54 protein-coding genes and 1 pseudogene (1 of these 55 running past the window's edge) are annotated in these 57,671 nt (G+C 65.2%); 22 read left to right on the forward strand and 33 right to left on the reverse strand.

What is annotated here, in order from left to right:
- Positions 1–771 precede the first annotated feature (771 nt).
- The 6 genes from ACLIVD_RS41180 to ACLIVD_RS41205 form a co-directional block, all read right to left on the reverse strand.
- Positions 772–1,686 (reverse strand): aminoglycoside phosphotransferase family protein, encoded by a 915-nt coding sequence (locus tag ACLIVD_RS41180; protein ID WP_491933531.1) that lies wholly within the window; start codon positions 1,684–1,686, stop codon positions 772–774.
- A 40-nt stretch (positions 1,687–1,726) separates the two neighbouring features.
- Positions 1,727–2,242 (reverse strand): P-loop nucleotide/nucleoside kinase family protein, encoded by a 516-nt coding sequence (locus tag ACLIVD_RS41185; RefSeq protein ID WP_491933532.1) that lies wholly within the window; start codon positions 2,240–2,242, stop codon positions 1,727–1,729.
- A gap of 135 nt (positions 2,243–2,377) precedes the next feature.
- Entirely contained in the window at positions 2,378–3,025 is a 648-nt protein-coding gene (locus ACLIVD_RS41190; RefSeq protein WP_491933533.1) for a histidine phosphatase family protein, read from the reverse strand.
- 256 nt (positions 3,026–3,281) lie between these two features.
- Positions 3,282–4,082 (reverse strand): pentapeptide repeat-containing protein, encoded by an 801-nt coding sequence (locus ACLIVD_RS41195; RefSeq protein WP_491933534.1) that lies wholly within the window; start codon positions 4,080–4,082, stop codon positions 3,282–3,284.
- Between the two features lie 724 nt (positions 4,083–4,806).
- Positions 4,807–5,556 (reverse strand): hypothetical protein, encoded by a 750-nt coding sequence (locus ACLIVD_RS41200; protein WP_491933535.1) that lies wholly within the window; start codon positions 5,554–5,556, stop codon positions 4,807–4,809.
- Positions 5,557–5,610: 54 nt separating this feature from the next.
- Positions 5,611–6,009, reverse strand: a complete 399-nt coding sequence (locus ACLIVD_RS41205; RefSeq protein WP_491933536.1) for a hypothetical protein — start codon at positions 6,007–6,009, stop codon at positions 5,611–5,613.
- 548 nt (positions 6,010–6,557) lie between these two features.
- Here ACLIVD_RS41205 and ACLIVD_RS41210 point away from each other — a divergent pair.
- The gene (locus tag ACLIVD_RS41210) at positions 6,558–6,908 is read left to right on the forward strand and encodes a hypothetical protein (protein ID WP_491933537.1); all 351 of its coding nucleotides are present in this window, start codon (positions 6,558–6,560) and stop codon (positions 6,906–6,908) included.
- 116 nt (positions 6,909–7,024) lie between these two features.
- Positions 7,025–8,137 (forward strand): hypothetical protein, encoded by a 1,113-nt coding sequence (locus tag ACLIVD_RS41215; protein ID WP_491933538.1) that lies wholly within the window; start codon positions 7,025–7,027, stop codon positions 8,135–8,137.
- Positions 8,138–8,479: 342 nt separating this feature from the next.
- On the opposite strand, the gene ACLIVD_RS41220 is transcribed toward ACLIVD_RS41215, so the two are convergent.
- The 3 genes from ACLIVD_RS41220 to ACLIVD_RS41230 all read right to left on the reverse strand — a co-directional run bounded on the left by ACLIVD_RS41220 (position 8,480) and on the right by ACLIVD_RS41230 (position 9,408).
- Positions 8,480–8,749, reverse strand: coding sequence for a hypothetical protein (locus tag ACLIVD_RS41220; protein WP_491933539.1), 270 nt, complete (start codon positions 8,747–8,749; stop codon positions 8,480–8,482).
- 125 nt (positions 8,750–8,874) lie between these two features.
- Positions 8,875–9,054 (reverse strand): YegP family protein, encoded by a 180-nt coding sequence (locus ACLIVD_RS41225; protein WP_005245176.1) that lies wholly within the window; start codon positions 9,052–9,054, stop codon positions 8,875–8,877.
- 129 nt (positions 9,055–9,183) lie between these two features.
- Positions 9,184–9,408, reverse strand: a complete 225-nt coding sequence (locus ACLIVD_RS41230; RefSeq protein ID WP_491933540.1) for a DUF6308 family protein — start codon at positions 9,406–9,408, stop codon at positions 9,184–9,186.
- 397 nt (positions 9,409–9,805) lie between these two features.
- Here ACLIVD_RS41230 and ACLIVD_RS41235 point away from each other — a divergent pair, with 397 nt between their 5' ends.
- The 4 genes from ACLIVD_RS41235 (at position 9,806) to ACLIVD_RS41250 (ending at position 13,509) form a co-directional block, all read left to right on the forward strand.
- Positions 9,806–10,969 (forward strand): hypothetical protein, encoded by a 1,164-nt coding sequence (locus ACLIVD_RS41235; RefSeq protein ID WP_491933541.1) that lies wholly within the window; start codon positions 9,806–9,808, stop codon positions 10,967–10,969.
- A gap of 610 nt (positions 10,970–11,579) precedes the next feature.
- Positions 11,580–11,936 carry a hypothetical protein gene (locus ACLIVD_RS41240; protein WP_491933542.1) on the forward strand — a complete coding sequence of 119 codons (357 nt, stop codon included), beginning with the start codon at positions 11,580–11,582 and terminating at the stop codon, positions 11,934–11,936.
- Positions 11,937–12,179: 243 nt separating this feature from the next.
- Positions 12,180–12,560, forward strand: a complete 381-nt coding sequence (locus tag ACLIVD_RS41245) for a hypothetical protein (RefSeq protein ID WP_491933543.1) — start codon at positions 12,180–12,182, stop codon at positions 12,558–12,560.
- 40 nt (positions 12,561–12,600) lie between these two features.
- Positions 12,601–13,509, forward strand: a complete 909-nt coding sequence (locus ACLIVD_RS41250) for a hypothetical protein (protein WP_491933544.1) — start codon at positions 12,601–12,603, stop codon at positions 13,507–13,509.
- A 531-nt stretch (positions 13,510–14,040) separates the two neighbouring features.
- On the opposite strand, the gene ACLIVD_RS41255 is transcribed toward ACLIVD_RS41250, so the two are convergent.
- From ACLIVD_RS41255 to ACLIVD_RS41290, 8 genes are all read right to left on the reverse strand, one after another.
- Positions 14,041–16,710 (reverse strand): helix-turn-helix transcriptional regulator, encoded by a 2,670-nt coding sequence (locus ACLIVD_RS41255; protein ID WP_491933545.1) that lies wholly within the window; start codon positions 16,708–16,710, stop codon positions 14,041–14,043.
- On the reverse strand, positions 16,700–16,897 hold the full coding sequence (locus tag ACLIVD_RS41260) for a hypothetical protein (RefSeq protein ID WP_491933546.1): 198 nt from the start codon (positions 16,895–16,897) through the stop codon (positions 16,700–16,702). Before ACLIVD_RS41260 ends, ACLIVD_RS41255 begins: the two co-directional genes overlap by 11 nt.
- Before the next feature lie 99 nt (positions 16,898–16,996).
- A complete protein-coding gene (locus ACLIVD_RS41265; protein WP_491933547.1) occupies positions 16,997–18,379 on the reverse strand; it encodes a cytochrome P450 in 1,383 nt (460 codons plus the stop codon).
- 535 nt (positions 18,380–18,914) lie between these two features.
- The gene (locus ACLIVD_RS41270; RefSeq protein ID WP_491933548.1) at positions 18,915–19,754 is read right to left on the reverse strand and encodes a hypothetical protein; all 840 of its coding nucleotides are present in this window, start codon (positions 19,752–19,754) and stop codon (positions 18,915–18,917) included.
- A 524-nt stretch (positions 19,755–20,278) separates the two neighbouring features.
- Positions 20,279–20,635: a type II toxin-antitoxin system PemK/MazF family toxin gene (locus ACLIVD_RS41275; protein ID WP_491933549.1), complete on the reverse strand. Its 357-nt coding sequence runs from the start codon at positions 20,633–20,635 to the stop codon at positions 20,279–20,281.
- On the reverse strand, positions 20,632–20,844 hold the full coding sequence (locus ACLIVD_RS41280) for a ribbon-helix-helix domain-containing protein (protein ID WP_037232310.1): 213 nt from the start codon (positions 20,842–20,844) through the stop codon (positions 20,632–20,634). The genes ACLIVD_RS41275 and ACLIVD_RS41280 overlap by 4 nt, the downstream gene beginning before the upstream one ends.
- A 239-nt stretch (positions 20,845–21,083) precedes the next feature.
- The gene (locus ACLIVD_RS41285) at positions 21,084–21,236 is read right to left on the reverse strand and encodes a hypothetical protein (protein ID WP_491933550.1); all 153 of its coding nucleotides are present in this window, start codon (positions 21,234–21,236) and stop codon (positions 21,084–21,086) included.
- Between the two features lie 54 nt (positions 21,237–21,290).
- Positions 21,291–22,067: a VOC family protein gene (locus ACLIVD_RS41290; protein ID WP_491933551.1), complete on the reverse strand. Its 777-nt coding sequence runs from the start codon at positions 22,065–22,067 to the stop codon at positions 21,291–21,293.
- A 337-nt stretch (positions 22,068–22,404) separates the two neighbouring features.
- On the opposite strand from ACLIVD_RS41290, the gene ACLIVD_RS41295 reads away from it, so the two are divergent.
- Positions 22,405–22,716, forward strand: coding sequence for a class I SAM-dependent methyltransferase (locus tag ACLIVD_RS41295; RefSeq protein ID WP_491933552.1), 312 nt, complete (start codon positions 22,405–22,407; stop codon positions 22,714–22,716).
- 136 nt (positions 22,717–22,852) lie between these two features.
- On the opposite strand, the gene ACLIVD_RS41300 is transcribed toward ACLIVD_RS41295, so the two are convergent.
- Both ACLIVD_RS41300 and ACLIVD_RS41305 read right to left on the reverse strand, forming a co-directional pair.
- Positions 22,853–23,260, reverse strand: a complete 408-nt coding sequence (locus ACLIVD_RS41300; RefSeq protein WP_491933553.1) for a PIN domain-containing protein — start codon at positions 23,258–23,260, stop codon at positions 22,853–22,855.
- Positions 23,261–23,268: 8 nt separating this feature from the next.
- Positions 23,269–23,496, reverse strand: a complete 228-nt coding sequence (locus tag ACLIVD_RS41305; protein ID WP_491933554.1) for a FitA-like ribbon-helix-helix domain-containing protein — start codon at positions 23,494–23,496, stop codon at positions 23,269–23,271.
- A gap of 398 nt (positions 23,497–23,894) precedes the next feature.
- Here ACLIVD_RS41305 and ACLIVD_RS41310 point away from each other — a divergent pair, with 398 nt between their 5' ends.
- A complete protein-coding gene (locus ACLIVD_RS41310; protein ID WP_491933555.1) occupies positions 23,895–24,059 on the forward strand; it encodes a hypothetical protein in 165 nt (54 codons plus the stop codon).
- 146 nt (positions 24,060–24,205) lie between these two features.
- On the opposite strand, the gene ACLIVD_RS41315 is transcribed toward ACLIVD_RS41310, so the two are convergent.
- From ACLIVD_RS41315 to ACLIVD_RS41365, 11 genes and pseudogenes are all read right to left on the reverse strand, one after another.
- Complete coding sequence (locus ACLIVD_RS41315; protein ID WP_491933556.1) at positions 24,206–25,681, reverse strand: sensor histidine kinase; 1,476 nt, start codon at positions 25,679–25,681, stop codon at positions 24,206–24,208.
- A 363-nt stretch (positions 25,682–26,044) separates the two neighbouring features.
- Positions 26,045–26,254: a hypothetical protein gene (locus ACLIVD_RS41320; RefSeq protein WP_491933557.1), complete on the reverse strand. Its 210-nt coding sequence runs from the start codon at positions 26,252–26,254 to the stop codon at positions 26,045–26,047.
- A 167-nt stretch (positions 26,255–26,421) separates the two neighbouring features.
- Complete coding sequence (locus ACLIVD_RS41325; RefSeq protein ID WP_491933558.1) at positions 26,422–26,916, reverse strand: hypothetical protein; 495 nt, start codon at positions 26,914–26,916, stop codon at positions 26,422–26,424.
- 137 nt (positions 26,917–27,053) lie between these two features.
- Entirely contained in the window at positions 27,054–27,203 is a 150-nt protein-coding gene (locus tag ACLIVD_RS41330) for a hypothetical protein (protein WP_181450714.1), read from the reverse strand.
- A 350-nt stretch (positions 27,204–27,553) separates the two neighbouring features.
- Positions 27,554–28,354: an N-formylglutamate amidohydrolase gene (locus ACLIVD_RS41335; RefSeq protein ID WP_491933559.1), complete on the reverse strand. Its 801-nt coding sequence runs from the start codon at positions 28,352–28,354 to the stop codon at positions 27,554–27,556.
- 142 nt (positions 28,355–28,496) lie between these two features.
- Positions 28,497–29,222, reverse strand: coding sequence for a DUF8176 domain-containing protein (locus tag ACLIVD_RS41340; RefSeq protein WP_491933560.1), 726 nt, complete (start codon positions 29,220–29,222; stop codon positions 28,497–28,499).
- Between the two features lie 24 nt (positions 29,223–29,246).
- A complete protein-coding gene (locus tag ACLIVD_RS41345) occupies positions 29,247–30,476 on the reverse strand; it encodes an insoluble domain protein (RefSeq protein WP_491933561.1) in 1,230 nt (409 codons plus the stop codon).
- A gap of 114 nt (positions 30,477–30,590) precedes the next feature.
- Positions 30,591–31,970, reverse strand: coding sequence for a CpaE/TadZ family protein (locus ACLIVD_RS41350; protein WP_491933562.1), 1,380 nt, complete (start codon positions 31,968–31,970; stop codon positions 30,591–30,593).
- 2 nt (positions 31,971–31,972) lie between these two features.
- Complete coding sequence (locus ACLIVD_RS41355) at positions 31,973–32,320, reverse strand: hypothetical protein (RefSeq protein WP_491933563.1); 348 nt, start codon at positions 32,318–32,320, stop codon at positions 31,973–31,975.
- Positions 32,321–32,456: 136 nt separating this feature from the next.
- Positions 32,457–33,170: pseudogene (locus tag ACLIVD_RS41360) on the reverse strand (FtsK/SpoIIIE domain-containing protein); the annotation flags it as partial.
- 32 nt (positions 33,171–33,202) lie between these two features.
- A complete protein-coding gene (locus ACLIVD_RS41365; protein ID WP_491933564.1) occupies positions 33,203–35,347 on the reverse strand; it encodes an FtsK/SpoIIIE domain-containing protein in 2,145 nt (714 codons plus the stop codon).
- Positions 35,348–36,548: 1,201 nt separating this feature from the next.
- Here ACLIVD_RS41365 and ACLIVD_RS41370 point away from each other — a divergent pair.
- The 8 genes from ACLIVD_RS41370 (at position 36,549) to ACLIVD_RS41405 (ending at position 46,520) form a co-directional block, all read left to right on the forward strand.
- The gene (locus ACLIVD_RS41370; RefSeq protein WP_043827431.1) at positions 36,549–36,860 is read left to right on the forward strand and encodes a hypothetical protein; all 312 of its coding nucleotides are present in this window, start codon (positions 36,549–36,551) and stop codon (positions 36,858–36,860) included.
- A gap of 44 nt (positions 36,861–36,904) precedes the next feature.
- Positions 36,905–37,303, forward strand: coding sequence for a hypothetical protein (locus ACLIVD_RS41375; RefSeq protein ID WP_012687085.1), 399 nt, complete (start codon positions 36,905–36,907; stop codon positions 37,301–37,303).
- On the forward strand, positions 37,300–40,356 hold the full coding sequence (locus ACLIVD_RS41380) for an ATP-binding protein (protein WP_491933565.1): 3,057 nt from the start codon (positions 37,300–37,302) through the stop codon (positions 40,354–40,356). Before ACLIVD_RS41375 ends, ACLIVD_RS41380 begins: the two co-directional genes overlap by 4 nt.
- Positions 40,353–42,497, forward strand: coding sequence for a hypothetical protein (locus ACLIVD_RS41385; protein ID WP_491933566.1), 2,145 nt, complete (start codon positions 40,353–40,355; stop codon positions 42,495–42,497). Before ACLIVD_RS41380 ends, ACLIVD_RS41385 begins: the two co-directional genes overlap by 4 nt.
- Positions 42,497–43,333 (forward strand): hypothetical protein, encoded by an 837-nt coding sequence (locus ACLIVD_RS41390; protein ID WP_491933567.1) that lies wholly within the window; start codon positions 42,497–42,499, stop codon positions 43,331–43,333. The genes ACLIVD_RS41385 and ACLIVD_RS41390 overlap by 1 nt, the downstream gene beginning before the upstream one ends.
- Positions 43,330–44,931 (forward strand): peptidoglycan DD-metalloendopeptidase family protein, encoded by a 1,602-nt coding sequence (locus ACLIVD_RS41395; protein WP_491933568.1) that lies wholly within the window; start codon positions 43,330–43,332, stop codon positions 44,929–44,931. Before ACLIVD_RS41390 ends, ACLIVD_RS41395 begins: the two co-directional genes overlap by 4 nt.
- Before the next feature lie 407 nt (positions 44,932–45,338).
- A complete protein-coding gene (locus tag ACLIVD_RS41400; RefSeq protein ID WP_491933569.1) occupies positions 45,339–45,926 on the forward strand; it encodes a hypothetical protein in 588 nt (195 codons plus the stop codon).
- Between the two features lie 12 nt (positions 45,927–45,938).
- A complete protein-coding gene (locus ACLIVD_RS41405) occupies positions 45,939–46,520 on the forward strand; it encodes a hypothetical protein (protein WP_491933570.1) in 582 nt (193 codons plus the stop codon).
- Positions 46,521–46,714: 194 nt separating this feature from the next.
- Here ACLIVD_RS41405 and pgfA read toward each other — a convergent pair whose 3' ends face one another.
- Entirely contained in the window at positions 46,715–47,788 is a 1,074-nt protein-coding gene (gene pgfA / locus ACLIVD_RS41410) for a cell envelope lipid trafficking protein PgfA (protein WP_491933571.1), read from the reverse strand.
- A gap of 91 nt (positions 47,789–47,879) precedes the next feature.
- Here pgfA and ACLIVD_RS41415 point away from each other — a divergent pair, with 91 nt between their 5' ends.
- From ACLIVD_RS41415 to ACLIVD_RS41425, 3 genes are read left to right on the forward strand one after another with little or no spacing between them, the layout of a single operon-like run.
- Positions 47,880–49,046: a cytochrome P450 family protein gene (locus ACLIVD_RS41415; protein ID WP_491933572.1), complete on the forward strand. Its 1,167-nt coding sequence runs from the start codon at positions 47,880–47,882 to the stop codon at positions 49,044–49,046.
- 37 nt (positions 49,047–49,083) lie between these two features.
- Positions 49,084–50,169, forward strand: a complete 1,086-nt coding sequence (locus ACLIVD_RS41420; RefSeq protein WP_491933573.1) for a GAF domain-containing protein — start codon at positions 49,084–49,086, stop codon at positions 50,167–50,169.
- 38 nt (positions 50,170–50,207) lie between these two features.
- Complete coding sequence (locus tag ACLIVD_RS41425) at positions 50,208–50,762, forward strand: inner membrane-spanning protein YciB (RefSeq protein ID WP_491933574.1); 555 nt, start codon at positions 50,208–50,210, stop codon at positions 50,760–50,762.
- A gap of 295 nt (positions 50,763–51,057) precedes the next feature.
- Here ACLIVD_RS41425 and ACLIVD_RS41430 read toward each other — a convergent pair whose 3' ends face one another.
- The gene (locus tag ACLIVD_RS41430; protein WP_491933830.1) at positions 51,058–51,489 is read right to left on the reverse strand and encodes a helix-turn-helix domain-containing protein; all 432 of its coding nucleotides are present in this window, start codon (positions 51,487–51,489) and stop codon (positions 51,058–51,060) included.
- A gap of 363 nt (positions 51,490–51,852) precedes the next feature.
- Here ACLIVD_RS41430 and ACLIVD_RS41435 point away from each other — a divergent pair, with 363 nt between their 5' ends.
- The 3 genes from ACLIVD_RS41435 to ACLIVD_RS41445 all read left to right on the forward strand — a co-directional run bounded on the left by ACLIVD_RS41435 (position 51,853) and on the right by ACLIVD_RS41445 (position 55,936).
- A complete protein-coding gene (locus tag ACLIVD_RS41435; RefSeq protein ID WP_491933575.1) occupies positions 51,853–52,542 on the forward strand; it encodes a hypothetical protein in 690 nt (229 codons plus the stop codon).
- 504 nt (positions 52,543–53,046) lie between these two features.
- Positions 53,047–53,304 carry a hypothetical protein gene (locus ACLIVD_RS41440; RefSeq protein ID WP_491933576.1) on the forward strand — a complete coding sequence of 86 codons (258 nt, stop codon included), beginning with the start codon at positions 53,047–53,049 and terminating at the stop codon, positions 53,302–53,304.
- Between the two features lie 2,044 nt (positions 53,305–55,348).
- A complete protein-coding gene (locus ACLIVD_RS41445) occupies positions 55,349–55,936 on the forward strand; it encodes a hypothetical protein (RefSeq protein ID WP_491933577.1) in 588 nt (195 codons plus the stop codon).
- Between the two features lie 756 nt (positions 55,937–56,692).
- Here the strand turns inward: ACLIVD_RS41445 and tnpB are convergent.
- Positions 56,693–57,671, reverse strand: partial view of an IS607 family element RNA-guided endonuclease TnpB gene (tnpB, locus tag ACLIVD_RS41450; protein WP_491933831.1) — the 3' portion only. The gene runs 608 nt beyond the window's last position; the window shows 979 of its 1,587 coding nt (coding positions 609–1,587); its start codon lies off the right edge, out of view; it ends in the stop codon at positions 56,693–56,695.

Here is a 57,671-nt window from a genome sequence, read left to right on the forward strand (position 1 = left end):
CCGGCGCTCCGCGCCGGGAGACGGGGCGAGTCGCTTCGCTCCCCGCCAGGGAGCCGCTGCGCGGCTCGCAGTGGGTCGATTCCCGTTGCCGTCGATCGAGTCGCTTCGCTCCTCTGAGTTTCAGAGATTAGGTTCTCACCTGCGCTTTTACTCGTCCAGTTCGATCCGGTCCCCCACACCCCAACGAAGCTGGGGACGCGGGTGGGTACACCCGACCCGCGTCCCACTCGCCTTCCCGCACCGCTCAATGTCATACCCACAGCATACCACCCACCCCCACACAACCCAAAACAGTCGAAAATCCCGAAACACCCAAATCTGTTGATCAACAACCCGATTTAGAACCTTACAACCTGACGTTCGTGCACAACACACGTAAAGACTTACTCACCAATTGATTAACGAAACATGTTGACAATCAACATCTTTCAAAAACGCCTCCAAATCGGATGAAACAGACACCCACGCGCCCGCCGGCACCCCGGCGCCAGCACTCCCCCGAACAGGTCGCCGGCACCCCCACATCACAAACCGGGGACATGTCATCACACCAGGTCACAGCACCATTACAGCCCTCACGCAGCACACGGCCCGCACCCCGGAAGTCGGGTGCGGGCCGTGCACGGAAACAGGCGAACTAGGCTGCGGGGTCCAGCCAGGGCCGATCGTCGCGGCCCTCCACATAGACCCCGCCAGGCGGACCATCGAGCAGCCCTAAGCACGGGCCTGCTCGACACATCTGTCACTTCTCTTCGATGGGCCGCGACCCGGTCAGTTCGCCGCCACGACCCGTTCAAGCGTGGAGAAGCCAGCTGGTTCCCAAGCCGGTTTGCCCCCGGGCAGACCAAGCCTTCCGTTCCGTCCGATCCCGATCAAGCCCAGGGCCCGCAGGACAGCCCAGCCACGGGCCCGGGTGACGGTCGCTTCGTCGGCCCGCCCATAGGCGTCGAAGAACCGGCTCGCCGCGCCGGCCGGCAACAGGATCCAGGCGGCGGACAGATCGGTCGCGGGATCGCCCGCGCACATCTCGCCGAAATCGATCACCCCAGCAAGCATCCCGTCCCGGACGACCACGTTCGCCGGATGCAAGTCCCCATGCAGCCACAACGGCGCGCCCCGCCAAACCGGCGCCGCAACAGCCTCCTCCCAGACCTCCCGCGCACCCTCCGCGCTCGGATGGTCGGCAATGACCCCGAACCCGCGCTCGACCCCTTCCCGCAACCCGGCCAGAGGAATACCGCGCGTCGGGTTGGCCGGCGCGTCGGCGGGCGCCGGCACGTGCAGCGCACCAAGGAACCCGGCGAGGACCTCAGCCGCATCGACACGAGTGACCGGCGCATGATCGGCCGGCTCCCCCTCCACCCAGCGCACGATCGTCCACGTGTGCTCGAACAGGCCCGACGGTGCGCCGACACGCACCGGAGTCGGCGTAGGCAGCGGCAACCGGCCCGCCAACACCGGCAACCACCTCTGCTCAATGCGCAGCAAAGCCGGCGCACGCTCGGTACGCGGCAACCGCACCGCCAACTCCTGCCCCAATCGCCATTGCTGGTTATCCCAACCCCCGTCGACGTCTCGGAGCTCGAGGCCCGCCAGATCCGGATGCTGATCCCGCAGCAACGCCCGCACCAGGTCCTGCTCGAACCTGACCTCGCCCATCAACAAGCCTCCGATCGCTGCCGACATGCGTCTCATTGCCGACAGTCCGGTGTGGACAGCTACACCATCAAGCTACGGATGGCTCGAGGTTCGCCTCGATCGGCTCCATCGCGTCCACCGTCAGGTGGGGCACGGTCAGCGGTGACGATTCCGCCCGCGACCGTTGAACGTGAGCCCAGTCGACCTCATGCCAGCCCGGGATGTTCCGCTGTCGTCCTTCGACTCGGCGGCGGTGCTCGGCCTCGTCGCTACAGACACATTCGACTACGTGAAGCCGGATCCCGTACTTGTCGGCCACCCTTTGCCATCTCAGCGCAACGGTGTCGTCGATCCGGCAGTCGACCACCGCACCCTGGTCGAGCATCAGCTGCCGCGTCATCAACGACTCGAGCATGCTGTGGTACATCGCGAGGTAGCGCGGACGATCCAATTTCGCCAGCACGGCGTGTGCCGGTGCGAGTGACCCCAACAGCCAATCGCCCGAGAAGGCGGGTACGCCGAGGTCGCGGGCAAGCAGGTCCGCAAGGGTCGACTTTCCGGTACCGGAGAGTCCGGTGAACACGATCACTGGGTTGCTGCTCATACCTTGGATCGTCCTACAGCTGACAGCCTTACATCGTCTACCGACCTCTGGCCCCATGAACTACTCAGCGGCATAGCCGGCCGTGCCGATGACCGATCACCCGGGACGTGTCATAAGACCAGTTCAGATGATCTTTCAATACGGATCCTGCAGACCACCCTCCAGGTGCGAGGTATCCGCGAGAGCGACCACCGCCCTGTTACGCCAGTAATCGTCGTGCCGCAAATGGGTAATCGCCCCCGGCCTGGTCGCGAACGACGCGAACCCGACCGCATCCGTCGGAACCTGCAGCCACGTAGTGACGACAAACGTCTGCGCATAGCCGTGGGTGATCACGACGTGGTCGTGATCGCGGTCCGCCATCAACTCCCGCACACACGCTTGCACCCGTGTCGCGACCTCGCGTCGAGTCTCCGCACCTGGGACCGGTCCCCGGTAATCGAGCCGATCGTCATCCGGTGCCGGAATCTGCCGGCCGGACAACCACGCGTTCGGTCGCCCCTCAGCCTCCCCGAAACTGATCTCCCGCAACCGCGCATCCGCCCTCACCTCAGCACAAAGTGCGTCGGCGAGGATCCGCGCAGTCCCCGCGGCGCGTGCGAGATCGGACGTCGTAATCCGTAGCGGCTGGCCCACCTCCTTGCGGCGACGACACAGCTCCCGCGCAACCAATCCGGCATCACGACGTCCCCGCGGTGTCAGCCGCGAGTCGAACCAGCCGCCCACCAGATCACGCTCGGTGTGCTCAGCATGCGGATGCGTCACCACAAACAGCTCATGCATGAACGGCACCATAAACCCCACTCACACGAGGACACCGAGACGTGTCATCTTTCCAGGTCAGAGGGCTCGCCCAGGCGGCGGTTCTTGCCGTCCATCCACGCCTTAGCGCACTTTCTCTACCGGCAGAATCACGGCTGGACCTGCTAACTCGATGCCTGAGCAACGTTGAACTCTCACCCACGCAAGGAGACTTGTGATGCGATGACAAAGGCCCACCCAGAGGTGTTCTGGGCGGGCCTCATTGCCTCGGGAACTCTCAGCTGCCAAACAGATTGCCAGGCAACGTGGGCTCTGGGTCGGACGCCGGTTCGGTCACATCGACGATAAACGTTCCAGATGCCTGACTCGCACTGGTGTTCACCGTGCAGCGGACCGTTGTCCACCCCACCGGAAAGCTGCTACCGGATGCTCGGTCGCAGCCCCCGAAGGTGGTGCCGGTCAAGTTTGGAGGTGTCGGCCACGTGACGGATGCACTGCCGGTCAGATCCGCGGTCACCTTTTGGTACGAAGGGATCAGCAATGTGTCGCTGACGTCCGCGCCGGTCAGGTCAGCACCGGTTAAATTGGCGTCGGTGAGATTGACACTGTTCATCACCGGATAAGTCAGCTTCGCGTTAGTCAAGTTCGCACTGGTCAGGTTCACGAAATCTAAGTAGACGCCGTACATATCTGCACCGGTCAAATCCGTATAGGACAGGTTGGCTCCGCCGTAAAACCTCGCAAGGGCCAGGTTGGCATCTGTCAGCTTCGCGCCGGTCAGGTTGGTACTGGTCAACTTCGCCTGGTAGAGCTTCGCGCCGGTCAGGTCCGCGTAGGAAAGATCGAGATTACTCAAGTCCGATCCGGTGAGATCGACTCCAGGGCAAACAGTGTGGACGGTCGGCGTCGGGTTGGAGACGATTGTGCAATTACCAATCACGGTATCGGCGCCGGCGACTGGGATCCCCGTCACCAGTCCGGCTACCGCAAGGCCCGCACTCATGCCCACCGCCGCAAGCGTCAGATTAAACCCCTGGCGGCGGAACAGGCCCCGCCTTTTCGCTGCAGAGTCACTCATCGACATCGTTAAGTTGAACCTTTTCTCCAAGGAAGCTGCGAGTCTTCTCGCCCGTCTAAGTTAGCGGACGTTCTTGCACGACTGCTCCCAGCCCAGGCGGACTTCAGTGACCGCTTGGTGGCCAGTCGGTCACCAAGCGACGTTACACGTTTATTCGAAAGTATGTTCGACTACACTGATGGATGGATCGGATCGGGTTAGGCATGTGCGAAGGCGGCGAGTATGAGCGAACTGCCCATTGCGCCCGCCTCGAACGGGCTCACCAAAGCGTCGTCCGTGGCGTCACCAGTAGCACCACCGAAGCGTCGAGAACGTGCCAGACCGCGATCCCTCAACGGTTCTGCAGGTGAGGATCGTTCAAGCGAGGCTCGGGTGGGCACACGGGATCCTGCGGTCGTCCCCCATGACGACGACAACGGAAGGCCCGCCGGCGGCGGTGCCAACTGGGTGGATTGGACAAAGACGGTCGGATCGCGCGATTCGGTGTCATCGGCGGGCGAGCAGGCGCTGGTCGCGGTTGCGATCGCGACCAGAGCGCTGGCACCCATCGCAGCTTTCCTCACCCTCATGATCTGGGTATCGCCCGGAGTCCGTCAGCGTGACAACCCCTTCCACACCAGCTCCCTCGAAGCATCTCCATCAGCGACCGGGTGCCGGTCATCGATCCCTCACCGGTTGTTGATCTGGCGATTCGCTCAAGGCGAGCAAGCGTGCTTCTGTTCCGTCACCGCACGTCTGTATGTCTACCCGGGTACTCGGTAGCAGCGGAGACGATGCTGGCACCATCGAGGCGGACCGGTTGGCCTTGCATGTCGAGGGCCAGCCAGGCGACGGTCAATGTCAGCGCGTTCGCAGGCGGCAGCGGCCACACCCACAGTATCGACTTGTAGTGGTAGTCGCCTTCGTCGGTCAGCGACCACCACATCCCTTGAAACATCAGTGCCGAGTCGAGCGTAGGTTCTGCGTTCTCGAAGTCGGGCCGTTCTTTCTGGGTGGTCAACACGTGCTCATTCCCGCAGTCGATCTCGACCGTCGGAAGTCGGTTCGTCGGGGTTTCGATACGGAGCGGCGCCGACAAGTTGTGCAGTACGTTGCGGGCTGCCATGAAACCGTCATCGACGCGATGCAGCATCCAACTGATCGTGATGTACAGCCCGGACGGGTAGATCACCAGAGGTGAGGCCACCGACACCTCCAGCCCGGGACTGTCGAGAAGTGTGGCGGTGAACGGTAGCTCCACTCCTGGATCCGCCTGTATGTTCGGCGGAAAAGGGATATGCGGGCGGATTCGTCGCGGCTCGTCGGGATTGAACACAACATCGGCGTCACCTGGGTTGGTCATATCGACGGCTTCCTCAACCACACAATCCGGATTCGCATCATCCCGCGATGATGCCACCCACACCACTGTCGATTCAGCGTTGTCAGCGATCGGAATGCCGGGCCAACTCGGAATGCCGGGCTCTGCGCGCACCCGGAAGGGTCGGGCTCGTCCCGAACGCGGATCCTGGACCGGAACGACCGCCGATTACTGCGCTGTGAAGTTTATGGACGTCTCAGCCGGATGCAGTTGCCGTTGTCGGCCGGCGAGGCGGTCATGCAACGCGGCCAATGCGAGGCCCAGCACCGCAACGGGAAGGTAGAACGGCGTGAAGACCGCCAGGAATCCGAGAACCAGTGACACTGCGATCGCCCATGCCACCCCGCGGACTGGCACTACCGCCGGAACCAGGCACAGCAACACCGGCGCGGCAAGAACAATCAGGAAGGCTGGGCCATAGTGCGTCAGAATCGATTCCTCGCACTCCGGGCCGTAACTCTCTATCTCGCAGGAGGTGAATTGGAGCATGGGCTCGGAGGCCACAATGACACTCATCGCGCATGCGAACGCGGCCAGCAGCAACCACGCAATCCGGATTCGCATCATCCCGCGATCATGTCACCCTGCGACCTGACCCATCTCGTTGGCGTGCCTGGAAGCGGATCCCCGTTCGGAACGAGCGCCGACCGGTGCGGCGCATATGCACTGGGCGCCTATCTCGTCCCGGTGCGGGTTCGGCGCTTGCAGGAATCGTGAGTGTCTGGCCCGTCGACGGGGATGATGGGGAAATGAGTACCCGCGGAACCGTGCGAAGTTGGGACCCTCAATCGAGATCGGGTGTCATAGATTCGTCCCAGACCCCAGGCGGGTGTTGGCTACCCTCCGACGCAATCGAGGGGAAAGGCGCCTTCGAGCTCAGTGTCGGCGATCTGATCGACTTCGAGTGGAAGCGATCCGCCACAGTACCTCGGAAAGACCTACGGTACGAAGCGACACAGGTGTGGCAGCAACCACCGGTGCCCCGAAACCCTAGATGGCGACTTCACCTCTATGCCGCCGATGTCATCGACGCACCTACGCATTTCGTCGAGGCGTGCCGTGCAGTCGGCCGGGATACTCAGTGCTTTGCCGAGTTCGACAAGTACAGCTCACTCATGTGGACGATCGAGGACACCACGGACGAGATCCCAGCATGGACGATCGGACTCAATGTGGTCCAGGCCCGGATCGACGGTGCGGACATTCCAAGCGGATTCGGGTTCGGCCTCCCATACGAGACGGACATCGCGACCGCGACGGCCAAGACTGCCGAGGCAGTTCAGGACTGGCTCTCGGGATACGAGTTCGTCCTGTGGCCGATAGCAAGCCGCAGCCCGTTGCTGCTTCTCAAACCTGACGTCCGGGATGGAAACGCCGTCTGGATCGACCGCACCGACGACTCCGTCACTTGTCTGATCGGTGAGCTCTGCCCGACGCGTGCCTCGGCTCAGGCAACACAGTCGTAGGCAGCGTTCCAGAACCGGACAACGCCCCGTGAGGTCATTTCCGATAAAGCAGGAGTCCACGCCGGTCAGCGATCGATGACCGACCAAGGCCCGCCTTTCCGTGGGAACCTGCATAAATGGTTGATTCGTCTCCGTCGTTGATTGCATCCCACCGGCTGTCCCTTGTCATGGACTACGGTCAGTTCTACTTGTCCGGTGATAGTTCTCCCGACAGCCAGGACGACCTGGAAGAACTTGTCGAGGAAGCGCTGAGCGACGGAACGATCGCAAGCAACCAGACCTCCGCCGTTGTTGTATCCCCGCACCAGAACAACTTCGACATGCAGATAGCGATCGAAGTCTGGGACCAGAACCCACCCGAGGACCGAGGAGACTGGGACCAGGTCGTGGACCTCATCCTCGACATCGATGAAGACGGATCCCTGCGACTTGATTCGCCTCCCGGTGGAGAACCACACCACGTGACGGTCGATCCGGGCCGGTACCGCGTGGAAGTATGCGGCCGCGGCTTCGTGGCCCTCGGTTGGCCCGGCTCGACCGAACCTGGCGACACGTGGCGCATCCGCTTGTGGCCTGCCACCTCTACAACCGATGACCTCCCACCGAGGAAGCTCTGGACCGAGACAGACACCCCGACGAGTGATGCGGATCCTGCAGAAGCTCGGCCGGAATCGACGCCTGCATCGGCTTCTCGGACGACAACCCACAGCCCCGAGCTCTCGCCGGATGACGATTTTGCGATCTGGGGAGGTAGACCCCCGACAGCCGCCCTTCTCGCAGCCGGGTCGATGGCACCGAACTTCTGCCTCCTGGACCGGACCGTCGCGGAAGCGATCGCCTCGTCATCGCCCACCACTCAACGCTCGATTGCCCGGTGGGCTGCCCGGACAGCGATCGAGCGAGCGGACCTGAGCAACACGCAGTGGGTCCAGGACGGACTTAACGCGCTCGAGGAACAAGTCGCGCTTCCTGCGCCGTTCGACGGTCTCTTCAGTGCGCGGCAGCGGGTCGAGACCGACCCCGCCCTTCGGCGGCTTCGTGCTCGCGCGAAGCCAGCCCTCAGAAACCAGCGACTCGCGCGGCAAGTCTTCGCTGTCAGTTCACTCACCAGCGCTGGGGCCACCGATCCCGCGCGGGCAGCCCTGGACGCGACCTACTTCGCGGTAGTCGACGAGGAGGACACCCAGGTGTTGTTAGGTGAAATTCGGTCGAAGTTCCTTCCTCGTTAGACCAATCGCCCAGATAGGAATTCACAGCTAGCTCGAGACCGATCGCTCGACTGTGGCACTAAGTCACGGTGGTTCCTGTTTCGGAAACACCAAACTATTTGTCTATCAACAACTTTCGCAAACGGTTCGAAGCGAACACGAAACAGTCACCCCGCGCGCCCGCCGAGACCCCGGCGCCGGCACTCCCCGGGCACGTCGCCGGCGCCCCCACAATCAAAGACCGGGGACATGTCATCACACCAGGTCACAGCACTCTTACGGCCCCCACACGGCACACGGCCCGCACACCGGAAGTCAGGTGCGGGCCGTCAGATCAAGCAGCTTCAGAGCTTCGCCGCCGGTTCAGTCGGGGGTGAAGAACAGTTCCATTCCGATCATGAACCACGCCACCATTGCCGCCATCGGCACGAACGCGCACACCAACGGCAGGGCGAACTGGCGGGCGGGCCGCCAGGGAACCGTCATCAGACCGCACGTCACCACCACCACCGCTGGTGCAGCCCAGCTCACCCAATACGAGGTCGGCGGCGGATCAGGCCCGAACGAGGTGAACGAGCGGTGCGGATACACCCGCGGCTGCGGAACACCCCCGTAGTGCTGCCACAAGATCACCGCCGGCAGATAGCAGAAGAACCCCAGCAGCAGACCCGCGATGATGCCCAGCGAAATCCGCAGCCCTTTTCCCGATCCCGTCGGCGGCGGTCTCAGCTCATCGGCGCGACGGGAATCATCAGATGTCAGGTCAGATCCTCGGTCGGCGCGGATGCGGCATTGTCCTTGATCGACGCAATCCCGGTCTGAGCCGCCGCCTTCGAGGTGTAACCCTGACTCGCCGCGATGATCTCCCCATTAGCCGCCTTCAAATGGAACCGGAACTTGCCGGCCGCGTCCTTGAAAAGCTCGAACTTCGCAGTCATCGCCCCTCCTCCACACGGTGCCCACGCCGGTCGCGAACCCCGTGGAATTCACGGTAAGCCGACCACACACCCACCGGCAGCCGAACGCACCCTTCCGGCGGCACCGTCCGAACCGTAGTCCGGGACGTGTCATCTTCCCAGGTCAGAGCGCTCTTCGAGGCCGCGGCTCTTGCCGTCCATCCACGCGATCACATCGAACACCCGCAGCGCGGAGATCTCCTCGGGGAGGCCGGCCCCCTTCCGGAGCGACAGCAACCGGTGATACAACGCTGCGTCGTCGGCGCGAAGGGCCTCCCGGACCGGATTCAGATGTGCTCGCTCGGTGCCCAGAACCTGACGTAAGGCCCAAATCACAGTGCACCGAGTCTAATTCACGCGCTCGGCGACGCCGCCTGCGACGACAATGGGTGGGTACGCGGCGTCGGCTACATCGAAACCATCGCAGGTGACCTCGACGCTAACCGCCTCGACCTCCCGGCTAAGACCGGGGACGGAGGATCCTCATCAGCTCGGCACCATGATGCGCGAGTACTGAGTACCTCGCAGAGGACCCTCTGTGAGCAGATCGCGTCGAGGTGAGTAGTCGCGCCCGCACAGTGAAGAAAACCGAGTGGTCTTGTACTCGATCTGACCTGTCCCGGTGAGTGCAGGCTAGCTAGTACGAGGGATCCAGACGGAAGCGGATACCGCCGTATGCGGGGATCAGGCATGGGACCCGTCACCGAGATGCCACGAACGGCAGGAGATCACAATGACATCGATGTTGCCGGATGATCCGGCTGAGATCGCATTAGCGCACAACGGGTCAACGGGAGAAGCGGCGTCACATGTCGAAGCGCAACCCCATTTTGAAGTTTGGGAGCGGTTCGTCGACTTCACGGGGCCGGCACTTCCGGCCTTCGGCCAGGCGGGAGGACTTCTGTCCCCGTCGGGGGGATTCACCCGAGATGTCGGACTAGGCCAGTCTTACCAAGCTGTCTTGTACCGAGAGAATCAGGGAAGGACTGACGGTAGAGGACCGATTCTTGGCAAGGTGACCTTCCCGTGCCTAAAGCCGGAGGGCGGTCGCCAGCACTTCCTTACCCAGTGCGCCGAGGTCCCTCAACTCGAAATAACGCGCGGCGGAACGTTTGTCCGTTTCTCCTTCGCTGCTGCAATCCCCGTGCGAGCCCGCGTCCAAGTTGGTATCACTCCACCCGAGCTCAACCCGCTAGGGTTTCCCCAGTTCAAGGATCCACACGAGGTGGTAGCGAGCGCGATCACCGACAAGTCCGCGCTCATGCACGACGCGCGGCTCGTCGATGAACTGCTCGAATCGGACACCGTCGGGCATACCGCATTGCAGTCCGGCCAGACGTTGTTCTTCGTGGTGTTGGCCTGGGACGCGCTTGGGAATTGGGATGCTGTCTGGGACAGTCAAGCGGCCCTTTCGTCGCCCGCGCCGGCCCCGCCGGAGGAAATTACAACCAAAAAGCGATCGGTCACGGTTCGTGTCAGAAACATGACTTGCCTAGACGACAGCGACGACTTATCCGCCGGAGAGGCAAGCTTCACGCTTCGTGCACGAGGAGTCGGTGCGCCGGAGGTGACCAAGAAATTCAGTTGGAATCCAATGGACACCGGATCCAGCGCCAACTTCGTCAACAAAAGTAAGGTTGTTGTCAATTCTCCGGCCGCCGACAACGGCGTGGAAGCCCGGCTTGACGGTGTTGAGGACGACTCGGGCAGTGTCCCTCCTGATAGCGATGACAAGGCGAGTCCGCAAGGAGCGAACGGATTCACACTGTTAAAACTCCCCGTTGGAGAGGGTATTGAGAAGGGGCAACAGGTGCTCAACTGGAAAAGTCAAAAAATAACGGACGGCGAGACCCTGCGTTTCGAGGCGGAGATCCTCGTCGACACCGACTACACCTGACTTTCAAATTGAACCACCGCCGCCGGAACCTACACAGCTGGCTACAGGTCACGGAGGGACGGTCATGAGTGTCCTCGTCGTCACTCATGGGCTAACGCGAGGTGCGGAATCCGTTATACGAACTGGTTCGAGATCCACCACGTGTCATGAACTGTCATCCCAGCCTTGTGGCGCGAGATGGCGACGGCCAGCCTCAGTCAATCGGAGAATTCGCATACCGCTACTGCGCTCACGCAGTGAGCTGAGTCGTCAAAGGTGGACTAAATGGCTATTCAAGAAATGGCATGGAACTCAATCAGAGCCTGGGGTGGAGATACACCATACTCAGCGACCATTCAACTCAACTTCCCTCGTGGATCGGAAGTAGACGCACAGACGAGTGTCAGAAGTTTCGAATACGGGGGGTCCACCGGAATACTTCAGTACGAGAAGTTCAGGCCATTCGGCCCATATGATCTCGTTGACTTCTCAGGATTCTATTGGACACTGCCGCCCCTTGCCTACGACCATCAGATGGCGAGTGTGACCGCTCAAGTGACAGCATTTGGGGACGGTGCAGTCGGGATGACATTGGTGGCGTGGATTTTCGATCGCGGAAGGTAGCAACCTAATGGATATTCAGCCCGGCATGCCCACCGATGTGGGGGGCACATTCCCGATCAACTCGATACGTTCGTGCGTGGTCTACGACCCAGACACGGGGCGCATTCTTCACCACCATAAGGTCGTGACTTTCGAGGGAGCGACAGAACCGAGCGACGACCGAGTGTCCAGCGACGCGATCCGCGCTCTCACCGCGCGGCAGATTCCTCCCGATGCGCGGGAGTCACTCGATCAAAGCAAATGGCAGTTACCTCACCAGCTAGAGGTCCTGCACATTCCGCCCGATGCGCTGCTAGGGGACGGAAAGTATGGCGTAGATCCCGAACGCCGCGTACTGATCGACCCGTCAGACCAGGCCGAGTAGGGCCCAAGACGTCCAGGAGAGAACATGCTCGTTCAACGAACGATCGTCCTGGCTACGGCGGCGTTAGCGATAGCGGCATGCGCCACGTCGCTACCCGATCAAGGGCCCGGCAGCGCGACGACGGCGCAGCAGGCATCCGGATCCGGGGCCTCCCCGGGCCCGGCAGCGCCGGGGCGACCGGGGAAAATCGACGCCGGTCAGGCGGCGGGCGCGCCCATCCGGATCCCGGCGTTCACCGAGCGCGTGGGCAATCCGATCGTCACGGTCCAGGAGCTGGCGGTGGAGAGAATAGCTGAGGCGTGCGGCGGTTGCGTGAGCGTCACCATCGCGCAGGACAACACCGATACCCGGAAAAGCGTTTGCCAGTACACAGGTGATGTCCGAGGCGTGGAACGGGATCCGACCCCGAACGAAGAGTCGTCGAATGGGTCGCTGATCATTACATCCGGCTCGACCCTGACGCTGCTCACCGGGACCCTGGCCCCACAGGAACTTCCATGCAGCACAGAAGGCTACGAGCCGAAGTCGACACCAGAGACCGAACCGACCACCGCGATCGAACCGACGACCGAGCCGCCCACCGAGACCGCACCACCCACCGAGACCGAGCCACCGACAAGCTAGCCCAGTGTCACAACCGTCAAATGAGCAGGCACCGACACCCGTGGCGGGGTCGGCATTCGACGGTTTCACCCATGTCGCAAGGTCCATCGGGAAGGTGGTGGCGCCGACGACGCTGCTGACCGCAGTGCTCTTCTACTTCGGCTGGGCCCACGTCTACTGGTTCTTCAACTACTTCGGTGTCGACTCGACCACGCTGAATCCGAGCATCCGCGAGTATCTGATGCGTACCGTCGACACGCTATTCGTGCCGTTGATCATCGTCGGTCTCATCGGCATGACCGTGCTGTGGGGATATATCGCGCTTCCGGATTCAATTCGCGCCCATCAGCCCTCACGGTGGGCCAAGGCCGCGATCGCTGTGATCGGCGCGGCGGTTCTCGTCAACGGACTGTCACGGATGTATGTAGTGACACCTCTCAACGACGGGTTGTGCGTGGCGCCAGTGTCGATCATCGCCGGCGTGCTGGTGCTGTGGCTGCTGGTCGTGCTGCGCCGCAATCGTCTCCGTGAGCGCCAGCCCGCGAGTGCGCCACTGCCATCGCAGGCGACCGCGGTGGCGGAATGGGCAATCCTGTTCACCATGGTCGGTATCAGTTTGTTCTGGATCGCCACCGATTACTCCGTCGCGGTTGGGCAGACACGGGCGCGTGAATGGGCCGCGCAACTGCCCACTAGTTCCCACGTCATCGTCTACAGCGAAAAGGACCTGCACCTTTCCCGATCAGATGTCCGCACGACGATCTGCGGCACCGACCCCGGAACTGATTCGGCCTACCGGCTCCGATACGACGGGCTAGTCCCACTGACCCGCATCGGTGACTACTACGTCCTGGTTCCCCGAACATGGACACCCGGCCACGGCGCGGCCATCGTCCTGCCCTCGTCGAGCCCAGGTGCGATCCGGTTCGAGTTCCGGCTGGCGGGCGACTCCGCACCCGCCGCCTGCTGAGACAGCTTGCACAACCCGCCCACCCGGCGGGTTCCCCCGCCCGCCCCCGACCCTGGAGCGGGGACCATCAGACGGGCCACGTTGCCGACCGAATAGTCAGCAAAGTGGCACCCTCCCCCACAGGAGAGGTACACACTGCGCAAGTGGCCCAGTGGGACCACTCTCGTCCCAGACCAAGAAAGGTGTCACGCGTCGGACCACCAGCTGCAACCGGGCCCGGACGGCAAGCACCCAAACAGCATGGTGAGAACCGCATATCCCGCTTCGTGTGCCCACCCCTTCCGTGTGGCGACTCGGGGTCGGGCACCGTCGGCCCCCGCTCCGGGACGAATCAGCGGGGCGACCATGCGCTTCGGAAGTCTCACCTCACCTGCTGCACCGCGCCGTGCGTCTAATGCCAGCCGAGTAGCTGTTAACAAAAGACCCGACCCTAGGATGCCCCAGCCCCGAAACATACCGCCGACTGTCGGCCCATCCGCAGAAGTATCGGGTACGACAGTGTCGGTGGATGGCGCCTGAGTATCTGTTTGTTCAGTCCCCGTGCAAGGTGGCACCCAGTTCTTCGCGGCTGCGGGCCCCGGTTTTGGCTGTCGCACGATACAAGTGTCCTTCGATTGTTCTGACCGAGAGTTTGAGGCGCTCGGCGATGTCTCGATTCGACAAGCCCAAGCCGACAAGGGAAACGATCTCGCGTTCTCGGGACGTGAGCGGTACTGGTTGCATCGCTTCCTGCAACGCGGGCGTGGTTGGTCCACCGCATTCTTGTGCAATTCTGTCTGCACGCGAGGTGGAGGTGATGGCGGACCCACGCTTGTCGTGATGCCGGTATGCAATGGCGGCGTGAGCGGCGGCATCGGCGGCGGCCACTAGGTCACCCATCTCTTCGAGTTGGACGGATGCTGCGTGCAGCGCGGCGCCATCGTCGGCGGCGAGAGCCGCCGCGAACGCGGCTGCGGCGGGTGCGCGTGGACCATCGACCATCGTTGTCAGCTCCGCCAGCCGTGCTGCCGTCGTCCGGTCCCCGAACTGCGTTGCAGTGTGCAAACAGTGAACTTCCCGCGCCAATTGGCCTTTCGCACGGGCATTTTCAGATGCGCGCCGTGCCGCGGCGATCGCTTCAGTCACCGCTCCATGGGCTGCCGACACCCACGCACCCGTCAGTAGGCGCTCCGCCTCGAGATACGCCCAGCCGGGGTGGCGATTCGCGTCGAGCTCGATGAGCGCGTGTGCCGCGGCGACTCGGTCCCCGGACAGGGCGAGGGCTTGGGTCCGTCCGAGCTGATAGCGATAGCCGAACCCATTTGTTTCGCCGGATGCCAGTAGCGCCGTGACCGCAAGGTCGAGCAGTGGCAGTGCCGTCGCGATCCGCCCGCCCTCGAGCGCGGCCCGACCGGCGATTGCCGCGCTGAGGATATGCGCGGACCCGGGCAAATCAATGGCCAGTTGCTGCAGGCGTTGGGCGGCGTCGTGGGCCGCCGCGATCCGCCCGGCCAGCAATAGCGCTCCCACGTGTGCGTCTACGAGCACAAATCGCATCTGCGCCGCCTCGAACGACCTTGCAACCAAGGCATATCCATCGTCGGCGGCGGCCTGGGCGGCATCCGTGTGGCCGGCATCGCCGTGCGCGACCACTATCGCCCAGAGGGTTACCGCTGCCACGACATCGGGGAGATGTGTCACATTCAGCGTTCCGGTCGGCTCGATCGCGCGCAATGGGCGTCCCATCGATGCCCAGTAGACCGTGTGAAACGCGGTGAGCGGCGGCAGTCCATCGGGTGACGAACTCGTCGCGGTGCTGTCGATGAGTGACTTCGCGTCCTCGGGGCGCCCGAGGGCCCAGATCAGGTTGATCGCCCGAAGAAAGACGAGCCGTGAGATCTCGGGAGCCGTGAAACCCGACGTCGGAATTCGAGCCAGCACGGCGTCCGCCTCCTCGCCGCGGCTGAGCCATGACAGCGCGTGGGCGCGAATATAGCTCGCTTCGACGACGACGCTGCCGCCTGCCGCGATTGCGGCAGCCGTCAGCCGGTCTGCGAGCACGAGATCTGCCAGCCATATCGCGCCATACGCGGCCTTGGTGTACAGCTCGGGGTCGGCGGGGAGATCCGAGTCCAGGCTCAGCGCCGCGCGGCGCACGGTGACCCGCATGTCCTCGCCCCCGACCTCGGCCAATGCTGCCGATACCTTGCCCCGCAGTCGCCGCAGCCGTGTCGGTGCGGCGCGGGCGCGACGTACCTCTCCATACAGTGGATGCGCCACACGCGCCTGCAGCTGCGTTCCGGTTCCGGGGCGGTCGATGGCGATCAACCCGCGCCCGTCGGCCTCCTCGATCGCGGCCGGATCGGTGACTTGCGCGAGCACGGCGGTATCGAGCGGCTCCCCCACTGCGAGCACATCGATGACCTCCGCTATCGGCGGCGGAAGTACCCCCATTCGTGACTCGATCAGTTCGATCAGTGTTGGGGAGGAGACCGGCTCGCCCGACCAGCTCCACAGCCCGCCGCGCTCGCTGAGACGGCCTCCGGACAGCTCCTGCTCGACGACATTGCGCAGGTAGAGAACATTGCCGCGGGTGAGTTTCCACAGCCGCCGCATATCACTCGGATCGAGCGGCCCACCCAGTGCCGCGGACACGAGGGCCGTCGATTCGCGCTGCGACAGTGGCTGCAGTTCGAGCCGGTCGAGGCGCTCGTCCTTCCACAACGACCGCACCGCGTCGGGTACGGGTTCGCCGCGGCGGAGGGTCACGATCACCTTCGCGGCGCCGCGCCGCACCAACTGATGTAACACGAACGCGGACAGGTCATCGAGGAGGTGACCATCGTCGACACCGACAATGACGTCCGCTCCGCCGGAGTGGTCGGTCAGAGCGCCGATCACTCCACGGACCAGCTGCAGCGGATCCGTGCCCGGAGCACCCGTCCACTCCGCGAACGCGCCCAGCGGCAGCGAGCGAGCGGATGCTGTCGCCACAGCCCAACGCACGACGCATCCTTTAGCTGCCGCCGACGCCAGCACCTCCCGTGCGAGCCGGCTCTTGCCGACACCCGCCGGCCCGACAACAACCACACCGCCGCGGCCCTCGGTACCAGATATGGCCGCCTCGACAAGGCGCAGTTCTTCGGCGCGTCCCGTCAACGGCCAGGCCCCCCGCATAGACGAATGATATGCGGGTCCGACCCTCGACGGACTACGTTTCATCCTCTTGAGCTGTCGCAAGTTTCGCGTCCGCAACCTGGAACAATGCCGGCAACCCCTCGGGCTCGACCGCGAGGTAGTCGCAGATCAACTCGTTCGACACCCCCGCGTCACGAAGTCTCAGTGCCAGGGAGTACTGCGCAGGCAGTTGTCGCAGCGCCGCCTCCCGAGGGTCGAGCACTTCATCCATGGTGCGCACCTCGGAACGTGCAGTCCGCGTTTGTCGACTGGGGCGAGGTTGTCATCGTGCCTCTTCCGGTCGGCTGCCGCCAACGGTCAGGCGAGCCTTTCATGCTGGCCCTCGAGGGCGGCGGTGAATGTGGCAGGGCACCTCGCCGGCCGGGTGCAGCAGCAGGTCGGCGGTGAGTGCCACCTCCCCGGGCGGTGTGTTGAACTCGAACTTGCGCACCAGGGTGGCGAGCGTGATCGCGGCCTCGAGCATCGCGAACCGCTGCCCGATGCATCCGCGGGGTCCGTGGCCGAACGGGAACCACGCCAACCTGTGGTGGTCCTTCTCATGTTCGGGCGCAAACCGCTCCGGGTCGAAGCGGAACGGGTCCGGCCACAGGTCACCGCGGTGGTGGATGACCCACGGTGCGATTGTCACGTCCGCTCCGGCGGGGATCCGGTATCCACACACGTCGGTTTCCTCGATCGTGTTTCGCGCCATGTACGGCGCGGATGGATACAGGCGGGTGGTTTCCTTGAGCACCATCGTGGTGTAGGTCAGCGCATGAATATCGGCGGCGGTCGGCGGTGCGCCGTTGAGCGTTCGTTCGGCTTCCTCCCGGACCTGGTTCTGAGCCCCCGGGTTCCGCCCGAGCAGGTGCAGCGCAAACGTCAGCGCGGTCGCGGTGGTGTCATGTCCTGCGAGCAGGAACACCTTCACCTGATCCCGAATCTCGATGTCCGACAGGGAGTCGCCGTTGTCGTCTCGGGCCTCCACCAGCCGGCCGATCAGATCCGCGCCGGGCGTGGCCGCGGCGCGGCGGCGCGCGATGATCTCGGCGCAAACGGTGTCAATACGCTCTTCGGCGCGGGCGATCCGCCGATTGGCCGGTGTCGGCCAGTTCAACGGGAACGGCACCGGTGAAACGCCTCGCGCGAGGACTGCGCGGCCGAGAACCGGAAAGGTGGCCTTCAGGATCGGAACCATCCGAGTCGCATCCTCGCCGAAAAGAATGCGGGTAGCGATACCGAGGGTGAGCCGGGTCATTTCCGAGCCCAGGTCGATGACACGATCCCCGCCGGAGCGCCACTGCGCCGCGACGCGATCCGCTTCCTCGGCCATGACCGCGGCATATCCGTCCACACTCTTCGGGGTGAACAGCGGTTGAATGAACCGGCGTTGCCGCAGCCAAGTCTCGTCTTGGCTGGTGACCAGCCCGTTCCCGAACAACTCGCGCATCGCCCGGTAGAACGTGTTGTCCTTCCGGTAATTCCGGTTGGTCGGCGCGTTCAACAACTGCGCGGCGCCGTCCGGGTGGTTGACGATGAAATTTTCACGCCGCAGGCCGGGCAACCCGACCACGGTCCGCACCACGTCGCCGCATTCATCGAAGCCCCGCAGCCCCAGTTCGAGCGGATCACGAAGAAACTCCCTGGTGGACCCGAGTAACCACGAGCCCGACAGGGTTGCTGGCTCGAGTACTTGCTGAGCGATTCTTGTCATCGTTGACTCCTCGACATGTAATTCGATCCGCGTCGCGACGGCGCTACGACCGCAGTTTCTGGGGACGCGATGATCCGGCTCGCCAGCGACAGTTGGACGGCTCGTGCGGTCGCGGTAGTCATGAGGATGGTCCGTTCGATTTGGGTGGCGGTCGTGCCGGGTCGGACGTTTCCCAAGGAGCTCCCGGCCCGAGGTGCGTTTCTTCCTCATATCAGCATGTATCGAGTTGCGGCTATGGAATCGAGTGCAGGACCACTCGGTTTTCTCGGCGCTTAGACGCAGCTACTCAGGTTGAGCGGCGGGCGGCGGCATGGCGAACCTGCGAGGAGCGGTACGTGGCGTCTCCGGCGGCAAGGACTCCCTGTTGTCCTCGACCTTCGTCCGGCGCGTCGAACCGGATGTGCCGGTGGTGTACTTCGACCCGGACTCGACTACAACGAAACCTACGACACCAGGGACATGTCATCACCAGGTCACAGCACACGGCCCGCACCCCGGGGGTCGGGTGCGGGCCGGACGTCAGAGAAGACGCAGCCTATAAATCGCTGATATCCCCGTACCGCGAAAGGGCCGCACCCAGCGCCAGTGTCATCGCGCTGACCAGCATGATCGCCAGCGTGGCGTGGTGCGGATTTAGCTGATCAGTGCTCGCGCCGTGAATCGTGGCATGCCTCGCGAGGCCCGTCGGCGGCGTTTGATCCGGATGCCACTCCACGAGGAACGGAATCGCCGTCGCCATCGGCAGGAAGTACCGCAGGAACGGCCAGAGCGCCCTTTCATCTGAGTTGCTGTACTGGGCCAGGTCCGCGAGCATCTTCCTGTAGCTGCCGGCTAAGTAGGTTTTCAGGTAGGTATCACATACCACGACAGCGAGCGCCTGAGCCGCTTCGTAGTGACCGTCAATGAACGCATCCACAGCCTTTCGCGCCAGGACCGCGCTGTCTGCGACATCTTTATGGACGGACGCCTTCAGAGCCTCCCGACAGTCCCGCCCGAGCTCGTCGGTTCGTTCACTAATGATCTCCATCCGAGCCTCGGAGTCCCGCGCATCCAGAAGGTCGGCGACAGTCGCGGCACGAGGAACATAGAAGATCGCGATGCCATCATTCTCGACGATCTCCTTAATCTTCGGAAAGTCGAGGTCCACACCATCCGGCCAATTCGGGGGGTAGGCCTCACGAACTATCCCGGTAACCATCTCCTCCAACTGGAAGAGACGGGACCACGCGGGCTCAAGCGAACTGGTGAAACTGGCTTGAATCCGCTCCAACTGCTGCTCGTGCAGGGCGAAGGCCTGGTTGACCAGAAGCCGGTTATGGTCGATCTGGCCAATCAGTCGCACGACGGCGCTGTTCAAGTTGACGATGGTCGCCATCGCTATTTCCTCCGTGTCGAAACGAGCGCAGCCCAGGAGCATCACACCGAAACGGTACGGGGATACCCGCTCCCGCCAAATTTCGAACACCAGCGCCTGACCTGTGGTTTTGTGCCCAGATCGGACGGGGACGGTGACGTTGTTCTACGCGCCGCGGCGGGCGCGGGCGCCCTCGACCACGGACTGCAAGAGCACCCAGGTACCGCCGACACAGGTGGCCGGCAGCACCTTGCCCTTGATGGCCTTCAGCACGCCCTGACGGGTCAAACCGAGGCCGTCGGCGGCCTCCCTGCCCCGACACCAGCGGCGGGAGGTCCATGCCGTCGGTGAGACGGTCGAAATCGGCGGTGCTCAGCACCCGCGGCGACCGCAACGACCACGGGTAGGTCCCCAGCACCGCCAGCGCCGTCGAGGTGGCCTGCCGCACCGATTAGGGCCGCGCGGCGGGATCGGAACGGCCGCCGCGAAAGTGCGACGGGTGCCCCACCTGATGAACCCGTCAGACCGACCGCAGGGGACGCGACTCAGAGCAGATCGAGATGCAGCCGCAAAGCTTCGTCGAGCGCGGCAAGCGTTCTCGTCGAAAGCTTCCCGACCGGGTCACCGTCGAGACGACGCACCGACACCGAACGAACCTGTTCCGCTTGAGCCTTCGACTCACGCGGCATACCCGATTCGTCAGGTTCGACGAGAACCTGAAACGCGAACACATGTGCGGTGTTACTCGTCAACGGCACCACAGTGACCACCCCCTGACCGAGCCGCTCCGCCGTCGCATTGGCGCGATCATTACTCACCACAACGGCGGGTCGACGCTTGGCCGCTTCACTGCCCTGCGCCGGATCAAGATCAACCCAGTGCACCTGACCCCGGCGGATCATTCGCCATCTGCCGAAGTGACGTCCCAGTCGTCGTCGACACCACCCTCGACAAAAGCCGCCGCGTAATCGCGCTCGAGACCCACCTCCCCGAGCATCCGAACCGCGGCTCGGATCCCCGCCGACCGGCCACCCAGACCGTGGTCACGAACGTACGCGTCGAGGACGCGAGCGTCCTCGTCGGGCAAACTGATCGTGAACCTCGTCGTCATACTGCAATCATACTCCAGTATGAACGGGCAGGAAGAGCCCGAACCAACCGCCGGCATTCAGGCGGCCCACCACGATGCGCGGATGCTCCGATGATGGCCAACCAGTCCACGTGCAGCGAAAACTCCCCGCAACGACGCCGATCCCACGCCCAGACAATCGCTCCACGAGTGAGAATTTCTCGTGAACGGCCGTCCGTTCCCTGACGCGCGCGTGCTGGCAGGGCCCTACTCGGGGTCCGTCACCACCTCGACAGGGCGTCGGTGGTTGGTCGCGGCAGGGGCAGCGCGGGCATCTCGGTCAGGGCGTTCATCGCACGACCGGGCTGATCCGGGCCGCCGTCGAGCAGCGCTGCCGCCTCGTCCGAGCACCCCGGCTGGCGGCCCGCGATCACCCTCGGCGCCACCTCGCACGCACCAGCTGTGGGCGGGTAGCCCGACGGGAGCGTCTACCCCTGTGCGCCCGGCAGCGGGGAACCCGCCGTGAACGTCGCACCGAACGGATCGGCGACATCGGCGGTCCGCCCGTACGGCATATCCGTCGGATCGTCCGCGGTGCCCCCGCCGGCCCGGGCGGCGGCGACGGCCGCGTCGGTATCGACGACCTGGAAGAGCGTGCCCCAGGCGGACGCCGATGCGGACGGGTCGCCCACGACGCCACCGATCTCGTGCCCATCCGGTCTGCGCAGAAAGCTGAAGTCCACGCCGGGCAGGTCGTCGTTCCCGTCCAGGGTGAAGTCGAACACCGCCGCGTAGAACTCCCGCGCCGGGCCGGGATTCGGGGTCACCAAGTCGTTGCGCAACAACGTGTTCGGCTCGTTCACGAGTTCGCAGCCGACGTGTGCCCGCCCCTGCCACAGGCCGAACTGCGCCCCGGACGGATCCCGCACCATCGCCATCCGACCCTGGTCGGCGATGTCCATCGGCTCCATCAGCAGTGCGCCGCCCGCGGCGGCGGACCGAGCGACCGTCGCATCGAGATCGTCGGTCGCCAGGTAGACGTTCCACCAGAACTCGGTGGCGTTCTCGTCGGGATTCGGCATCAGCGCGGCGACCTTGTTGCCGCCGAGCAGACACATCGTGTACCGCCCGTACTCCTCGGGCCCGACGTCGAATTCCCAACCGAAGACCGCCCCGTAGAAGGACATCGCCCGGTCGAGATCCGGGATGCCCAGGTCGATCCAGGTGGGGGTGCCGAGTGACTGATTCGTCGTGACCGCGCTCATCGCTGCTCCTCAGCTGTCCGGGTACCCACTCGACGCTAGCCCGCGCCACCGACATTCGACGGCAGAGCCACCGGATTCGCCGTCGCGGTCCGCGAACCGACGGCACCTCCCGTTCGGTCCGCGTTTCGCCACGAGCACACCACTGAATGGCACACTGCGCTCATGACCGCCGCCGGCCCATTCGCGACCGCCTGGGACGAACTCGAAGCCAGATCGCTGCTCGGCCACGGTTCCGGCACACCGGTCCGCGCGGCCTTCGAGGGACACCGACAGCGAGGGGCGTCGCCGATGTTTCAACAGCCCGTCCGCCGGCGCGGCACGTGCGCCCGATGGTGCTGTGGCGACACGGATCGTCATCACACTCGCCGATGTCACCGGCAGCATCCTCTCCCCCATCAACTCGGATCTGTGCCAATTCGATTCCGTCGCCGCGAACTTCGTCTTGCAATGCTTGCCGGGCACCTGGACGGAGAACGATCGGGCATTCAGGCACATGGCCCAGGCCACGGCCAACGACGGGGTGTTCTTCGGCTCGACCATCCTCGACACCGGTGTGCACCCCACTCCTCTCAGCCGCGCCCTGAACAGCCTCTACATCGGGCCTATCAAGCCGTTGTGCTGCTGGTTTATCTGGCCTCCTAGCCGGTAGATTTGGGTTCTTCCACCTACTAGCTGTTTCGATCACGCAAAACGGCAACGCTGGAACGCAACTCACAATTCTGTGCCCGGCCCGACCCAGGGATGGCCTGGAGAGTCGAACCGCACTCATCGAGGACGGTGGGCCGTCAGACGGTCGGCTCCCACGGGTTGAAGCAGCGGACGCCGAGCAGATCGAAGTGCTTGGTGTTACGTGTCACCAGGGTCATCTCGGCGGCCTGCGCGACGGCGGCGATGAGAGCGTCGTCGAACGGCGCATGCTCGGGCACCCGGTAGGTGGCCAGCACCCGTGCGGCCGGCAGATCGAACGGCAACACACGGTCGGCGAAGGCCGGCAGCACCCGCTCCTCGAACCACCGGCGCAGGACCCCGCCCTGCTCCGGATCGGATCGCTCCTTGGCGACCACACCCCGCTCGATCTCAGCGATGGTCATGGCCGTCACGAACTGGTCGGCCACCGGCACCGACGCCGACCAGGCCCCCACCGACCGGTGACGTCCCCGAACCCGCAGCGCGGACACCACGTTGGTGTCCAAGACGTACTTCACAACTCAGCAGTTCGGGCAGTCAGACCGAGGCGTTCGGGCTCGAACTCGATGTCGGCACCCTCATCTGTGCTCAACAGGTCGACGAGCGTGACCGGCTCCCGCTCAAGGGCCTCACCGAGAATCTCGCGCACCTCCGCCTCGACGGACCGGTCATGCTGCTTGGCACGCGCCCGCAGTGCAGCCTTGGTACCCGCGGGAAGGTTACGGATCAGGATCTGCTCCACAGCGACCACCTCCGATATCACGCCAACGATATCAGTTTGCCCGATCGCGAGACCTTCAGAATTTCGTTCCCTCCTGTTGGGGCATTCAACGCGTTCATCACCACACGATGCCGTCTCGGCGTCGCAGCGTCTCTGCGTATGAAGATCACGGGGTCACCAACCGTCACCCGGGATGCAGATGCTGATCCACTCGATCGAGTCGTGTGATGTATTCGAGGGCATTTCTTCTTGGAAACCACTGGAAAACCGATCGTCAGACTGAAAAAGTCCCGAGGATGGATCGGTATCACCCCTGGCAACACCGCTACTCGTCGCGTCATGGTCAGCGTTCGACAAGCATCACCCGGCAACGCGCAACGAGCAACCGCCGACACACAACGTCGGCGGCGGCACTAGTGATGCCCGAGCAACACCCGGACCAGCCACCGAACCTGATGGTCGCCGCAGCCGGTGCCGTGGCCGGCGTCGCCGCAGGCGCGCTCGTCGGTAGCAGCATCGCCCTGGCCTTCGTGATCGGTGCCGTCCTCACCAAACCGCAATCCGGCGAGACACCCCGCCACTAGCACGGCGGTCGGTGATCATCCCGCGCCCGGAAGGGCGCGTAGACGCGGACCTCAGGGCATCGGCGGGCTGTCGTGACGACACGAACGAGACCGAGAAGGCCATCAGCGGCGGTCCTCGACTCGGGTCGCGGTGGCTAAGTCACAGGTCACCGGGTCGGCGGTCCATCAGTGACTTGTGGAGACGCCTTCGGTGCGGGTATCGCCCAGTCGACCGCCGTCCCCGGCCCCAGGTCGCGAAAGACCGCGTGACCGCCGAGCCGCTCGGCACGGTCCCGGATGTTCGTCAGTCCGTGTCCTTGCGCAGCTCCCGCCGCGATTCCGGTGCCGTTGTCGCGCACGGTCAACACGAGGCCGTCGTCGTCGGCGGTGACCCGGACACTGCACACGCTCGCCTGTGCGTGGCGGGCGACGTTGCTCAGGGCCTCACGCAGGACCGCCAGCAGTTCCGCCCCGGCCTCGCGGCCGGAATACCGGTCGACCGGTCCCTCCACACGAACGTCGGGGGTGAAACCGAGCGCTGCGGCGCTGTCGTCGACGATCTCGCACACCGCGGCACTCAGGCTGCCCACATCCCCGGACCGCGCGGCCGTCGTGGACTGGGTGAGATCAAAGATGACGGCCCGTAATCCACGCACGATGCTGTCGGTCTCGTCGATCAGTGGGTCGAGTTCGGCCGACAAGCGGGGATGCCGGACGCCCAGCGAGGTCAGCGCCAGACCCAGACCGAACACACGCTGGAGGGTCACATCGTGCAGATCCGCCGCCATCCGGCCCTGTTCGTCATCACGTGCGCGGGCCCGCTCCGCCGCCATGAGTTGTTCGTTCTGCGCCAGCAAGCTGGTCCGCATGGTGTCGACCGCGCCGGCGATGATCGCCACCTCCCGGGGCCCGTCGGTGTCGATCTCCCGCCTGTAGTCGCCGCCGGCCACCGCGCTGATGTCGGCGAGAAGATGATCGATCGGCCGTGTCAGCAGCCGCCGCGTCAGATACACCGCGGTCACGGCCATGGCCACGGCGAGAACGAACGCGACGACGGTCGCGATGTTCGCCAGGGCCTGCGCCGAGTGGACTCGGTCGACCTGCTCGGTGACCAGGATGTCGGTGCGGGCACTCAATGCCGCGAGCCGTGCGCGCAGGTCGTCGAACAACTCCTTGCCCGTCGCGGTCGTCGACCCGATCCGATCCGGTTCGCTCGCGTTGTCGCGGCGCGCGGCGATCTGCGGCTCCGCTGCCCGCGTCCGCCACGCCTCTGCCGCCTCGGCGGTCGTCTGCAGCGCTGCCCGTGCGGCCGCATCCTCGGCGAGCAGCGTATCCAAGCGGGTGTGCAGGGCTGCCGCGTCACGCCGGCCCTCGTCATAGGGTTCGAGGAACTGCGGATCGCCGGTCAGGGTGTACCCGCGTTGTCCCGTTTCCTGGTTCAGATACGACGTGGTCAGCTCGGCCACGGCCCGCTGCGCGGGCCGCAGCTGCTCGGACAGGTCGTCGACAGATGCTTGGACCGCCAACCTCCCGTACACCGAGAAGGCCGTGGACACCGCGAACAACGTCACCAGAATGCCGATAGCCAGCCACAGCAACGTCCGCAACGAGACCCGCGCGGTTTTCGCGCTCGAATCGGTCATCGAGTGCCTCTCGCACTCGCAGAACCGGCCGAGCGGCGCCAAAACACGCCGACCCTCATCGATTCCACACCGTCACCCTAGGCCCCACACCCTCGGCAGGGCGGGAACCGGCAACCGGGTCCATCATCGCTCCCGCGACTCGATTCGGTGCACCGGTCCCTGTCCACCGAGCGCACCCACCCCGACCACATCGGTGACGGTCCCCCATCGCCGGCAGTCTTGGTGCAGCCGAGACAGGCGCGGACCCGTGGTCGCGGCGTGCGCATCTGACCGGAAATCCATGCGCTGGTGTCCGGGACGCCCTCGGCGACGGTATGCGCGCGGTCCACACCACCTCCCGGTTAAGGGTCCGCTCCGAGGTGGTCATGGCGCCTGCGCACAGCAGTCGATGCCGTGGCGGTACTGCTCGGTGATCTCACCGACCTCCCGGGCCATCCAATTCAGCTCCTGCCGCCCGTCGTCGTCATCGGCGGTCAAGTCCTCGAACCGAACCGCAGGACCGCGGACACACACCAACGCCATCTCGTTCTCCGACAACGTCTGCCACAGCCGTTCTACCGCGGGCAAGCTCATGCCGCCCATTGAACCGCAGCACACCTCACCGGTGCGGGAGCCCGGTCGGCCAGGTCGCACCCGCAGACGACCATGCGTGCCCACCGGGCCGATGACCTCGACAAAGGTGCCGATCCCGTCCTGCCCGTCCCCCGGGTGGTATCTCACTGACGACGCCGCGCCAGCCGCTACATCTCCGCCGTTGTGGTTCGGTAGGTCTTCGCCGCAGCGATACCGTCGTCGTAGTCGCTGACGTACTCCCCGGCCGCCCGGTCATACAGTGAGCCGACCGCTGCTGGATCGTGGGCCATGAACACCACGTCGGGCCGTCCGTTGTTGTAGCGGCTGTAGGTGTCATAGTCCCAGCCGGCGGGGGCGTAGTCGTCGTTCCATGCCAGACGGGCGACGGGGACGAATCCGGCGTCGGCATAGATGTTCGGTAGAACCGTGTCGAAGCAGTCGAGGCGTCGTCCTCCGAGGACGGTGGCCTGGCGCAGCATCGAGGAAGCGGCGTTGGGATGGGCGCCGTCGTTGTGGGAGAACACGGAGACCACTTCATCGTCCTTCAGAGCGATCCCAGCTTTTCCATCCTCGGTGACGAGCATCCGCATATCGGCGTATTCATTCTCGTCATAGACGTAGACCGAGGATGCGTAGCGGTTGTTTCTGGTCAGTTCCAGCATTTGGGTGCGGTACAGATCCGCATCCGACGGCGGTAGCTCGTACAGCGTCGGGCTCGAGAGCCCACGCGCCGCGAAGTCGGCTCGTTCGGAGTCAGGCCGGTTGTATGCGGCGAGCGGGTCGACTCGGCGGCCACCAATCAGAAGCCGAGTGCTTCGGCTTCCTCGATCTTCTCGTCCGTCCAGACCTGCTCGATCGCCTTGCGCTGCTCCGGCGGCAGATCGGGCGTCCACCGGTACTTCCTCCAGAACGCCTCCCTGCGCTCCTGCGTCATCTGCTCGTGATTCATTGCTGTCAGCTCCTTCGGTTCGAACATCTTCCCCAGTGTTTCGGGCGCGGCTCAGTGCTTCGATTTGGTTCGCACGCAGTCTGTCACCTGCAGCCAAGCGGCGCTCGAGGTCGCTTCGTGCGGGTCCGGCTTCGCTCTTGATCGCCGACCGCAGGTCTTGTTGGCCACCGGGTGTGGCGTCGTAGAGGGCTTGGATTTCGGCGTGGTTGGATTCGGCCTTGATGAGCCGTTGCTGGAGGTGGACGGCGTGGGGTTGGGCGTCGAGGTCGCGGCGGGCTTCGGTCAGCCGCGCAGCGGCGCGGGTGAGACGGTTGCGCATGTGCGGGGTGCAGCGTGGTCCGGGCTTGGGTTTACACATCGGCGCCGACCTCGGTTGCGGTGTCGATGAGTGCGGCAAGGTACGTGCCGAGCTGTGCGACCGCGTGTTTGCCGGGGCGACCATCAACGGGCAGGTAGGTGTCGCGGCGCAGCTCGATCATCACGGCGGATACGCATTCGTCGCGGCCGTAACGGTCGAGCGGCACGTAACACCCGGTGTAGGGCGTGTTCTCAGCGATCTCCCCAAGTGGCAGGAAGGCCCGGCGCGTTGCGCTCGTCAACCAGTCCGGTGTGTGAAGGGGATCCGTGCCGATGCACAGCGCTGGTCGCACCGCGGCCGGGTTCTCGAATCCAGACGGGCGTTCGGGGTAGGAGTGCACGTCGATGATCACTGCTCGTCCGCATGCGACGATGCGGTCGGTGACAAGCTCGGCGACAGCGCGGGCGTACGGACGGAAGTACTCGTCGAGGAGTGTCTCAGTGTCGGCGAATGGTTCGTCCCTCAAGGGTCTGCCGTCGCAGGTGCGGGTGTAGACGGCACCACGGCCAAAGGCAGCGGCCGGTTCGGAGGCGTCGGGGAACCGTTCGGGGTCGACGACCAGTCGGGACAAGGTGTTCTTCACGATCCACGGATGGGTGCGGGCGTGGTCGGCGCCGAGTGTGGCGATCAGGTCGGTGTCGGTATCGGTGGCCTCGTCCAGTTCGGCTTCGAGTGCCGCGTCGTCGAGCAGCAGCTGTGCGCGGATTTGCGGGGGAATCGTGCGTGAGGCGTGCGGTACGTGCAGGATCACCGGCGATGATGGGTGACCTGGCAGGATCGAGAAGCTGTTCATGCGTTCCTTTCGTGAGATCGGCTGGCGGACAACCTTGGCCGTAGGTCTGAACCGTGGCCGGTGGTCGAGCGCTCCGCCCGGACTACGTCCCCGTTCGGTCGGGTTCGTTGGCGGCAGCGAGCACTCCCTCCGGGCTAGTGACTCAGGTGAAGACATCGACGTACCAGCGCCCGTCGACCTGTTGGGTGGTGACGGTCTGGGTGCCGCGTTTGACCGGCTGGGCGGGTTGCATCACGGATAAATCGACGAGGTAGACCCCGTCGGACAGTTCGACGGTGCGGAGGCAATAGTTGGTGCCGATCGGGACCGCGTCGATGACCTTCTGCAGCTCGGGACCTGGCAGCACCGAGGAGGTGGGGGTGGCGAGGCCGCGGGCGGCTTCGCCGTTGCGCAGGCTGTAGTAGGCGTGGTTGAACGCTGCGATCACGCCCGCGCCGCTCTTCTGGTCACCGCGGTCGGCCCGGCAGTCCCCGTCCGACGCGGATGTCTGTTCGACCTGTTCGGGGTCGGGCAGGTTGAGGATGGGCAGCCCGTTCTCCTCGGCCGCTGCGGTGGCGCTGGTTGTGGCCGCGGTAGACGCGGTTTCACTGTCTCCGTTGCGCAGCTGGCTGATGGCCACCCCGGCGGTCACGGCGACGGCGGTCACGGCGACGGCGGCCGCCGCGACGGCGGCCACCGTTTTCTTTCCCGGCCCGCGGCCGCCGCGGGCCGGCGGTAGCGGTGACCGGGGTGGGGGCGGTGGTGTGGCCGGGCCGCCGGGCGCCGTGGTGCGGGCGCCCGGCGGGTTGCCGGCGGTGGGTGAGCCGTCGAGGAGGTCGATCACGGCGGGATGCCGCGACGGCTTTCGGCTCAGGGTCGGCTTTTTCATGGTGTGCCCCCGCCTTCTTCGGTGTCAGTTGGCGGCCGGAATGCCGCCGCCGATGGCGTTCGAGAGCAGGTTTCCGGCCAGGCCGGCGGTGGCGTCGGTGAAGAACGTGTTCAGGGCGCCATCGACCTGGTCGATGATCTGTTCGCCGCCGGGCTGGGAAGCGACGAAGTCGCGGGCCTGCTGGTCGATCGCGGGCGCAGCGTGGGCTGTGTCCTGTACGGCGTCGGCGGCGGCCTGCCCGACCGGGCCGGAGTTCTCCCAGTCGGTGAGCACGGTCTCGGTCTGCGTCGTCACGGCCGGCTGATCGATGTCCGGGAGCTCGATCTCCTTCGGTTCGCCCTTGTCCCCGGCGGCGATCGGGGTCACCGCAGCGACCGCGACCGCGCCGCCGACGACCGCGCCGAGCGCTGCCGCGGGAAGCCCGAATGTCGCGGCCCCGGCTGCAGCACCGGCGCCGGTCGCGATGGCCCCGACCGGTGCCCAGCCGATGCCGGGGATGAACGCGTTGCCCGCGGTAGCGCCCACGAGTCCTGCGACGGTGCCGACAGCGGCCCCGCCGGCGATGGCGGCAGGAACACCGGCGGCAGCAGCACCGGTGACCACTCCCAGTGCGCCGGCACCGACTTGTGCGGCGGCGATCCGGTCGGCCCGGTTCGTTTCCACGCCGATCGACCGCCAACCGGTCGAGACCCCTGCCTGGACAACCGACATCGTGTTGTTGGTGCGGTCCCTGTCCAGGTCGCTGATCCAGTTCGGCTGCTTGATGTGCAGCTCACCCAGACGAAGGGTGTCTCGGGGCGCGATGAACGGTGCGGTCGGCTCCACCGCGGTCGGCAGGTGCAGCTGGTCGAGCTGCACCGGCGCGAGGTTGTAGTTCTCTGGCTCGACATACGCATTGGTGTCGTAGTCGTAGTTCGGGAGCGGCTGGTACTCGATGTTCTGGTACTCGGCGGGCGGCTCGACCCAGTACACCGGTTCCGCCGGGGTCTCGGGCACGTATGCGGGCTCGGGTGTTGGTGTGGGGGTGGTGGTTCCGCTGGGGGTGTCGCCGCCGGTGACACCTTCCTGGGTCTCGCCGCCCGTGACACCGCCCTGGATCGGGTCGGCGAACGCGGACGGGGACAGGGCAATGCCGGAGGCCAGGGCAGCGGTGATCACTGCCAGCGCGGTGGCAGCCTGGGTGGCGCTGCGGCGGCGGTGCCGGCCTCGGGCGCGGCGAGCAGCCCGGTTATCGGTGTTGATGTCGTTGCTCATCGAGCATCGCCTTTCATCTGGGTTCGCCCCTTTTGGGAGGGGCCGAATCTTCATGGAATGGGAAGGATCGGAGGTAGGACGGTCACGCCCGACCTGGCTGGCCGGGCCAGCGCATCAGCCCACGGCGCCCGCCATCAGGTCGACAACGGTGGCCGCGAGCACGGTCAACGCGTCCTGCGTCTCCCGCCGCAACTGGCTGAGCGCAATGCGTTCGCCGGAGGCGAACAACGGCTCGAACGGCATCCGGCACACCCTCAGCGCGGGGAGCGCGTTGACAACCTCGATCTCGACCATCGGAACGTCCCCGGGCCCGGCGGTGATGACAACGACGGTGCGGGCGAAAACGTCGGGCCGGACTGCTGCGATCGTGGCGAGGGTGCGCTGGGCGGCCGCGGCGGCGTCGCGGCGCAGCGGAACCGGGAGTATCACCGCGTGCGCGGCCGTGATCGCCCAGCGCCAACTCCCGGCATGGCTGGAATTTCCGGTGTCAGCGACCAGGACGTCGCGGTGACGGCCGAGGATCGCCCCGAGCGCTGCGGCGTCGTCGTAGCTCAGGGGCGAGTCGGCCCCGTCCCGCTCGGCGATGATGTCGGAGCCGGACGGCTGACGCGTCAGGTAGCGGGCAAGCGTCGACGGCCGGACGTCGGCGGCCGCCGGGTCGATCGCGGCCAGCAGGCCGACCACGTCCTTGCCCGCGGCTGGAGGAACGGCCACGCGATCAGCGAAGCTGCCGCCGACTTCGCCGAGGTCCATGCACGTGACGGTGGCGGGGCCTCGGTGCTCGGCCAGCGTCTCGGCCAGGCTGATCGACATCGGGGTCTTGCCGACGCCGCCCTTGAGGTTGGCGATGGTGATCACTGCGTCCTCGGGGAGCGGGCGGGCGATCGTTGTCTGCGAATCGCGCAGTCGCCTCTCGATCGAGTCCGTCTTCGGTGCGAGCTCGAGTCCGAGTATGGCGTTGAGTCGGCCACGCACACCGAGCCGAGCAGGGTCGCTCGCCGCAGGGTTCGCGCGCGGCGCGGACAGCTGCGGGAGCACGTCCAACGGGCCCGCGATTGGGCCTGTGATCGGCTCGGTCGGCCGCTGCCCCACTAGGGAAGGTGTGGAGACACCGAAGTGCGGCGGGGCCGCCTCGTAGGCGATCTGTTCGGCCGCCACGACCACCGGTCCGCCCGGCGGCGTGGCGACAGGCTCCGTCGCCACCGGTTCGGGCCCGGTCTGCGTGACGGTCGGCAGGGGCATGCTCGGGGCGCGTTCTTCCGTCTTCCCGTCCGGGCCGACGGTCAGGAACCGAGTGTCCTTTGCCGTCCGGTAGACGACCTCGACGTCAGCGCCCTGGGTCTGCGCCATGGTGTGCAGGAACTCGTGCACAACAGTGGAGAGGGTTTTGCTCTCGTTCGCCTCCAGATTCATCGGAGGCACGTCGGCGTCCGCCAGGGTGGCGCGGGCAGTGGTCGTGGAGGTGATCTCGACATCAACGGTCGGCGGCGTCATCGTCAGCTGCCCCCGAAGGCACTGGCGCCGGACAGTGCCGTGTCCATGTCGTCGACGACGGCCTCGGCCGTTTCCAGCTCGGCGAGGGCCTTGTCACGGGCGCTTCCCTCGGGCAGCGCTTCGATGACGACGCGACGCTTGGACGAGGCGTCCCGGATCTCTGCGAGCCGCTCGCGGGTCAGCTCCTGCTCCTCACTGAGCTTGGCCAGCCATGCTGGGACCGAGCTCTTGAAGTACTCGCGCAGCGATTTGATGACAGGGTCGTTCGCACCCTTGGCGACGAACGGTCCGCGCAGCGCGGCCACGTCCTCGGTCGTCGGGGTGATCGACTGGGAGATACGGCGGCTCATGGGTGTTCCCTTCGGTGGTGGTGTTGGTGGAGCTGAGGTCAGTCGCCCTGGAAGGCGTTGTCGAGGAAATTCGGGAGTTCCCGCGAGTACCAGGTCATCGGCGTAAAGGTTGTTTCTGCGGGGCCTCAGGGGTTCGGATCTGCATGGCGGTGGGCCGATCGTCGTCGCCGAGCGCGATGCCGCGGCCCTTGACGGAGGTGTCGACCTCACGGCCGACGGTCGAGTCGCCCCACATCATCAGCGCACCGTCCTGCGACAGGTTGCCGAGGCTGATGCGGGTACCGAAGTTGTCGCGCGTGTTACCGGAGGCGCCACCGAACAGGCTGGCGTCGGGGCGCTGCACCCCGAGCAGCAGCCGGATACCGGCCGAACGGGCGAGAACAGCGAGGTCGGCCCACGCGCCGAGCGGGTCGAGTTCTTTGAGCTGTTCGCGGGTCTCGTCGTCACCGGTCTTGGCCAGGCGCTGCCACTTGCCGGACAGGATGAAGAACTCGTCGACCGCGACTATGAGCCGCTGAAGGTCTGTCGGTTGTGCCCGGTTCTCCTGAACCCATGCCAGCCGCGCGTGCATCTCGCGGTGCAGTGCTCGGATGAACTCTGCGGCGCGCAGTGCATCGCCGATGATCGTGACGCAGTTCGGTTCGGTTTCGAGGCCGTCGAATTCGATCGTCTTCGGGTCGATGCCGACGAAGGGAATGCCGCGGCGGGCGGCCTCGGTCAGCAGGGTACGGATGGCCGTGGTCTTGCCGCCACCGGTCGGGCCGACGATCAGGCAGTGCGGTCCGGCTGCGTGGGAGGAGATGTTCCAGGACAGGGTTTCACCACTAGCGGCCCTCGCGTAGGGCAGATGCATGTCGGTCACTTCAGGTGGGTTCGCGGTGGTCATGCAGGCGCTCCTACGAGGTCGGGTTCGGGGAGGACGACGACGCCGGTGGCGTCGAAGGTGATGCGGGTCTTCACACGTCCGGTACCTACGGTCAGGACGGTCTCGACGACATCGCCCTTGGCGCCGCGGCGGACGTCGACCGAGTCGACGGTGACGGGGACGAGTCCGCCGTTGTCGTCGTCGACGAGGACGGTCTGGCCGGCCACTACTGCAGAGGCCGGAATGACGTCCGAGAAGTCGTCGTCGCCGGTGGGCGCGGCGTCCACAGTCGACGACTCGGCGGACGTGCCGTCGTTGGTGGCGGTCGCGCCGATGACGATCGGCTCGGGAGCACGGCCGTGCCTGCGTGCCCGCGTGGCCAGGGCGCGTTCGGTTTCGATGAACGAGGCCAGCTCCTGCGAGTAGCAGGTGAACTGCGGGGCCTCGGTGGGTTTGAGGCCGTCGATGATCGCCTTCTCGCTCTCGGCGAGCTGGGTCCACTTGTTGGGGTGGCGGTCCACGTTGGGGGTCCACCACATCTGTGCGTCGACCGGGTTGCCGTCGTCGCCGAGCGCGATGCCGCGGCCCTTGACGGAGGTGTCGACCTCACGGCCGACGGTCGAGTCGCCCCACATCATCAGCGCACCGTCCTGCGACAGGTTGCCGAGGCTGATGCGGGTACCGAAGTTGTCGCGCGCGTTACCGGAGGCGCCACCGAACAGGCTGGCGTCGGGGCGCTGCACCCCGAGCAGCAGCCGGATACCGGCCGAACGCGCAAGAACAGCGAGGTCGGCCCACGCCCCGAGCGGGTCGAGTTCCTTGAGCTGTTCGCGGGTCTCGTCGTCACCGGTCTTGGCCAGGCGCTGCCACTTGCCGGAAAGGATGAAGAACTCGTCGAGGACCGCGATCATCAGCGGCAGCTGCGAGCCCTCGATCTTCATCTGGTGGATGTAGGCGTTGCGGGCCATCATCTCGGTGTGCAGTGCGCGCACGAACATCGCTGCGCGCAGTGCGTCGTAGATGATCGCGCCGCAGCCGGGGTAGCCCTCGAGGCCGTCGAGTTCGATCATCTTCGGATCGACGCCGACGAACGGAACTCCGCGGCGGGCGGCCTCGGTCAGCAGGGTACGGATCACCGACGTCTTGCCGCCACCGGTCGGGCCGACGATCAGGCAGTGCGGCTTGTTGGAGCTGGTGGAGACGTCCCAGTACATGATTCGGTCCGCGGCACCGGTCGCATACGGCAGGTGCCGCAGGTTCTCGTCGACCAATTCGAGCGGGTGGTCGACGCGCGAGGGCATCGCGGTGACCAGACGCATCACCAGGTGGCCCTTGTCGGGGTACCAGTCGGTGGTCCAGTTGCGGCCGGACTCGTGCTGCCCTGCCAGGGAGGCGAGGGCTTCTTCGACCTTGAGCTGGAAGCCTTTGGCGCCTGCGTTCATCGACTTCTCGAACGCAATCCGGTAGCCGGTCTCGACGCCGGCCTCGTCGACAGTCTCTATGGTGACCTTCGGGTCTTTGAAGATCGAGGCGTCGTCGAGCGCGCTCTGGAGGACCTTCTGGCGGTCGGAGCGGGTGTCCGGGGTGATGGTCTTACGGGCGATGATGATGCGGTCGTGGTGGGCCTCGTGGCGGACCTTGACCTCCCACTTGTCACTGCCGGGGAACGCGGCCGCGATCGCGCGGGAGACCTCCTCGAACTGCTTGGGCCGAATGACGGTGCCGCGGTGCAATTTGATCGTCACGCGGCGGATCACATGCCACCCGGGCGGGAACGAGACGGCGATCTTCTTCGGCAGGTGTCCGGTGCCCTGCCGGACCACCGATTCGAGCATCTGCGACCACCTGCGCATGCGGTGGCGCAGGACGTCGACGATGACGAGCAGGGCAGCGGCGGCGACGAGCAGCACCCGGTAGCCGTGCAGCTTCGTCAGTACCTCGACGACCGTCTCGTTGCCGGCGGCCGCCGACATCAGGCGCGGGGAGTACACAGCAACGCCCGCGGCGACGACGACGATCGGCGAGAGCGGGGAAAAACGGCGGATGCGCGTCGGCTGGCCGTCCTCGCCGACCTGATTGCCGCGACCGCCGCCGGAATCGCCGAAGATATCGCGCCACGTCGCGACCAACCAGTCCTTGAGTGGGTCGTGATTTCCGCTCACCGCCTGTGCCTTTCGATCGTTTCGATCCTGAACGCCGTCCAGGGGGCGTCTTTGAGCACAGTGACAGAAACCCGCGATTTTCCTCAACGGGGTGTCCCCCTCGTGTGACGCACACCGGCGGTGCGGTGAACACCGCTCTCGCGCAGGATCTCCAGGCCGGATTGCCGAACCCTCAACGCGTTCGACTCGCGCCCTTGACGGGTGCTCTGTTCACCGCCTGTGTGTGCGGTGGTTGCATCGGTATGTCGACCGCTGCGCCGGGGGACTCTGTCGACCGCTGTTCGGCACGCTCGTTCGAGCGCTCTGCGGGGGCGTTCACCGAGTGCTTCACGGGGCAGTGTGAGGCGCGGGATTCAGCGCTCGCGCGAGTGCTTTTTCGAGTGCTTCGCCACGCGCATCTGCGAGCGGGTGTGCCCGATCGACCGAGTGGTGTTGTGAGCGCTGCGGAAGGCGTGGACATGCACGGCGGTGACTGCTCGCCGCGGCACTGGTTCGAGCACTGCTCATAGCGTTCTACGTGGGCGTTCCGAATAGCGTTGGCGCTGAGCGCAATTCTGGATTACACTCCCCCCCAAGGAACGCCGGGGGGGAGTGGCCCCCGGAGGGGGTGGGCCTGGGAGGCGCTTTTTCGAGCGCTCGAATCCACCGCCGAAATCCATCGCCGAATCCGGCGCCGTTTTCACCGCGCATCTGAGCGCTGTCTCCACGCACCGGCTCACTGGGTGCTTGATCCGCTCGCTGCGCACCTGCCGCGACAGCCCTTCTGGGCGCGGCCTTTGGACCCGCCGTCTGCACCGGGTGCGCACACCGCCCGACCTGACGCCCACAGAGCCCGTGTGTGTACCCATAGCCTCGACGCTCCATCGCACTCCTATACGCGAGCCTCCAACCCCTGCGCCCCATAGGGTCTGATCACCGCGACGACACACGGGCCGCCCCCATCGTTCGAATCACCGCGGGGAATCCCCTCACGCGCAGCCTGATTGCCGGCTGCCCATCGAGATCGCACGGGCCGCGCCGCGCCGCCGCTTCGCACCCATCGCTGGAAACGACATTCCCGATGCCGCACCGCCCCCGTTCACCTGCACCGATGACCCGATCCCGGCGCGGGCACCCCGTTGAGATGAAGAGCGAAATCGACTTACGGTCGTGCGCATCCACATTCAGATGCACCTACCGAACTCAGCGATGGAGTGTGCTCATGTCCCTCACGTCCGCAGTCGTCGACCTGGCGACCACCCCGCCCGGAAGCGTCGACGTACTCGCCCAGAACACCGAAGTCACCACTGGCGGCCTGCGCGCGTGGATCGGCGACAACATCATCTTCACGATCCTCGCCCTGATCGCGTGCGTCGTCCTCCTCGGCGGCCTGCGCGGCAACCTGTCGAAGGTCTTCACCGTAGGCGGTCTGTCGCTGGTCGGTATCGCGTTCTTTTCCCTCGCGAGCAGTGAGAGCGCCGCGACCGGCATCGGCAACTGGATTCTCGGCCTGTTCGGCATCCGAGTGGTCTGACCTGCCGTGCCTGATCACCAATCGACGATCGAAGGGAGCCGACTGTGATCGACAACGACGACCTGCTGCACCGGGTGGATCAGCACTACCTCGGCCCAACCGGGTTCACCCTGCCCGTCCGGATTCGGTACGCGGCGCTCGGGCTCGGGGCCGCATTCATGGTCACCGTCTTCGTCATCGCCCGCGGCATCGTGCACGTGCCGCTGGGTTTCAAGTCCCTCGTCGTGATGGTGGTCATCACCGTCGTGCTCACCGCGCGGGTGACGAAGTTCGTTAACGCCGACCGCCCGGTCCGGGCGGTGATCCGGGCTGCGTGGAACGACCTGAACGCACCGCGCCCACCGAAGCCCGGCCAGACCGTCGTGCTCCGCATTCCCGCCATTTCCCGCGCTGCCGGCAGCGCGCATGCCGTCACGCCGATCGAAGGTGAGTCCTCCCGATGACTTTGCAGCCCGACAACGAGATCGCCGCACTGTTCGATCCGAACTTCGACGAGCCCGAGCCGGTCATCGTTCCGCCCGGTGCGTTGCCACCGTCGTGGGCGGCGGCGATGGCGGCGAACCGATCGGCCGCCACGCCGGCCCTGGCCCAGGAATTGGCTTGGTCACAGGCTCCGAACAGCAACATCGCAGCCCCCGCACCGGTCGCGGTCCCCTCCCCCGCACCTGACGCGGAGCCAGAACCCACCGCGAAAGGTAAGCGGCGCGGAAAGAAGCGCGGCCGCCGCGGCGACCCGGAGGCGGAGTTCACCAGGCAGGCCGCGGCGGCGAAGAAGCGCGCGGACCGCGAACGCAAGGCGGTGCGTCTCGCGCTGGTCGGGGTGGAGGGCAACGTCACTCGCACGCGCCGGCAGTCGACGGCGTGGTTCGTGCAGTCGCCGGGGCCGTGGAACATGCGTCCGGTCGGCAAGCAGCGCCGCTACATCCAGAACGAGGGCTTGGTTGTGGCGAACCTCGCCGAGGCCGGTGTGACGGGGCTGCACCGGCGGTTGGTGCGCACGCCGTGGCCGGTGCGGCAGTGGGCGCAGGCGCATGACGGGTGGGCCGATCCGATTCCGGACGTGCCGGGTGCGTTGTCGTGGGCGGATTACCTGCGCGGGCAACAGCACGCGATGTTGTGGGGCAACCCGACGCAGAAGGGCCGCTATTGGGGCGTGGAGCTGCCGCCGCGCTCGGTGCTCGCGCAGGGGCTCGACACGGTCGGGCAGTGGCTGGTTCCTGTCGTCGACTGGCCACTGCTGGGCAGGTTCGCTCAGCTGTGGCGCAAGTGGGCGCGCGATGCATTTCTCAACGAGCAGAAGGCGATCGCCGATCACCTCTCCACGATCGAGCGGCACCTGTCCGGTCAGGGTGTGAACGCTAAACCTGCAACTCCAGGCCAGATGGATTACCTGTTGCTGCGCTCTGCGACGCTTGGGCTGCCGCTGGATGCGGACGGTGTGATCTCCGGTGCCGGCGACTGGGAGGAATCCGACGTCGCCACACTCGAGGACCTCACCAATCTCGAGCTGACTCCTGGCGACGGTTACACCACGGTGCGCGGGCAGGTCGGCGGCAGGGACTACACCGGCTACGCGATCGTTCTGACAGTCGGGCGTATGGCACCGCTGCCGATCCCGGAGAAGATGCTGCCGTGGCAGGTGATCGGTGATCCGTCAGGCGAACCCCTCGAATGGTCCGAGCGCATCTCGCTCAAGACGAAGGGGCAGACGCTGCGTAGCCTGCGCCGGTTGACGTCGAAGATCGAGGCCCAGTTCGACCACTACACCGTCGAACACGACCAGGTCCCGCCGCAGGAACTGGCCGAACAGCACGCACTCGCCCAACGGGTGATCTCCGACATCGAGGAGGACCACTCGGGCCTATCGGTACGCACCCAGGGCTGGTACCGCGTCCTCGTCGTCGGTTCGTCGCCGGAGGAGGCGAAGGAGAAGGTTGCGTTGTTGCAGGAGATGTACGCGCCGCGGATTCGCCTGGAACCCGAGCACGGCCAGTACCAGCTGCTGCGCGAGTTCATCCCGGGTGAGCCACTGGCGAACATCGCGCACTGCCGGCGGATGAACGTCGAGGCGCTGTCGGCTGGCATGGCCGCGGTCGGTGACCGGATCGGTGACCGCACCGGCGTCGTGGTCGGGCAGACCGCGTCGATCGCTCCGCGGCCCGCGGTATGGGATCTGTTCGCCGCGCACGAGAAGAAGCACAAGTCCGGTCTGACGCCGATCGTCGCGGTGCCCGGCTCGGGTAAGACATTCCTCGCCGGCATGCTCGTCTACCAGGCGGTGCGTGCGGGCGCCTGCGGTGTGGTGCTCGACCCCTCGGGGCCGCTGAAGAAGCTTGCGCAGCTACCCGAGTTCCGGGGTATCGCCGAAGTGCAGGCGCTGACCGGTCGCACCTCTCGTCCGGGTTCACTCAACCCCTACCGAGTGATCGTCGACCCCCGCCCCGACGACCTGGAGTACGACCCGTCCAATCCCGACTACACCGACGACGCCGATCCGGTCGCCGCGGCGCAGTCGCAGTACGAGGCGGATCTGCGAGCCGCGGAGGCGGAGCGGATCTCGGTGGCGGTGTCGGTGCTGAAGATGATGCTCACACCCTCGCGCCTCGAACATCAATGGACCGAGACGGTTCTACAGACCGCGGCGAACATGGTCGGCGGCGACCGCCGCCACAACCTGAGCGAAGTCCTCGCCGCCATCGCCGCGATCGGCGAAGGCAAGGACGAGAGCAACATTGACCTGATTTCCTGCGCACGGTCCATCCACCAGGACCTGGCGATGATGTCCCAGCTCTCCGAGGCTCGCGTGCTCTTCCCGGAGGAGGGAACGATCGGCGACGGCGAGGACGTAGACCGCAACGTGCGCCTGACGGTCCTGACGATGCCGGGCCTGCAACTACCCCCCGAGGGCACCGACCCGGCGCAGTGGACCCCGCAGCAGCGGATGGCCGGCCCGCTGATGCATATGGCGGCGTGGATGGCGAACCGGCTCGTCTACGAGCTGCCGCGTTACGAACGCAAGGTGCTATTTCTCGACGAGAACAAATACCTCGAGCAGACCGGCGCCGGACGCACCCTGAACCTGCGGATCGCCCGCGACAGCCGCAAGTACAAGGTTCGCGCGCTGGTCTGCTCGCAACTGCCAGACGACTACCTCGGCGTCGACGGCACCGACGACAAGTCCGCGCTGACGTACGAGGTGATTATCGGTGACCTCGGCGGCAACGCCCACGCGATCGAGGGCGCGCTCAAGCTGCTGAACCTTCCGCTCGGCGAGGGCTACGAGTCACTACTGGCCGGCCTCGGCGGCGGCGGGGAGGACACCCTCGACGAGGACACCGACACCGAACACCTGGACCAGGCCCGCCGGTTCATCGTGAAGATGGCCGACGACATCGAGCTGATCCGTTCGGACTGGACGCACTACGTGCACCTGGCCCACGTGTTCGACGCCCTGGACTCGCGAGCTACCCGCGCGGCGATCGGGGGTGCGACATGAGCCCGCTGCGGCCCAAAGCCGCACGGATCGGCCATTCCCCTTCCCCGCGCCGTTTCGGGTGGCGTACGGGGCTCGTAGGGCGTGTTCTGGTGGTGCTGATGCTGGCCGCGGTGTCGCTGATCGGACTCGGTGGCGCTGTCGCGGCGGCCGGCGGGTTCGACTGCCAGGACGTCCCGCCACCGGAGTTCCCGAACGAAGTCATCGAGACCACCTTCGACTCGACCAGCGCCGACCGGCCGACCACCGGCGGCACCGGCTATCAGACCTACGGGTGGGCCGGGCTCAAGTGGCACACCTACGACCTCGGCTGCGGCGCGGACCTGGTCAAGGCACCGGGTGCGGTCGGCGACACCACCCTGGGCAACACGTTCTTGACCATCGGCAAATCGATGGCGGCCGCCGCGTTCTGGCTCGACGACCAGACCAAGACCGGCCAACACGCCACCGCGGCCGGGGTGACGCCCGCGCTGGAGAAGTTCGACCAGATCATCTTCTCCATCACCGAAGGCATGCGGGGCCTCTACGGGCAATGGGTCGGCATCGGCCTGGTCGTCGTGGCCTCGATGATCCTGTGGAAAGCCCTGAAAGCCGACACCGCCGGAGTCACGAAGACCGCGGCGATCGCCGCCGCTGGGCTCGCGCTCGGCGCGTTGATGGTCGGGGCCCCGCAGAAGGCGCTCCAGGTGGCCGACGAGACATTCGGGGCGCTGATCACCGAGACGCAGGACCAGATTTTCGCGGTGCAGTTCGGCGACGACGGAGGCACGCTCGCCGGCGGCAGCACCGACCCCCGAAACGTGCTGGTCGACCAGATTTTTCTTCCCGACTGGCGCAAGGGATGGTTCGGTACCAATTACGACCCGGAGGATAAAGCTGGCCTCGGTGTGAAGCTCCGAGACTCACTGGCGTTCACCTATGACCAGCAGAACGCGGTCAAGGACGATCCGAAGGCCCAAGCGCAGCTCGCCGAGGAGAAGGCCGACCAGTTCCGGGAGATCGTCACCGATCTCGAAACCGACTACCAGCTCTCCTACTACCAGTTCCAGGGCAAGGACTCCGGCCGCACCTCCACCGGCTTCATGGGCATGATCAAGCTGGCCATGCCCTCGCTGCTGTGGATCGGCGCGTCCCTGCTGAAACTGACCGCACTGCTGGCGATCCGGTTCGCGGTCCTGTTCGCCCCGATCTGGATTCCGGTCGCGATCGCCTACGGCGGGTGGCTGGCCCGGGTGATGCGCATGCTCGCCTCGGCCTACATGTGGGGCGTGGCCGGCTCGGTGATCGTCGCGCTCTACCTGATGGCGCTGGTCCAGCTCTACGTCAACTCGAACGGGGCCGTCGAAGGGTCCTGGCGACTGTGGTTCATGGTGCTGCTGACCGTCGTGTGCTGGGCGATCATGCGGCCGTTCAAACGGATGAGCCAGACCTTCACACAAAACAGTGCGAGCATGGTCAACCGCAAAGCCCGAAACGCCAAGAAGTCCATCAAACGCAAGGCATTCGACGCTGCGAGCTTCGCGGTCGGCGGGCCCGCGCAGGCGATCACGGAAAAGGCCACCGAACGCTTTGCCCGCCGTGGACGCGACGGACACGAGGACGACGACGGGGCGAGCACGGTCACTCGGCCCGAGGGTCGCGCACTGGGCAACCGCCGCCAGCAGACGCTCACGCAGTCACGGGCCGATGCCCGGAAGGCGCAGGGGCTGGGCCAGGCCGCACGCCTGGGCCAGGCCTCCGACGCCGCGGCCGATCGCGATGCACGTCTCGCCGGGATCGCCGCCGTGGCCAGCCGCGACATCGCCCGCGGCAAGGGCGGGGTCGACAGCAAGGACGCCGACCGCGCAGTCAGGTCCGGCGCCGCGGCGTGGAAAAGGTTCGACCAGAAAGAGGCCGACAACCTCGTCCAGGAACGCCGCGCCCGCAAGGAACTGCTGACCGCCAGCGTCGGGCAACGGTGGGACGGCGGCGACCGCTCGGCCATCGCCCCGATGAAGGTCTACACCCCCACCCGCGGCCAGCGAGAGACACATCACGCCACCGCGTCCACGCCCCACCACTCACCGGCGAAGGCGCCCCCGAACGCGAAGGTATGGAACGCCGCCGCCCCAGCCCGCACGACACCTGAGGACCGGTACATCTGATGTCGGCATCCGGACCCAACCCTGTCCTCGCACCGATTCGCCGATGGGTGCTCTACTCCCGCACCCACCTGGCGATCACGGTGGCCGGCACAGTCACGCTGCTGTTTGCCGCCGGCGCGGCCTTCGGAGAGACCCCTCCGCCGCGGGCAGTCGCCCACCAGGCCGACACCACCGTCGAATCAGTCACGCCCACGAAGACAATCAGTTACGACCTCGACGAAGTGAGCGAATCCCTGGTCGCCGCCAAGACCGCAGCCTGGGCCGCATCCAGCGCGCCTGCCACCGCGATGGCGTACGCGCACGCCTTCGTCGATACAACACCGTCGGATTCGCTGTGGGCCAGCACCATCGGCCGACACACCGCCGACAAGCCGGGAGAATACGTCGTAGCAGCCCGGCCACGGACCCCAGTGGTCATCACCGGACCCACGGTCAGCACGCTCACCGACGGGCCCGACGGCACGCGAACCGCGCGGGTGACCGTTCCGACGCAGGCCGGGGACCTGCGGATCACGCTCACCATCGACGTCGACGAGGCCAACGGTGAGAAGCGGTGGGTGGTCGACACTCCCCTACCGACCCTCGACCTCTCCGAGGTCGAGAACATCGCCCCGCCGACCACACCCACTCCGCGCACGTCGACGACACCGACCACCACCGCGACCGACACCACACTGCCGCAGCCGAGACCGACCTCGAGCCCGTCAACGACGCCGCAGCCGACGGTCGATCTCGACGAAACGGCAACCGCCCCGAGCCGCGGCAACGACCCGACGCCGGTACCCGGACCGATTCCAATCCCGGAACTCGACACACCGATCCCGGGGGGACGGTGAACATCCGCCGCGCACGGTCGGCGCTGCTGCTCACTAGCGCCATCGGCATCGTCATCGGGACATCGGCCTGCTCGCTGGGCGCACCGATCATCCCGAGAGATCCGTGCCGGACTGTGACATCCGACAGCACCGACGGCGTCGGGTCGATCACCGAGAACCTGACGCTGGCCGTGTCAGGACCAATCCGTCTGCCGGTCGAACCCGGGACCACCACGTTCACCTCCGGATTCGGTGAACGCTGGGGAGCTCAGCATCAAGGTGTAGACCTCGCCGGGCCGGTCGGCACAAAGATCCTCGCCGCGCTCGACGGCAACGTCGTCAAAGCTGGGGACTCCGGTGAAGGACCCGGGGTCGGGTTCGAGAACTGGGTAGTCATCGACTCGAACGTTGATGGCAAGCCCGTGAGCACCGTCTACGGCCACATGTTCGCCAATGGAATTCACGTTGCACCGGGCCAGCAGGTCAAGGCTGGCGAACACATCGCCGATATCGGCAACGCCGGCGGATCGACGGGCCCGCACCTGCACTTCGAGTACTGGCAGGGCGGTCGACTGCAGGGCGGAACAGCCCTCGACCCCGTCACGGTCCTGCCCGACATCGTCGAACAGAACGGCACCGACGGAGGCGACCTCGACACCGTCAGTAACAGTCCCGTTCAACTCGTGGCCGCATCCCGGTCGACGGCTGACTGCTCGGGTTTCGGTATGGCCGGCGGTGGCGAGCTGGCATTCGGGATCGTGCCGGCCGAGTTCGAGCCGTGGCTACGTCGCGCCGGCAGTGTCTGCCCGGAGATCGACGCTCCGTTGCTCGCCGCTCAGCTACAGCAGGAGAACGGATTCCGGCACGGCGCCGATGCTCCGGTGTCATCGACCGGAGCGCTGGGCCCCGCACAGTTCATGCCCGGAACCTGGGCAACGTGGGGTAAGGACTATGACGAGGACGGGAAGGTCGACCCGAACTCCATCGGAGACGCGGTGATGTCGCAGGCGCACTTCATGTGTGCCCTGTACCAGGACGTTTCCGGCTACATCGCCGGCGGCCAGGCCAAGGGCGACCCCATCGAGCTGACACTTGCCGCCTACAATGCCGGTCCCGGCGCCGTGCAGCAGTACGGCGGTATCCCGCCCTTCGCCCAGACCGAGAATTACGTCCCCAAGATCATGCAGGCCCGCACAGGGTTCACCAATCCCAACGCCCGCGGTCGATTCATCCCGAACACTTCCGGTGACAGCAGCCAAGTCGTCACGGCCGCTCGCGAATACCTCGGCACCCCGTATGTGTGGGGCGGCGGCGGAACCGGCGGACCCTCCGGCGGTGGGTTCGACTGCTCAGGTCTGACCTCGTACGCCGTGCACGCGGCTAGCGCAGGCAAGGTCTCCCTCCCCCGCACCTCCGAGCAACAGTGGGGTGTCGGCATCGAGATCCCGATCGACCAGGCCAAGCCCGGCGACCTGGTCTTCGGCAGCTGGGGGCCGAACGGGCCAGGACATGTGGGCGTCTACTTCGGCACCGGCCAGATGATCCACGCCCCCACGCAGGGCGATGTCGTCAAAGAAGCTCCACTCCAGGCAGGGATGAAGGCTCGCCGCGTGTTGTAGGGACGGGCCATCTCCGCCACTTGTAGGTTCTCAAAATTCATTTCGCCGTTCTCACATAGTTTTCGCCGGTCTTTCGCTTCCGGACGATCGGTGAGAATCCGGGGGCGTATCTGCGGCCCGTTCGCCATGACGCGCCGGAGCCCCGGACTGACGCGGACTCGGCCTGCGCCGCAACTACCGGCTCGTCCCGACGGACTCCGCGCCTCCGCGCCTGCGCAAGCCGAGAAGGCGAATAAACGATGAGAAGCCTGGAGCGAAGAACCCATGGGAAACCACACCATCAGCGCAGGCCAGCCACGACCAGGCCGAAAAGAAGGAAGAGAACCTACAGCCACCCATTCGGAGCAGGAAGGATGTGTCATTTATCCTGGTAAAAGGCCAAATTCGGTCATTGGAAAGAGGATGATGTGAGGGCACGAAGGCTCGTCGTCGTGGTTCTGGTAGTCGCTGTCATCGGATTCCTGGCGTACATGTACCCCTCCCGAACCAACGATGGCGAGGACTCGGCGAGCGTGGCGGCGTCGACGACCGCCCGCGCGCCCACGACCACGTCGGCCGCGCCGCCAGCCGATGTCAATACGACCGAGCCGCCGACTGCCTCCCGCGACGCTGAAGGGGCCGCCCAACAGGGCCTGACCGTGGCGTTCACCTGGTACCCGGCCACCGACACCAACCAGAACGACGCATACAGGCGGGCCCGAAACTGGCTGACCGGCAAGCTCGCCGACCGCATGATCATCGACGCCCGCACCGAGCGCGGGCCAGGTGTGCAGTGGGACGAGTGGGCGCAGCAGCACGCCAAGGTCATTGCAGACGTCAGTATCGGATGCTCCGGCTGCCCCGAGGACACCGACACCGTCGTCCAGCGCGTGGCCACCATCAAGCAGACCGCGATCGCCGGCAGCAACACCGATACGGTCGAACCCGACACCACCGTGTGGGTCCGGGTCGTCCGCGAGGGCGGCCATTGGCTCATCGACGACATACGCTACTGACCCGGAGGGCCCGTGACCCGCAAAACCGTTGCCGCAGCACTGATCAGCGCTGTTCTCGCCGTCGGCCTAACCGCGTGCAGCAGAGATGAGTCGACCACCACCGCCCCCACCAGCGCACCGATAGCGACCACGACGGTGTCTGTGTTCGGCACCGACGGGTTCATCGCCAACCGGCTGCTCAACTCATCGAGGGCGATCGTCGAGACAGTGGAGGAACGCGGCGGCACACGAGAACAGGCGATCGCTGCTCTCGTTTCCAGCGAAGCCGAGACGGGCTGGCAATCCGGACTGCGGATGTCCCCGCCTGCAACGGACATCCGGGACATCTTCGGCTGGCGGCTCGCGTACAACCTTCCGGCCGACTCCGCTGAGATAGTCGTCGCCGCCACCAACACATTCATGGACAACGCCGCCACCGTCACGGTCAGCGCCGACGACCCGGCTGCCTACGCCCTGGCCGTCCAGCTCGCAGACCCCCGCGGCTACAACGAGAAGGAGCATTTCTACAAAAAGGGCGAGACCGCCGCCACCGAGTACGCCGCCGCCCTACCCAAGGCCCAGGCCGCGTACGCCGAACTGCGCGGTTCGCAGTAACAAGAACAACGAATGGGGACGTGTCGTTTGCGCCAGTCAACGGCATTGATCTCTCTCCAGTTCACCGCTGCTGACGCAGTCGCGAGGAGTAGATGAAGAGGCCTGGCCCGGCGTCCTGTCCGCCGTTTGTCGTGAACGGGGGTGGGTGCCGGGCCAGGTCTCTTCTCGGAATCCGGTGATTGTTTCTTCACCTGCTAGACAGAAGTTTTGGGATTCATTCGTGACCAGCGGCGCGCGAGGATGATTGCAGTCCCCACCAACACGATGCCGACCACGGCACCGAGAGCCGGCCCATAGCGAGTTCCCCACAGGATCGCGGTACGGGCGTCCTTCGCTTGTTGGGCAAGGCCGTTGATCGTTTCGTCGTCGAAGTGGGTGTGCGCTTCCAGCGTGGTCACAGCATTCGGGTCGTCAACCGACCGCGCCAGCCATCGCCTCGGCTGCTCCTCCACAGCAACGATCGCACCAGAAGCAGGCTCGACCCACACATTGCGCGTCGTGGAGTAATGCAGATCCATCGTTATCGGCTCCGCACCAGGTAGCCCCCACTTTTCAGCGGGCAAGGTCGTCGTCGCGACACTGCCGATCGATTTCCCAAGGTTCACGGGGCCGATCGTCTGCTGAAAGTGATACAGCCGCATGCCGTCGACCACGCGATCGTCGTCTACGTACTCGATCGGATGCGTCTCCCGTGCCGTCCCGTCGTAGTACGGGTAGCTGACCTTCTCGACGTCGAACGGAAACTTGTACTGAATTCCCTCGCGAGGCGTCTCCGTCGGGGGCTTGCCCTGCTCGGCTTGAGTGGTCGGGACGGGCTCGGCGAGCGGCATGCCCGATCGTCGGTCGATCGTGACGCGATCGACCATTGCCGAGACCAGGCCCAACCCCTCGCCCCAGTCGGTCCGGACCGTCTTCTGCGCCGCCTGCAGAGTTGTCGAATCGGCCGAAACTGGATCCTCTGTCGTCACGTACACCTGAATCCGCAGCGGGACACCCCGGTCGGTCGTCAGCGGACCCTTCATAGCCACCGAGGTGGCCTTGAGCACCGCCGCGTCCTCCGCAACCGACACCGTCGCCGATTGCACATCGAGCGGGATGACCTTCAACCTGGCGGCACCGTAGGTGGGAACCAAGACAGCGACGGCGAGCAGGCACGAGCCGAGCGCGAGGAGAGTGCAGACCGCTGCGGATCTCCTCCACCCCCGACGGTCGGCGGCATCCGCCTTGTGCACGTTTTCATCCAGTACGGTGTCGACCTGAGCACTCACGTAGCGCACCCTAGCCGCCGGAGCGATGCAGAATCCCGGTCAGCCGGTATCTTCGTCCTGAGGTATTTGCCACATCACAGAAGGGAACCTGGTGCTCGATCCGTTTGCGCCCGGCCTGAGTGTCGCGGAGGCCGATCGCTTGCATGCGCACCTTCGCGCCGTCGGCCCAGTTGTCGAGGCCACCGACGCCGACGGACTGCGCGTCTGGATCATCACCCGGTACGACGACGTCTCTCGACTGCTAGCTGACCCCGGAATCGTCAATGTCCGGCCCGGCGGCCCATCAGGCAGCCCGGGTCTTCCCCTACCACCGGCACTGGCCCGCAACCTGCTCAATATGGTCCCCGATGATCACCGGCGCGTCCGCGCTCTGGCAGCGCCCGCGTTCTCACGGCGACGAATCGGAGCGGTGAGGCAGATGGTGACAGCCCGTGTCGACGGACTCCTGAACGATCTCGACCCGAACGAAACCGGTGTTGTCGACCTCTTTCCCGCCTACGCCTCTCCCCTGCCTGCTGACATCATCGCCGAGATGCTCGGCGTGACCGATACGGACGCCGACGAGTTCCGTACCGCCGCGGCGACCGTGATGGCAATGAATCCTGGCGAACCCACCGCGGACGACCCTCGCATCCCGGCCATGACCACGATCGTTCTCGTACTCATGCGTGTGATCGCGGCCAAACGGAAATCGCCCGGCGACGACGTCATCACTGATTGGATCACCGCCCGCGACGCCGAAGACCGGCTGACCGAAGAGGAACTCATCTCCCTGGCGTTCCTGACGTTTCTCGCCGGATTCGAGAACTCCGTCTACCAGATCGCCAACGCCATCGGCATTCTCGCCGGACTCGATCGAGACCAACTACTCGTCGAAATCGCCGACGACCAGCTCTGGCGCGCCCGGGTGACGCAGCTTGTCCTCGACGCCGCGCCCGGGTCCTACGCGATACGGCGATTCCCGATTGACGACATCACCGTCGGCGGCATTCGCATCCCCGCCGGCAGTCCTCTGTATCTCTCCCTGCGCGCGGCGACCAACGACCCCGCCCGCGGCGAGCGCCCGGACCTGGCCTTCGGCCGCGGACCTCATTACTGTCTCGGCGCCGATCTCGCCGTGATGCAGCTCGCCACTGCTACTCGCCGCCTGTTCCAACGCCACCCGGGCCTGTCCCTGGTGAAGCCATGGGAAACACTCGACCGGCGACATACGTGGCGCACTCACGGCCCCACTGAGATGCCAGTAAACCTGACCTGACCAGCCGAAAGCCAGTACGGGAGAAACGGATAAACCGATGACAGCTGATGCCCTCGTGCGCGCCCCCGCCGAACCCACCCACCCGATCCGCGAATGGATGACTGTGTTCGTCGGCACCGGCGACGAGCACCATGTCGTCGCTGAAGGCCCCAAACACCGCGACTGGCGAAAGATCGGCAATGTCTTTCGCGAACCTGCCCGCACCGCTGTCCTGGGATTGATCCGTAAGTGCATCGCCGATCGCGAGCTCAAGATCGAGACGTTCGAGGGCAAGGTCGCCGACGCCCTGGGCCCGGTCGGGGCAGCCCACCCCATCTTGACTCCCGACAAGAGCGTGGTCGTAGCAGTTCAGGTCTGGACCGGTGACCCGAAGAAGAACCCGCCGGATCGCCCCAATGTCGGGGCCTGGGAGTGGGTTCTGAGCTCGGAGGACAACCCGCCCCCGCCGCAACTGCAGTTGGACCCCGGAGCTATCGAGCTCATCGGGATGTCCGCCCGGCATCAGGATCGATCGGTTTTCGGTCCTGCGGATCTCTACACCCGTTCGGCCCGCCTGTCCGACACGTTGCGGCATGTGCGCCAAATCCGAGACTGCCAGGTAAAGGACAGGTTCGACGGCACGTTCACCATCCGGGCTGAGACCGACGTCACCCGGGAGCTGCGCTACGCCGAGCGGTGTGTGGAGGGCCCGGCGGGTAGACGTGTGCGCGGGATCTGCTGGGATGCGGGCACCGACGAAGCTCTTGTCCACGAATCGATGCTCGACGCGTGGTTGTCGACGATGTTGGCATCGACATCGGGGATGTACATCGCGGTCGGGGATCTGTCGTACCAGTACCCGTACTGGCTGAAGTGGGTGACCGAGCACGTTCCCGGTCTCGGACACGGCGTGAGCACCGGACAGACCTTCGCGCTCCATGAGGAAGACTGGCCGAAGATCATCGAGTGGGTCCAGCAGGTGCGTAAGGGGCCGGTCTCCGGCACGGTGCGGGCACGACGGGGCGGTGGCGGCTGGCTGAAGGCCGAATTCCGGGGCTTCCTTCTCGATCCCCTCGTCAGCGACTCGATCGGTGTCGCGGTGATCTCCCCCGAGATCGAAACCATCCCTGACGAACCCTCCTGACGGAGACAATCTTTCGGAGGACTGAGCTCGTGTGGAGAGTGTTTTACAACGCCGCGTTGGTTGTTGCGTTCATGGCTACCTACAAGACCGCCGGAATCTTCGCGGCGACGGTCGTGGTCATGGCCGGCGTCGTCGGCGAGATCAGCGTGACGCTGGCCCGGCGCCAACGGGTCGACAAACTGCAGTGGATCGGCCTATGCCTTGTGCTCGTCCTCGGCGGTTCGACTCTGTTGTTCCACAACGAGACCTTCATAAAGTGGCGTCCCACAGGGGTGTACTGGCTAATCGCCGGCGCTTTCCTGACGTCGTTGATGGTCGCGAAGCGTGATCCGGTGCGTGTCATCATCGGACGATGGGTGAGCGCACCGGACGCTGTCTGGCGCTTCCTGAGCTGGAGTTGGTTCGTGGCACTGGTCGCGGTCGGCGCCGTCAATATCGTCGTCGCGTACACCATGTCCACGGACACCTGGGTCAACTGGCGTGTCTTCGTCGCACCCGGAAGTCTCTTGGCTCTCGCTGTCGCCCAAGCCACCTGGCATCGCAACTACATCCTCACGGCGTGGCGCGATCACCAATCCGAGGAAGCTATGTAATATCTCCTCCGACGTTGGTTCGACATAGAGTTCGCCAAGCGGACTGACTGCGCGATGCCCCCCCCTCCGGCACGTGCCCGGTCGGCCGACGTCAGCGCACCTCACCCGAGGTTGCGGCGCGACCTTTTCGCGTTGCCCGCGCAGCACGCAGAAAGCCCCTCCTCGAAGGGGCTTTTCGTCATGCTCGCGAGAAGGTCGAATGAACACCTATTTTGCTTACTGCACCACCGCGGTCGCCAACACCCACGTCCAGTACGACTGGAACCGTTCCCTTCGCATCTGCGGCGCCCGAGGGCTACGCGGGAGTGCCAGCGGGGCGGGTTCGTACCCGCTCGTAGCTCGCCCGCAGTTCGCTTTCAGGGATTTGAAGCGCTGCAGAGAGCTTCCTTGCCACGTTGTCAGACAGCGAAATCTCGCCTCGTTCGACACTTCCAACGATTTGGGTGGTGACGCCGGCAGCGGCGCCGAGCTGTGGCTGGGTGAGCCCTCGCAGAATCCGCCAGTCGCCAGGGTAGCGGTCACCCTCCGGAACCTTGACGAGGTCGGAAATGGGTACCCCAATCGCCGCGGTGACACGGGCGAGCAAATCAACCTGCGGCGACGAGTCGCCAAGCTCCCATCGCCGAATCGTGTCGGCATTGAGTCGCGCCACGCGCGCGAGTTCGCGCTGCGATACACCAGCAGATCGGCGGGCTTTCTCCAGTTGATCAGGCTGGAATCCGCGCATAACTCGACGGCTCACAGACTGAGCCTTACCAGAATAGTCGTCATCACTAGACACTGTGCAATCCCCTCGTTACGATGCGCACATAACGGTACCTATAAATCAGTAGGTATAGATTCGGAGGTGATGGGAAGTTCTCGTCAAACGTGAACGGTCCCCCAGCTGTTAGCGCAGCTAGGGGACCGTCAGAACAGCAAGTCGACTGTTAGCGCAGTCGGACAAGCCATGAGACCAGCGGGTTAGCGGCCCGCGGCCTCGAATGCAGATCGGAGCCTGCAAATGAACACGTTAGATGGCGCTGGTGCTCTACGCCTAGCGACTGCAAGTTCTCATGCTGGTAGGGAGAAGGTCGACGGGCACGATCGCGTGACCAACGGCCCTCTCCGCGAGATCCTGGCCAAGCATCGTCCTAACCACGACCACACGTCCTGCACAGCCTGCGGATTCGTCTACACCCCGGCCCGCCCACTATGCCCGCCCGCCGCTGGCGCTCTGCGCGAACTGTCCACGGGCGCCCTCCGGTCCCAGGACCGGTCTCTGGGCCACTACACGACCGGTCGACTCCGCGCGATGGCGCGCGAACACACCGGCGAGGGCCGGTGCCGGCGGTGCGGGTTCGTCTACGCCAGTCAGGTGCGTCTATGCCCGACGTCGCGGCGGATCGCCGCCGAACTCGAGACCCGCGGCAAGGCGCCCGTGACCCAGCCCCACACAGGTCAGGGGCTGTGCGCGGGTAAGGGTTCCGGTTGGACCGTCACCGGAACAACAGCCGCGGCGTGGAAGCGTGCGATGGCGGCCTGCTCGGTGTGCCCGCTGCTCGCGCAGTGCGAGACGCAACTGGAGGACAGGCTCGCTACTGGTGTGAAAGTTCGCGAGCAGATCATGGCCGGACGGCTGTTCACCGTCACCGGCCGCGAGATCGAAGCCGCTGGGGTCGATGCGTTCGCAGTTGCCCGAGGGAGGACGAAGAAGAAGCAGAAGCCCCCTGCCCCAATCCCGGCCCCCACTCCGGCTCCGGCGCGGCAGCCCGCGCACTTCGGGAACGGGGCGGCATGAGAGCCCTCACTGGTTTCCGCCTGTTGGGCGCGCCCGCAAAGAATGCCCTCGAACTACCGGCCAGCGACAGCTCAATCCGGAGATCCGAGCAACTTCTCGCCGAATGTCCTCTGGTCATCTCGGCTGAGGCGCCGACCCTGAGTGTGGGCGCCCGAGAGAAGCTCACCGATGTCATCGACTTGGTCGTGACGAACCCTGAAACGGCTTCCGTTGAGCAGATCCGTGAGGTCGCTTCGCTCGCCCGTCTACTTCTCCGCCGACATCCCGCGTAGCAGTACAGATTCAGCGCGCTTCAGAACAGGGCAAATCGGTCCCGATCACCCGATCTTGTCGCGCCCTCACTGGAAGCGGTGTCGCTGAAACCCACGGCCAAGTCCGTTCAGTCCTAATACGCCGAATCGTTCACGAAAGGCAGTCCCCTTCGATGACCACTTCAGTCACACGCGACACACCGAAGAGCGCCGGTTACCCGTATCGGTTACAGGTTCGATCTAGGGTTTCCTCATGGCACAGCACAACAAGGGGCCCCGCGGTCAGATCGCTACTCGCGCACCCCTCAGACACCACAAGGTTTACGAGAGTCGGGCAGCCGAACTCGGCATCCCTGCTGGCGACTATTCCGTGCTTATCCTCGCCATCACGCACGGACTGGACATCCCGGATTACATCAGCGAGAAACTGCGACCGGAACAGCTTCGGCTACTCGAAATCGAAGCTGCGGGATCGCTGCACCAGATCGAGCAGTTGGCGATGGGCGCATGAACGACACCTAGACAGCGAACAACCCCCAGGGCTTGGCGGCATCGGGGGTTGTCCGGTTATGAAATTTCGGGACCTTGCCAGCTCCCTGACCACCACTACCTCGGAAGGAAGAGGCGGTGCTTACTCGATGATAACGCATGGCCGTAAATCTGGCCTGCCTGCGTACTTCCACTCCGTAACGTGTCTGTCTCAACGAGACCACATGCCGGCTACGGCGCTCCCTCACGCGCAAGAACACTGCGACGCCACTACCCCTGTGTTGGCTTACCAGGGCGCCCATTACGCGACGGAATCTGCGGGTTCTGAGCTGCGACTTCCGGTGCTGCTTATGCGCGCATCGGCCCTTCTAACTGAGGAGGGCGGTGTGCCTAAGGAATAGCGGATCGGAACTAACTCGATAGCTAATTCAAGAGCGGCGGTACAAGCCAAAGGGACCCCCGGCGGGGGTGGGTTTATCCAATGAATCCCGATGGGAGGACTGGCAGGTCCTCCCCGTCTAGGGCGATCGTCTGGCAGGACGGTCATTCCCTGAGGTGAGTAGAAGAAGTTAGCAGCCTCTTCGACTCGGTACTGCATTCCCCGAAGGGACTTACCTGTGGTAGGTACGTCTCAGGGTAGCGCATACCCTGAATACCTCTCAACGGTTCAACATTCCGATCTCGGCGTGTCGTGGGCTAAATCACACAACTCGCCGATTTCCCAAACCACGCAACCAGCAACGCAACCACTTCAGACCCCGTGGATTGACGAGCTGCGACGACTCAACACGGACACCGATCAGCGCGGGAAATCCTGGACGCTGCCCGTCAGCACCGGCCAAGAAGCAAGCATCCCGATCTGGACAAGCCGCGACGGATGGATGCGACAGGTCCGGTACGCAGTCACCAAGACCACCGCCGGCCGCGCCGCAGCCGCCCGACACAGGATCGGCGTCGAAAGTATGGTCGCCATCGCTGGCGCGCACGCGTCGTCAGCCGACTCGAAAACTGGGCGCCGCGTTACTGCCACAGTCCAGAACCTCGCCGCCCGAGCCGGTGTGTCTGAATCGGTGGTCAAACGAGGTCGCCGTGTGCTGAAAGCACTACACCTCGGCTTCGAGCTGGTGCGGGGCCGCACCCTGACTACGCGTGAATTCCAAGCCGCAGAAGTCCACCACGGTGGGCGCCAGCACCGCGCTGCCAGCGTGTGGGCTCTATCCTCCCCACCTGACCTCGTCGCGGCCACTCCCGCTCCCCCAAAGCTGAAGAAGCGCGGCAGCTCCCCGGGCAGGACACACCGCGCGGCGAAGCTGGTTCGCCACACCACTACGCCGGGTTCGAATGCCAATCCCCAAGCCCCCGACCGTGACCCCCTATCTTTGAGTGGTTTTTCCCCGAAGGGGATCTCTTGTAAAGAAGTAATCACCAAACGCGCATGCGCGCGCGAGAATCAACCCTCATCCCCGAATCAGACGAACCCACGCCCAATAAATCTGCAACGAGCCGCCTCGACGCTGGTCGCCGCAGCTCCAGTTATCGCACCCAGTGGCCACATCGGAGCCGTGTGCGACGTCATCGAACGCGCAGGAATCGACACCACCCGCTGGACAGGACGGGATATCGCCCAAGCTTTGACAGCTGACACCGTCGCGCGAGGTGAGCTCTGGCCGAACACGGTTCGCTCGCCGATCGGATATCTGACCTGGCGTTTGTCCAGAATCGACTGGTCGGGCCCCTCCCCGAGCGAGCGACGCGCCGCAGAGGCTGCGCACAGCGCACAGCGCCGCGCTGAGCGTGACGCCGAACGCGAACGTGCCCGTCGCGCAGCGGCCTCGCCTGAGCACCGGAAAGCTCTCATGGAACAGATCCGCGCTAGCTTGGCACCCCAAAAGCAGGCGGCCTGACCATGCCCATCGATCCTTGGCGCACCCTGCACATACGGCAACGCTGGTCGGACCGACCGCGGACGATCACCACCGCGCCGACCGAGGTACCACTTATCAAAGAGTCTCGGCCATATACTGCGAGAATCATCGTGGCCGACTCGCACAGAACGGAGTGCGCTCGTGGGTAAGAAGAACACCGCGTCCCGATCGACCCACCGCCACCCACGGGTCTACGTCAGCCGAGTCCAGGCGCCTCCCCACATCAGCCGCAACGCAGACTCGATCCGCGAACGCCTCCGCAACGGCGCCAAAACAGTCGTAGTTGACACTGCAGGTCAGCTAATCGAACTCGACGACAAAACATTCGCATCGGCCGGCGACGAGTGGACCCTACGATTTACCGCTGGATCGCAAGCACGGATTCATCTCGACTCACCACTACCCGCGACCGCGCACATCGTCGCCACCGACGCAACGACCGTGGAAGTCACAGGGCAAGTTCATGTCTGGGCCTACACCCACGCGACAGTTACTGCCTTCGACCGGTGCAGGGTTGTAGCTCACAATCACGCATTCATCAGAGCATGCGACCACTCCACTGTGTGGGCCGACGACAATGTCGTCGTCCACGCCTACGACGAGGCCACGGTCCAAGCTAGAGATCACGCGATTCTCGCGCTATCCGATGAAGCACGCGCAGTCGTGGACACCGCAGTTGAGGTTCGCGGTCCGGCCCGCAAGAACGTCACCACCCGGGCCACAACATGATTCCCGATCATCGGCAGACTCTGCTCCGGTGACGCACCACCTGTCCAACAGCAGTTCCAAGAAGGCCTTCGTGTGCCTGGCTGTCGAAGTTGGACCGCTCCAGTGCGGTGCGGTCCAACCCTCTTGGCTGTCCGAAAACTACGTAACCCAACCTGACGTTGCTAGCAATGCGAGCTAGCATTGCTAGGAGTCTTGAGCGGCCCCGAGTAGTTAGGTGAGCGTTGATACCCCGGCTACCTACGATTTCTGTCACGTGACGGCAGATACGGACGTCGCCGGAATCTCACCGGACGGCGCGTCGTGATGGCACCTTGGTGTCTGTGGTGGACTGCGAATATGCCCAAGAGCCGAGGCCGCCGCAGGGGCGGCAAAAAGCCGACCCGTTCGCCGTGCTCCCCGGCAACTCCACCCCGCCGATCTTCTGCTGCGCGACGCCCGGCAACTCCTCGAAATCGACGATGTGCTCACCGCCGAGACCTGGGCCAGCGGCTGGCTCGGCGAAGCGTGGTCGACAGCGGTGACCGAACGCGAGCCCGAGCATCAACTGTGTATGCAGGTCACCGACAGAGCATGCACGACACCGTCTCCGCACTCACTGCCGCGATCGACGCGCTCGCGCGGGTGGCACCTGCGGCCGACACCTCCATGCTGACCGACACCCTCCACATCTTGGCCGAGACCCAACCCCCTGCCGGCCTGGCACACCGTCGAGGCGTGGACTCCGACCGCCCCTGTTCATTGACTACGACGGACCGTTCACGCTGAGTGTTGTGTAGTGCACTCGGCCTGAGTGGCCGGGTTGCCCCGGCCACGTTCACCACTCGGTGGTGTTCCCGCAGCGATACCGTCTGCCCGCCGAGTGGCGGGTCTTATGGTTGGTTTCTGTCGGGCTTCTTTTACGTCTCGTCCGCAACTCGCCGAAGACGCACCACCCTCACCAGCCGCGAGGGCGGCGAGGTTGAGGGCGGCGTTGTGATCACGATCCGCGCGGTAACCGCACGCATCGCAGAGGAACACCCGAACATTCAAAGGCAGTTTGATTTTCGCTACCTGACAGTTCGAGCAGGTCTTACTCGACGGATACCACCGGTCTGCCACATGCAGTCCGGTGCCGGTCCAATCGGTCTTGTAGGTCAGTTGTCGCCGGATCTCGGCGAGCGCCGCATCATGCAGGGCGCGGTTTAACCCCCGTTTGTAGGCGCCACCGGAACGGGTCATCCCTGCGATGTTGAGGTCTTCGACGACGACGGTGTCGAAGTCCCGCACCAGTCGGGTGGTGAGTTTGTGCAGGTGATCGCGTCGACTGTCTGCGATGCGGGTGTGCACCGCCCGGATCTGTTCCTGGGTGCGCAGCCAGCGCCGGGAGGGTTGTTGACCGGTGCGAGAATCCGGGCCGACCCGCCGCGATGCGCGGCGCCCGAGCCGGCGAAGTTTTTTCGCCTGCTTCCGTGCGTGTTTCGGATTGTCGATCTTCTCGCCGGTCGAGAGGACCGCGAGGTGCTTGATGCCCACATCCACCCCCACGACCGACCGAGGACCAGCGGCGACGGCGGGGAGTGCTCTGGCGGGGAGAGTGATTTCGACGGAGAACGACACCTGCCACCAGCCGCGTCGATACGACAGGGTCGCCGACCGGATCCGCGCCGACCCGGCGATCGTCTTGCGGGCCAGTTTGCGGGTCGATTCGCACGTTCGGATCGCCCCGATCCGCGGCAACTGCACATGACGGCGGTCC

Source organism: Rhodococcus sp. G6(2025) (genome assembly GCF_058628105.1).

Coding starts and splice junctions, on each gene's coding strand:
- ACLIVD_RS41215 (WP_491933538.1), top strand. CDS start 7,025: ATGGTTGATTCGTCTCCGTCGTTGATTGCATCCCACCGGCTGTCCCTT.
- ACLIVD_RS41325 (WP_491933558.1), bottom strand. CDS start 26,916: ATGCTGGAACTGACCAGAAACAACCGCTACGCATCCTCGGTCTACGTC.
- ACLIVD_RS41195 (WP_491933534.1), bottom strand. CDS start 4,082: ATGAGTGACTCTGCAGCGAAAAGGCGGGGCCTGTTCCGCCGCCAGGGG.
- ACLIVD_RS41345 (WP_491933561.1), bottom strand. CDS start 30,476: ATGAGCAACGACATCAACACCGATAACCGGGCTGCTCGCCGCGCCCGA.
- ACLIVD_RS41385 (WP_491933566.1), top strand. CDS start 40,353: ATGAGCCCGCTGCGGCCCAAAGCCGCACGGATCGGCCATTCCCCTTCC.
- ACLIVD_RS41380 (WP_491933565.1), top strand. CDS start 37,300: ATGACTTTGCAGCCCGACAACGAGATCGCCGCACTGTTCGATCCGAAC.
- ACLIVD_RS41180 (WP_491933531.1), bottom strand. CDS start 1,686: ATGTCGGCAGCGATCGGAGGCTTGTTGATGGGCGAGGTCAGGTTCGAG.
- ACLIVD_RS41235 (WP_491933541.1), top strand. CDS start 9,806: ATGACATCGATGTTGCCGGATGATCCGGCTGAGATCGCATTAGCGCAC.
- ACLIVD_RS41350 (WP_491933562.1), bottom strand. CDS start 31,970: ATGACGCCGCCGACCGTTGATGTCGAGATCACCTCCACGACCACTGCC.
- ACLIVD_RS41240 (WP_491933542.1), top strand. CDS start 11,580: ATGGATATTCAGCCCGGCATGCCCACCGATGTGGGGGGCACATTCCCG.
- ACLIVD_RS41335 (WP_491933559.1), bottom strand. CDS start 28,354: ATGAACAGCTTCTCGATCCTGCCAGGTCACCCATCATCGCCGGTGATC.
- ACLIVD_RS41340 (WP_491933560.1), bottom strand. CDS start 29,222: ATGAAAAAGCCGACCCTGAGCCGAAAGCCGTCGCGGCATCCCGCCGTG.
- ACLIVD_RS41355 (WP_491933563.1), bottom strand. CDS start 32,320: ATGAGCCGCCGTATCTCCCAGTCGATCACCCCGACGACCGAGGACGTG.
- ACLIVD_RS41315 (WP_491933556.1), bottom strand. CDS start 25,681: ATGACCGATTCGAGCGCGAAAACCGCGCGGGTCTCGTTGCGGACGTTG.
- ACLIVD_RS41190 (WP_491933533.1), bottom strand. CDS start 3,025: ATGCATGAGCTGTTTGTGGTGACGCATCCGCATGCTGAGCACACCGAG.
- ACLIVD_RS41390 (WP_491933567.1), top strand. CDS start 42,497: ATGTCGGCATCCGGACCCAACCCTGTCCTCGCACCGATTCGCCGATGG.
- ACLIVD_RS41260 (WP_491933546.1), bottom strand. CDS start 16,897: ATGGATGAAGTGCTCGACCCTCGGGAGGCGGCGCTGCGACAACTGCCT.
- ACLIVD_RS41265 (WP_491933547.1), bottom strand. CDS start 18,379: ATGACAAGAATCGCTCAGCAAGTACTCGAGCCAGCAACCCTGTCGGGC.
- ACLIVD_RS41255 (WP_491933545.1), bottom strand. CDS start 16,710: ATGAAACGTAGTCCGTCGAGGGTCGGACCCGCATATCATTCGTCTATG.
- ACLIVD_RS41430 (WP_491933830.1), bottom strand. CDS start 51,489: ATGCGCGGATTCCAGCCTGATCAACTGGAGAAAGCCCGCCGATCTGCT.
- ACLIVD_RS41330 (WP_181450714.1), bottom strand. CDS start 27,203: ATGAATCACGAGCAGATGACGCAGGAGCGCAGGGAGGCGTTCTGGAGG.
- ACLIVD_RS41205 (WP_491933536.1), bottom strand. CDS start 6,009: ATGATGCGAATCCGGATTGCGTGGTTGCTGCTGGCCGCGTTCGCATGC.
- ACLIVD_RS41210 (WP_491933537.1), top strand. CDS start 6,558: ATGTGGACGATCGAGGACACCACGGACGAGATCCCAGCATGGACGATC.
- ACLIVD_RS41270 (WP_491933548.1), bottom strand. CDS start 19,754: ATGGCGACCATCGTCAACTTGAACAGCGCCGTCGTGCGACTGATTGGC.
- ACLIVD_RS41185 (WP_491933532.1), bottom strand. CDS start 2,242: ATGAGCAGCAACCCAGTGATCGTGTTCACCGGACTCTCCGGTACCGGA.
- ACLIVD_RS41275 (WP_491933549.1), bottom strand. CDS start 20,635: ATGATCCGCCGGGGTCAGGTGCACTGGGTTGATCTTGATCCGGCGCAG.
- ACLIVD_RS41370 (WP_043827431.1), top strand. CDS start 36,549: ATGTCCCTCACGTCCGCAGTCGTCGACCTGGCGACCACCCCGCCCGGA.
- ACLIVD_RS41290 (WP_491933551.1), bottom strand. CDS start 22,067: ATGAGCGCGGTCACGACGAATCAGTCACTCGGCACCCCCACCTGGATC.
- ACLIVD_RS41320 (WP_491933557.1), bottom strand. CDS start 26,254: ATGAGCTTGCCCGCGGTAGAACGGCTGTGGCAGACGTTGTCGGAGAAC.
- ACLIVD_RS41280 (WP_037232310.1), bottom strand. CDS start 20,844: ATGACGACGAGGTTCACGATCAGTTTGCCCGACGAGGACGCTCGCGTC.
- ACLIVD_RS41440 (WP_491933576.1), top strand. CDS start 53,047: ATGGCACAGCACAACAAGGGGCCCCGCGGTCAGATCGCTACTCGCGCA.
- ACLIVD_RS41420 (WP_491933573.1), top strand. CDS start 49,084: ATGACAGCTGATGCCCTCGTGCGCGCCCCCGCCGAACCCACCCACCCG.
- ACLIVD_RS41310 (WP_491933555.1), top strand. CDS start 23,895: ATGCCCGAGCAACACCCGGACCAGCCACCGAACCTGATGGTCGCCGCA.
- ACLIVD_RS41225 (WP_005245176.1), bottom strand. CDS start 9,054: ATGACTGCGAAGTTCGAGCTTTTCAAGGACGCGGCCGGCAAGTTCCGG.